General features: G+C 40.6%; 55 protein-coding genes (2 of these 55 only partly in view). 22 read left to right on the forward strand and 33 right to left on the reverse strand.

Annotated elements, in window-relative coordinates; translation table 11 throughout:
• Positions 1 to 909, forward strand: partial view of a murein hydrolase activator EnvC family protein gene (locus EQG61_RS02785; protein ID WP_129460363.1) — the 3' portion only. Its footprint begins 342 nt before the window's first position; the window shows 909 of its 1,251 coding nt (coding positions 343-1,251); its start codon lies beyond the left edge, outside the window; it ends in the stop codon at positions 907 to 909.
• A 171-nt stretch (positions 910 to 1,080) separates the two neighbouring features.
• Here the strand turns inward: EQG61_RS02785 and EQG61_RS02790 are convergent, their stop codons facing one another.
• The 4 genes from EQG61_RS02790 to EQG61_RS02805 all read right to left on the reverse strand — a co-directional run bounded on the left by EQG61_RS02790 (position 1,081) and on the right by EQG61_RS02805 (position 6,782).
• The gene (locus EQG61_RS02790) at positions 1,081 to 3,240 is read right to left on the reverse strand and encodes a DUF3857 domain-containing protein (protein ID WP_129460364.1); all 2,160 of its coding nucleotides are present in this window, start codon (positions 3,238 to 3,240) and stop codon (positions 1,081 to 1,083) included.
• A gap of 2 nt (positions 3,241 to 3,242) precedes the next feature.
• On the reverse strand, positions 3,243 to 5,150 hold the full coding sequence (locus EQG61_RS02795) for a transglutaminase domain-containing protein (protein WP_129460365.1): 1,908 nt from the start codon (positions 5,148 to 5,150) through the stop codon (positions 3,243 to 3,245).
• Between the two features lie 48 nt (positions 5,151 to 5,198).
• Positions 5,199 to 5,714 carry an acyl-CoA thioesterase gene (locus EQG61_RS02800; protein WP_129460366.1) on the reverse strand — a complete coding sequence of 172 codons (516 nt, stop codon included), beginning with the start codon at positions 5,712 to 5,714 and terminating at the stop codon, positions 5,199 to 5,201.
• A gap of 87 nt (positions 5,715 to 5,801) precedes the next feature.
• The gene (locus tag EQG61_RS02805; protein ID WP_129460367.1) at positions 5,802 to 6,782 is read right to left on the reverse strand and encodes an HU domain-containing protein; all 981 of its coding nucleotides are present in this window, start codon (positions 6,780 to 6,782) and stop codon (positions 5,802 to 5,804) included.
• A 103-nt stretch (positions 6,783 to 6,885) separates the two neighbouring features.
• On the opposite strand from EQG61_RS02805, the gene dprA reads away from it, so the two are divergent.
• Positions 6,886 to 7,995, forward strand: a complete 1,110-nt coding sequence (gene dprA, locus EQG61_RS02810) for a DNA-processing protein DprA (RefSeq protein ID WP_129460368.1) — start codon at positions 6,886 to 6,888, stop codon at positions 7,993 to 7,995.
• Here dprA and EQG61_RS02815 read toward each other — a convergent pair whose 3' ends face one another.
• On the reverse strand, positions 7,996 to 10,476 hold the full coding sequence (locus EQG61_RS02815; protein ID WP_129460369.1) for an Hsp70 family protein: 2,481 nt from the start codon (positions 10,474 to 10,476) through the stop codon (positions 7,996 to 7,998).
• A gap of 6 nt (positions 10,477 to 10,482) precedes the next feature.
• A complete protein-coding gene (locus EQG61_RS02820; protein ID WP_129460370.1) occupies positions 10,483 to 10,770 on the reverse strand; it encodes a hypothetical protein in 288 nt (95 codons plus the stop codon).
• A 111-nt stretch (positions 10,771 to 10,881) separates the two neighbouring features.
• On the opposite strand from EQG61_RS02820, the gene EQG61_RS02825 reads away from it, so the two are divergent.
• Complete coding sequence (locus EQG61_RS02825) at positions 10,882 to 12,351, forward strand: hypothetical protein (protein WP_129460371.1); 1,470 nt, start codon at positions 10,882 to 10,884, stop codon at positions 12,349 to 12,351.
• Positions 12,352 to 12,390: 39 nt separating this feature from the next.
• Here the strand turns inward: EQG61_RS02825 and trpS are convergent, their stop codons facing one another.
• Positions 12,391 to 13,362 carry a tryptophan--tRNA ligase gene (gene trpS, locus EQG61_RS02830; protein ID WP_129460372.1) on the reverse strand — a complete coding sequence of 324 codons (972 nt, stop codon included), beginning with the start codon at positions 13,360 to 13,362 and terminating at the stop codon, positions 12,391 to 12,393.
• Positions 13,363 to 13,415: 53 nt separating this feature from the next.
• Between trpS and EQG61_RS02835 the strand changes: the two genes are divergently transcribed.
• The gene (locus EQG61_RS02835; RefSeq protein WP_129460373.1) at positions 13,416 to 14,150 is read left to right on the forward strand and encodes a lysophospholipid acyltransferase family protein; all 735 of its coding nucleotides are present in this window, start codon (positions 13,416 to 13,418) and stop codon (positions 14,148 to 14,150) included.
• A gap of 191 nt (positions 14,151 to 14,341) precedes the next feature.
• Here EQG61_RS02835 and EQG61_RS02840 read toward each other — a convergent pair whose 3' ends face one another.
• From EQG61_RS02840 to recA, 4 genes are all read right to left on the reverse strand, one after another.
• A complete protein-coding gene (locus EQG61_RS02840; protein WP_129460374.1) occupies positions 14,342 to 15,874 on the reverse strand; it encodes a porin family protein in 1,533 nt (510 codons plus the stop codon).
• Positions 15,871 to 16,413 (reverse strand): RNA polymerase sigma factor, encoded by a 543-nt coding sequence (locus EQG61_RS02845; protein WP_129460375.1) that lies wholly within the window; start codon positions 16,411 to 16,413, stop codon positions 15,871 to 15,873. Before EQG61_RS02845 ends, EQG61_RS02840 begins: the two co-directional genes overlap by 4 nt.
• 14 nt (positions 16,414 to 16,427) lie before the next feature.
• The gene (locus EQG61_RS02850) at positions 16,428 to 16,838 is read right to left on the reverse strand and encodes a hypothetical protein (RefSeq protein ID WP_129460376.1); all 411 of its coding nucleotides are present in this window, start codon (positions 16,836 to 16,838) and stop codon (positions 16,428 to 16,430) included.
• A gap of 106 nt (positions 16,839 to 16,944) precedes the next feature.
• Positions 16,945 to 17,949: a recombinase RecA gene (gene recA / locus EQG61_RS02855; protein ID WP_129460377.1), complete on the reverse strand. Its 1,005-nt coding sequence runs from the start codon at positions 17,947 to 17,949 to the stop codon at positions 16,945 to 16,947.
• A 123-nt stretch (positions 17,950 to 18,072) separates the two neighbouring features.
• Here recA and EQG61_RS02860 point away from each other — a divergent pair, with 123 nt between their 5' ends.
• Genes EQG61_RS02860 through EQG61_RS02870 form a run of 3 tightly spaced genes read left to right on the forward strand, consistent with a single transcriptional unit; the run spans position 18,073 to position 20,455 of the window.
• The gene (locus tag EQG61_RS02860) at positions 18,073 to 18,810 is read left to right on the forward strand and encodes a lysophospholipid acyltransferase family protein (RefSeq protein ID WP_129460378.1); all 738 of its coding nucleotides are present in this window, start codon (positions 18,073 to 18,075) and stop codon (positions 18,808 to 18,810) included.
• 9 nt (positions 18,811 to 18,819) lie between these two features.
• A complete protein-coding gene (locus tag EQG61_RS02865) occupies positions 18,820 to 19,809 on the forward strand; it encodes an acyl-ACP desaturase (protein WP_129460379.1) in 990 nt (329 codons plus the stop codon).
• 1 nt (position 19,810) lies between these two features.
• Positions 19,811 to 20,455 (forward strand): HD domain-containing protein, encoded by a 645-nt coding sequence (locus tag EQG61_RS02870; protein WP_129460380.1) that lies wholly within the window; start codon positions 19,811 to 19,813, stop codon positions 20,453 to 20,455.
• Positions 20,456 to 20,485: 30 nt separating this feature from the next.
• Here EQG61_RS02870 and EQG61_RS02875 read toward each other — a convergent pair whose 3' ends face one another.
• The 6 genes from EQG61_RS02875 to EQG61_RS02900 form a co-directional block, all read right to left on the reverse strand.
• On the reverse strand, positions 20,486 to 20,854 hold the full coding sequence (locus EQG61_RS02875; protein WP_164974875.1) for a lipocalin-like domain-containing protein: 369 nt from the start codon (positions 20,852 to 20,854) through the stop codon (positions 20,486 to 20,488).
• 62 nt (positions 20,855 to 20,916) lie between these two features.
• Entirely contained in the window at positions 20,917 to 21,699 is a 783-nt protein-coding gene (locus EQG61_RS02880) for an enoyl-CoA hydratase/isomerase family protein (protein WP_129460382.1), read from the reverse strand.
• A 10-nt stretch (positions 21,700 to 21,709) separates the two neighbouring features.
• Entirely contained in the window at positions 21,710 to 23,125 is a 1,416-nt protein-coding gene (locus EQG61_RS02885) for a sensor histidine kinase (protein WP_129460383.1), read from the reverse strand.
• Between the two features lie 80 nt (positions 23,126 to 23,205).
• On the reverse strand, positions 23,206 to 23,751 hold the full coding sequence (locus EQG61_RS02890; protein WP_129460384.1) for a CopD family protein: 546 nt from the start codon (positions 23,749 to 23,751) through the stop codon (positions 23,206 to 23,208).
• 45 nt (positions 23,752 to 23,796) lie between these two features.
• The gene (hemH, locus tag EQG61_RS02895) at positions 23,797 to 24,810 is read right to left on the reverse strand and encodes a ferrochelatase (protein ID WP_129460385.1); all 1,014 of its coding nucleotides are present in this window, start codon (positions 24,808 to 24,810) and stop codon (positions 23,797 to 23,799) included.
• A 59-nt stretch (positions 24,811 to 24,869) separates the two neighbouring features.
• Entirely contained in the window at positions 24,870 to 25,742 is an 873-nt protein-coding gene (locus tag EQG61_RS02900) for a helix-turn-helix domain-containing protein (RefSeq protein ID WP_129460386.1), read from the reverse strand.
• Between the two features lie 231 nt (positions 25,743 to 25,973).
• Here EQG61_RS02900 and hemA point away from each other — a divergent pair, with 231 nt between their 5' ends.
• The 12 genes from hemA (at position 25,974) to EQG61_RS02960 (ending at position 35,010) form a co-directional block, all read left to right on the forward strand.
• On the forward strand, positions 25,974 to 27,230 hold the full coding sequence (gene hemA, locus EQG61_RS02905) for a glutamyl-tRNA reductase (protein ID WP_129460387.1): 1,257 nt from the start codon (positions 25,974 to 25,976) through the stop codon (positions 27,228 to 27,230).
• Between the two features lies 1 nt (position 27,231).
• Positions 27,232 to 28,155 carry a hydroxymethylbilane synthase gene (gene hemC, locus EQG61_RS02910; RefSeq protein WP_129460388.1) on the forward strand — a complete coding sequence of 308 codons (924 nt, stop codon included), beginning with the start codon at positions 27,232 to 27,234 and terminating at the stop codon, positions 28,153 to 28,155.
• Positions 28,156 to 28,181: 26 nt separating this feature from the next.
• Positions 28,182 to 28,838, forward strand: coding sequence for a uroporphyrinogen-III synthase (locus tag EQG61_RS02915; RefSeq protein ID WP_129460389.1), 657 nt, complete (start codon positions 28,182 to 28,184; stop codon positions 28,836 to 28,838).
• Positions 28,839 to 28,864: 26 nt separating this feature from the next.
• Positions 28,865 to 29,887, forward strand: a complete 1,023-nt coding sequence (gene hemE / locus EQG61_RS02920; protein ID WP_129460390.1) for a uroporphyrinogen decarboxylase — start codon at positions 28,865 to 28,867, stop codon at positions 29,885 to 29,887.
• A 135-nt stretch (positions 29,888 to 30,022) separates the two neighbouring features.
• Entirely contained in the window at positions 30,023 to 30,472 is a 450-nt protein-coding gene (locus EQG61_RS02925; RefSeq protein ID WP_129460391.1) for a hypothetical protein, read from the forward strand.
• Positions 30,472 to 31,374 carry an oxygen-dependent coproporphyrinogen oxidase gene (hemF, locus tag EQG61_RS02930; RefSeq protein WP_129460392.1) on the forward strand — a complete coding sequence of 301 codons (903 nt, stop codon included), beginning with the start codon at positions 30,472 to 30,474 and terminating at the stop codon, positions 31,372 to 31,374. The genes EQG61_RS02925 and hemF overlap by 1 nt, the downstream gene beginning before the upstream one ends.
• The gene (locus tag EQG61_RS02935) at positions 31,371 to 31,790 is read left to right on the forward strand and encodes a hypothetical protein (protein ID WP_129460393.1); all 420 of its coding nucleotides are present in this window, start codon (positions 31,371 to 31,373) and stop codon (positions 31,788 to 31,790) included. Before hemF ends, EQG61_RS02935 begins: the two co-directional genes overlap by 4 nt.
• Before the next feature lie 11 nt (positions 31,791 to 31,801).
• The gene (gene hemB / locus EQG61_RS02940) at positions 31,802 to 32,800 is read left to right on the forward strand and encodes a porphobilinogen synthase (RefSeq protein WP_129460394.1); all 999 of its coding nucleotides are present in this window, start codon (positions 31,802 to 31,804) and stop codon (positions 32,798 to 32,800) included.
• A 66-nt stretch (positions 32,801 to 32,866) separates the two neighbouring features.
• A complete protein-coding gene (locus EQG61_RS02945; RefSeq protein ID WP_129460395.1) occupies positions 32,867 to 33,292 on the forward strand; it encodes a c-type cytochrome in 426 nt (141 codons plus the stop codon).
• Between the two features lie 78 nt (positions 33,293 to 33,370).
• Positions 33,371 to 33,850, forward strand: a complete 480-nt coding sequence (locus EQG61_RS02950) for a methylated-DNA--[protein]-cysteine S-methyltransferase (protein WP_129460396.1) — start codon at positions 33,371 to 33,373, stop codon at positions 33,848 to 33,850.
• A gap of 10 nt (positions 33,851 to 33,860) precedes the next feature.
• Positions 33,861 to 34,235, forward strand: a complete 375-nt coding sequence (locus EQG61_RS02955) for a hypothetical protein (protein WP_129460397.1) — start codon at positions 33,861 to 33,863, stop codon at positions 34,233 to 34,235.
• Between the two features lie 61 nt (positions 34,236 to 34,296).
• Complete coding sequence (locus EQG61_RS02960) at positions 34,297 to 35,010, forward strand: 3'-5' exonuclease (RefSeq protein WP_129460398.1); 714 nt, start codon at positions 34,297 to 34,299, stop codon at positions 35,008 to 35,010.
• A 50-nt stretch (positions 35,011 to 35,060) separates the two neighbouring features.
• Here EQG61_RS02960 and EQG61_RS02965 read toward each other — a convergent pair whose 3' ends face one another.
• Complete coding sequence (locus EQG61_RS02965; protein WP_129460399.1) at positions 35,061 to 38,000, reverse strand: S8 family serine peptidase; 2,940 nt, start codon at positions 37,998 to 38,000, stop codon at positions 35,061 to 35,063.
• 193 nt (positions 38,001 to 38,193) lie between these two features.
• On the opposite strand from EQG61_RS02965, the gene EQG61_RS02970 reads away from it, so the two are divergent.
• A complete protein-coding gene (locus tag EQG61_RS02970; protein ID WP_129460400.1) occupies positions 38,194 to 39,642 on the forward strand; it encodes a nucleoside recognition domain-containing protein in 1,449 nt (482 codons plus the stop codon).
• On the opposite strand, the gene EQG61_RS02975 is transcribed toward EQG61_RS02970, so the two are convergent.
• Positions 39,632 to 41,521: a PEP/pyruvate-binding domain-containing protein gene (locus EQG61_RS02975; RefSeq protein ID WP_129460401.1), complete on the reverse strand. Its 1,890-nt coding sequence runs from the start codon at positions 41,519 to 41,521 to the stop codon at positions 39,632 to 39,634. The genes EQG61_RS02970 and EQG61_RS02975 overlap by 11 nt on opposite strands.
• Before the next feature lie 150 nt (positions 41,522 to 41,671).
• Here EQG61_RS02975 and EQG61_RS02980 point away from each other — a divergent pair, with 150 nt between their 5' ends.
• A complete protein-coding gene (locus tag EQG61_RS02980; RefSeq protein WP_129460402.1) occupies positions 41,672 to 43,279 on the forward strand; it encodes a fumarate hydratase in 1,608 nt (535 codons plus the stop codon).
• A 396-nt stretch (positions 43,280 to 43,675) separates the two neighbouring features.
• Here EQG61_RS02980 and EQG61_RS02985 read toward each other — a convergent pair whose 3' ends face one another.
• From EQG61_RS02985 to EQG61_RS03050, 14 genes are all read right to left on the reverse strand, one after another.
• Complete coding sequence (locus EQG61_RS02985; RefSeq protein WP_129460403.1) at positions 43,676 to 44,137, reverse strand: hypothetical protein; 462 nt, start codon at positions 44,135 to 44,137, stop codon at positions 43,676 to 43,678.
• A gap of 2 nt (positions 44,138 to 44,139) precedes the next feature.
• Complete coding sequence (locus tag EQG61_RS02990; protein WP_129460404.1) at positions 44,140 to 45,303, reverse strand: class I SAM-dependent rRNA methyltransferase; 1,164 nt, start codon at positions 45,301 to 45,303, stop codon at positions 44,140 to 44,142.
• Positions 45,304 to 45,397: 94 nt separating this feature from the next.
• Positions 45,398 to 46,054: a CoA transferase subunit B gene (locus EQG61_RS02995; protein WP_129460405.1), complete on the reverse strand. Its 657-nt coding sequence runs from the start codon at positions 46,052 to 46,054 to the stop codon at positions 45,398 to 45,400.
• A 34-nt stretch (positions 46,055 to 46,088) separates the two neighbouring features.
• Positions 46,089 to 46,442 (reverse strand): four helix bundle protein, encoded by a 354-nt coding sequence (locus tag EQG61_RS03000; RefSeq protein WP_129460406.1) that lies wholly within the window; start codon positions 46,440 to 46,442, stop codon positions 46,089 to 46,091.
• Between the two features lie 32 nt (positions 46,443 to 46,474).
• A complete protein-coding gene (locus tag EQG61_RS03005) occupies positions 46,475 to 47,173 on the reverse strand; it encodes a CoA transferase subunit A (RefSeq protein WP_129460407.1) in 699 nt (232 codons plus the stop codon).
• 115 nt (positions 47,174 to 47,288) lie between these two features.
• Positions 47,289 to 49,613, reverse strand: coding sequence for a penicillin-binding protein 1A (locus EQG61_RS03010; RefSeq protein ID WP_129460408.1), 2,325 nt, complete (start codon positions 49,611 to 49,613; stop codon positions 47,289 to 47,291).
• A 2-nt stretch (positions 49,614 to 49,615) separates the two neighbouring features.
• Positions 49,616 to 50,101, reverse strand: a complete 486-nt coding sequence (locus tag EQG61_RS03015) for a gliding motility lipoprotein GldH (protein WP_129460409.1) — start codon at positions 50,099 to 50,101, stop codon at positions 49,616 to 49,618.
• Positions 50,085 to 51,551 (reverse strand): PSP1 domain-containing protein, encoded by a 1,467-nt coding sequence (locus EQG61_RS03020; RefSeq protein WP_129460410.1) that lies wholly within the window; start codon positions 51,549 to 51,551, stop codon positions 50,085 to 50,087. The genes EQG61_RS03015 and EQG61_RS03020 overlap by 17 nt, the downstream gene beginning before the upstream one ends.
• A gap of 177 nt (positions 51,552 to 51,728) precedes the next feature.
• Positions 51,729 to 51,959, reverse strand: coding sequence for a ferredoxin (locus EQG61_RS03025; RefSeq protein WP_129460411.1), 231 nt, complete (start codon positions 51,957 to 51,959; stop codon positions 51,729 to 51,731).
• Positions 51,959 to 53,200, reverse strand: coding sequence for a peptidase U32 family protein (locus EQG61_RS03030; RefSeq protein WP_129460412.1), 1,242 nt, complete (start codon positions 53,198 to 53,200; stop codon positions 51,959 to 51,961). The genes EQG61_RS03025 and EQG61_RS03030 overlap by 1 nt, the downstream gene beginning before the upstream one ends.
• Before the next feature lie 3 nt (positions 53,201 to 53,203).
• Positions 53,204 to 54,568 (reverse strand): oxygen-dependent tRNA uridine(34) hydroxylase TrhO, encoded by a 1,365-nt coding sequence (gene trhO / locus EQG61_RS03035; RefSeq protein ID WP_129460413.1) that lies wholly within the window; start codon positions 54,566 to 54,568, stop codon positions 53,204 to 53,206.
• Between the two features lie 315 nt (positions 54,569 to 54,883).
• On the reverse strand, positions 54,884 to 55,294 hold the full coding sequence (locus EQG61_RS03040) for a BrxA/BrxB family bacilliredoxin (RefSeq protein WP_129460414.1): 411 nt from the start codon (positions 55,292 to 55,294) through the stop codon (positions 54,884 to 54,886).
• A gap of 95 nt (positions 55,295 to 55,389) precedes the next feature.
• The gene (locus tag EQG61_RS03045) at positions 55,390 to 56,532 is read right to left on the reverse strand and encodes a lycopene cyclase family protein (protein ID WP_129460415.1); all 1,143 of its coding nucleotides are present in this window, start codon (positions 56,530 to 56,532) and stop codon (positions 55,390 to 55,392) included.
• Positions 56,532 to 57,263, reverse strand: a complete 732-nt coding sequence (locus EQG61_RS03050) for a transporter (RefSeq protein ID WP_129460416.1) — start codon at positions 57,261 to 57,263, stop codon at positions 56,532 to 56,534. Before EQG61_RS03050 ends, EQG61_RS03045 begins: the two co-directional genes overlap by 1 nt.
• Before the next feature lie 74 nt (positions 57,264 to 57,337).
• On the opposite strand from EQG61_RS03050, the gene EQG61_RS03055 reads away from it, so the two are divergent.
• A protein-coding gene (locus EQG61_RS03055) for a metal-dependent transcriptional regulator (protein WP_129460417.1) crosses the window boundary here: on the forward strand, positions 57,338 to 57,671 show its 5' portion. 320 nt of this gene lie beyond the right edge of the window; only the first 334 of its 654 coding nucleotides appear in the window; the start codon lies at positions 57,338 to 57,340; its stop codon lies off the right edge, out of view.

The raw sequence follows: 57,671 nt of genomic DNA on the forward strand, positions 1-57,671 counted from the left end.
TATAAGAGTCGGTCGCAGCACAGTCGCGCCATGTTTTTATTGTCTTCAGAAAATTTTACACAAGCCTACAAACGTTTGCAGTACATGAAGCAATATTCCAGCTATCGTAAAATGCAAGGGCAAGAAATCAAAGATAAAACGACCAAGTTAGCCAACCATTATACCGAACTGAACAAGCAAAAAGAAGAGAAAGTAAAATTATTGGCAGAACAGCAAAAGCAACGCGAAGATCTTGAGAAAGAACGTCAGGAGCAGGAGAAATTGGCGAACAGTCTTAAAAAAGACAAGAAACAAATTGCGGCTGAGATTAAGAAAAAGCAACAAGAATCCCGTAAAATCGATGCTCAAATTCAGAAATTGATTCGGGAAGCCATTGCGGATGCTAACCGTAAAGCGGCGGCGGCGAAAGCGAAAGCCAATCCGAAGACGACGACCGTGGCTGAAACGAAAAAGATTGAAACGTCGGCTAAAATTGTTTTAACCCCAGAAGGGAAAGTTATTTCGGATAATTTTAAAGCGAATAAAGGGCGTTTGCCTTGGCCGGTAGAACGCGGTGTAATTTCGTTAGGTTTTGGTGACCAACCCCATCCAGTGTATAAATCTTTGATTGTTCACAACAGTGGTGTGGATATTACTACGGATGCCAATGCGAATGTTCGTGTGGTTTTCAAAGGAGAAGTTTCGCAAATTCAGAAGATTGGAAACAAATTTGCCGTACTGGTGAAGCACGGGGATTATTTCACGATTTATCACAACTTGGTTTCGGTTTCGGTTTCTGAAGGAGAAAATATAAGCGCCAAGCAAACCATTGGAAAGGTAAAAACCGATTCGGATGGAAAGGCGGTACTTCGCTTTATGATTTCCCAAAATGCAACCTATGTGAATCCGTCACAGTGGTTGAATCGTTAATACAGATTCTATAACTCGATATAACAACAAAAACGTCGCTACAGCCCCGGTAGTAGTGGAAATCCTGCGGAGCGAAGCGGAGCAGATTGCAACGGATAACGGGACTAGGCGTGAGTGAAAGCACCAAGTGTGTGCTGCCTCATAAAAAAAGCGCCCCGAAGAGCGCTTTACTTAATTCTTTTTCAACAAGACCTTTTCTTGTGTAAACTGATAGGCCGCATCCAGGAACTGAATCATTTTGTTCCAGTTGGCATTGGGCTCGAAGTAGTTTTTGTAGTATTTCAAGGTTTTGATCACCAGTTGATTGCCTTTGACTTCGGCGGTGGATACAAATCCGCCGGTTTCATTTTCCACCTTTTTGTTTAATTTTTCCAAGCCTGAAACGCTGTATCCTTCGGGAATGTTGAAGGTGATTTCGTTTTCAAAGGAGCGTGGGAAACTCATGTAAATGTTGTTTTTACGTTCGATTTCCTTCTTGTCGATTTCAATTTGTGAGGTTAAGAAACGCCCGATTTCCAAAAGGTACTTGTCGCCCGCTTTTTTCACATAATTGTTGGCAATGGTAAAGCCATCATGGATTTCAAGCGCATTGTCTTTACCGTAACGCCCCGTGTTTTTAATTTCGAATGTATAGTCGTCTACTTTGACTTCATACTCACTTTCCACATTGGATTTGTAGGTTTCGTTTTGTTTGTCTTTTAACTTTTTAATCAAGGCATCCAACTCGTTCGTATACTGTTTACGGTCCTTTTCTTTACGCACATAATCCATCAATTTCATGGTGCCGTAGCGGTTGTAATCTTCGTATACAAAATCGTAGAATTGCAACTTATCGTCTTGCTCGGATTCTTTTAAATGGCCGAAGTAAGCGGCATCGCGTTGTACTTTATAGCCGGTGAAATCGACAAGGTCAACTTTTGTTTTGATACGTGAAACGTTGTCTTTGTAGGTGCTGCTGGGTAATGTAACATTGGAAACATCGGTCACGCGTTTGCCTTTGGACACTTCCAAAACATAGGCTTTGGAGTTTTCAATGGAGTAATTTACTTGATCGGTTCCTGAATAGGCGTTGAAATATTCGATGTAAATCGGTTTGGGCGTGTTGACGCGAATTAATTTACGCACATTTTGTTGGATCAATAAATCGTCGATAGAGCCGTTAAATCGTGGCGTAGCGATGATTACATCATAACTGATTTCCTGTTTTTTCAAGAACTGCATAAAGTAATTCACAAACGGCACTTCGTCGCGGAAAAAGATGGGGTTGGTGCCATAATAGGCGAACGGGTACATGATTTTCGCTTCATTCACCACAAAAGCTTCGAAATAACGGGTGAAGAATTCGTGACGACAGAAATAATAAATTTCACGCACTTTCTCTTCTTCAGTAGCAAAACTCTTTTCTTTCAAATAGCGATTGACCACACCTAAGTCGCCATCGGGATAGAATTTTTTATTGTAGTATTCAAAAATATCTTCTTTAGAGATGGTTTTCTTTACCACTTTTTCACTTTCAGGTAAGAAACCATCGGCGAGTTTTTCAAATTTACCTGAACGGGCAAAAATGACTTGAAATTTATAGCAAGGCATTTCAGCCAAGGGATAAAACCAGCGTGGGAATTCATTCTTTTCGATGTTTTCGGCTTTCAATTCAAACAAACGATCACTGCTTTTACCCGTGTCAATTTGGTTCAAAGGTGGCGTACCGTTGTAGGTGTTGAAGTTCAGGAAAAAGTCGTTTTCAGTATGCAAGTTGATTTTTAAATTCATCGTAGGATAAACATCCCCAAGCGGCGTTTCTACGGCTTCAAACGTATAATCGTATACGGATTTAAACGGTTCAACCGAATAGAAATAATAGTCGATGATGTCCCCAATTTCAAGATTTGGGATGGCTAGTTTTTTCTCACCATCCACTTCTTTGGCTTCTTTGTCGGTATCAATGATCACTTCTTTTCCGTCGGGTTTTACGATTTTAACGCCAATAAAATTGGTGCCTCGACGCCAAAATGAGCCCAATGCTTTATTGGAATAGAATTTGTCACGGTACGAAAACTCGGAGAATTCTTTTACCGAAGCTTGGTCCAAAAGCAGAATGCGTTTTCGGATCGAACTGGTGTAGGTAACGTTAATTCCGAATTTATGGTAGTCGTAATTTTCGTGTTTGTAAATAATGACGGCCGATTCGTTTTTCCATTTTTCAGGGACCGTGTTTGCTTTTTTATAGGGATCGCTGGCGCTCCAAATTTCGTCGCGAACTTCAGAAGCCGATTGTCCTAAGACAAAGAATACATTACACAGTAATGCTGCCCATAATAGTTTGATTTTCATGTTTATTTGGTTAAGATAATTTGTGTATTGTACGATTCAGCCACGCGTTTGTTTACGGCACGCCATTGTTCGAAGTCGGATGCTTTTAACACCGCATTTTTGAATAAAAAGGATTTTTTGTAGACGATGACATTGTTTTCAACGGCATAGGTCAAATTCACTTCATAATTGTTTTCTTTCACCGCAATGGATTCGGGCAGCTTGGTCACTTTGTATCCTGCAGGCAGTTTTAGTGTAATCACGGATTCATACAAGGTTTTATAATCAAATTCGTAATCGGTTTTACGGTCTTTTAATTGAAACTCTTTGTATTCGTTCATAAAATCCAAGTCGACATAGATTTCATTATCAAATGACGAAACCTTGTTAGCGATGTCAATCGAGTAATCAATGGTTAACTTTTGTTCTCGGTTATTGATATCACTCATTTTTACTTGGTCGACCTTGATGCTTTTGTTTTGATGGGCCAAGTATCCGTCTAACATTTCTTTCTTTTTATTGCTTTCAAAATGGTTGTAAATGTTTTGAAAATACTCCCGACTTTCTCCTAAAAAGCTACGCTGACAGGTTCCTTTTAATTGTTCTTGTTCCAAGGAAAGATTGGCGGTAAATACTTCTTTATTGGCCGCAGCAGCACCTAGCGGAACTTTATCAAGTATGCATTTTTCGCCATCTTCTATCATTACTTCTTTGTTTTGGATACGTTCGGCATATTCACCAAAAGCACAGAATTTTTCTGTTCCATCTAAAAAGTAACGTTTCCCTTTGTAAAACAAGGTACAGATCATGTGGTTATCCACCGCTAAAGAAGGCGTTTTGTAATCATAAGCAATGTGTTTGGTCCCAATCCATGTGAGACGGGCGTCGAAGCCGGCGAGTACCAACATTTGTTTGATTAAATTGGCCATTCCTTTACAGTCGCCGTATCGTTTTTCAAATACATTTTGGGCCTCATCGGGTTTGAATCCAGCAATGCCATCCTCAAAAGCGATGTAGCGGATGTTGTCTTGAACCCAATAGTAGATGTTTTTGATTTTTTCTTCGTCTGTTTTCGCTTTCGCTGTAAGTTCGGTTACTTTTTCACGTAATTTTTCCGGTTCATTTTGCATTAATTTTACCAATGAGGCATACCATTTGTACAGGTCTTCATGGGTTTTAAATAACGTTCCTGCTTTGGATCCTTTAGCATAACTCTTAGTCAAAATCATGATGTGGGGATACAAATAGGTGCGTCCCGGACTGTCTTTTTCTTTGAAATAGGCGGGTGCGTTTTCTAGGGTAAAGGTGTAAATGGTTGACCCGTCCGTATCCGTGATATTTTTTTTGATGTCAAATCCAGCAAAGTTGAATTCTTTGAGTTCGATATCCAGCCATTTAGGCACTGTAAACACAATTTTCTTTTTCAACACCGGAAATTCATCTTGAAAATAAAAAGTCGTGCAGTATTTTATGTCGTTGTATTTCTTGTTGAGTTCATAAAAATAGGTGTACCCTTGCACCGGAAAGTCGATGGAAGTATATTTTACACGGGCATCGTTGTAAAACAAATCGTCGTCTTTGTAGGGTTCGTCTTTTACATAAAACGAGGCATCTTTCTCGTTTCGGAATTTGACTTTAAAATTTTCGATGGAAGATTCACTGTCATAGAATTCATATTTGTGTATATCCGCACGGTGGTTGATATTCATCAAATGTTCGTTGGTTTTTATGGAAACCGTAATTTTATCTGCGCTGGAATTGTAATCAAAGTTTACAGCATCTGTACTTTCTAAAATGGCAACGTCGTCTTTGCTATATTGTTCACGCAACGATTTTGCCTTTGAAATATCTTCAGCGGTGGGGTCAATGTTTTTCTGAGCAAGTGTAGAAAAGGAGACACAGGCGCATAATGACAGGATAAGATTTTTCACGGAGTTTCTTTTCCCGAAAAATAGTAATTTCTTGGCAATCCTAAAAAATTAATTTTCAGTGAATAATGCCTTCAATTCAGTGGCATCATTGGCTTTCATTTTTCCAGCCAAAACCAAACTCAATTGTTTACGACGCAAAGCGGCAGCAAAGCGCGCTTGTTCTTCTTCGGTTTGGGGTTCTAACGCCGGAACAGGAACAGGATTACCCATGTCGTCAACCGCTACAAAAGTATAGATGGCTTCATTGGCTTTGGTTCGAATGCCCGATTCCCGATCTTCAATCCAAACGTCCAAATAAATTTCCATTGAAGACGTAAAAGCACGGGAAACTTTGGCTTCAATAGTTACGACACTTCCCAGCGGAATGGAACGGTTAAACGCCACGTGATTCACGGAAGCCGTCACCACAATACGACGCGAATGACGACGGGCAGCGATACTTGCCGCACGATCCATACGCGCGAGTAATTCACCTCCAAATAAATTGTTCAAAGGATTGGTTTCACTCGGTAAAACAAGGTCCGTTAAAATGGTTAGGGAATCCGCGGGATATTTAGGTGTCATGGTGTTTTTTTTGCAAAGGTAGTAATTCAAGAAAGTTTTCTGAACCGATAAAACATAAAAAAATCCCAAAGTAATTTGGGATGTATATTAATGTTCTTCAATCAAAACCCAAGCTTCAGGGTTGTGTGATTTTTGAACTTCCTGCATTTTTTGTTGGGCATCGCTGTAGCGGGAAAAACTTCCGTAGAACACAGGGAATAATCCGTGTTTGTTCGGACCCATTTTTCGAGCGGGATAACCTAGTTTTTTTAACTCATACAACACACGATCGGCGTTTTCTTCCAAACGAAAGGCACCTGCTACAACGTGGTAAGGGAATTTCTCTGATTTGATGGTTAACGTTACCGGAGGTAATGTTGGTGTTGTTGGCGTATCCAAAACAAAAGTGGCTTCTTGAATTTTTTGTTCAATTTTCTTTTGCACATTGGTTTGCACCGCAAGGGTTTCCGCTTCGATTTTTTGGGTATAATATTGATTACCAAAATAACCACCAGCACCCAATAGTCCGGCACTCATTACAAAAATAGCGGCGTATTTTAAAAACGAACGCGAGCGAGGAGTCTCGGGTAACAGATGAACAGGAACTTCTGAAGCAACGGGTTCTAAGACCGGAATTACTTCCTCTTCAGCAATTTGATTTAAAATTTCCCGCTGAACAAAAGGTGAAACTACTGCTGAGAGTCCGAACGACTCCGTCATGTAATTCACCTGATCATAGGGAACGAATACTAAGTTTTTATCGCTATTTAGTGTTATTTCACCAATTTGTTTTAATGAAATTCCGCCAAAATCTTGAAGTTTTTGCTTCCAATTGTGAACGGCATGTTCAATGGCTGTTACCGCAACTTCATAAGGAATTTTTTCAGCTACCGCAATGTGATTGGCCAATAGACCATCGTTATTCTTGAGGTAAGCATTGAAAGTGATGACTTTCTTGGGTGGGGAAAAAACCTGCGCTGAACCGTTCCATTGTGCGGACTGGGTATCGGTCAAAAATGCACCAAATCCAGGCACCGTTACACATTGGTAGCGATAGAGCAATTGGGATATGTAAGATTCAATCTTCATGAGAGCAAATTTAAAGATTTCGGAGCGATGGCAAAATTTTATCAACAAACTTTGTTAACATTTTTCAATTCATTTTTATATTTTTGACTTTCAATATTTTATTATGCGCCATACCGATTTAATTGCCACCCTAGCACTACTGCAGGTAGAGGGAGTTGGGGATATTTTAGCCAAAAAACTTATTCATCAATTTGGTTCTGCCACTGAAGTCTTCCAACTCAAGCCGCGACACTTGGCTGCGGTTGATGGATTAGGACCCCAAACCATCAAAAATTTTAAAGACACTTCGCTCTTTGCAAAAGCAGAAGCCGAATATCAATTTATTACCGATCATCACGTTCAGGTTTATTTTTTTCAAGATCCAACGTATCCGGAACGGTTAAAACATTGTTACGACAGTCCCATTTTATTATACGGATCGGGGAAAATGGATTGGAACCAACGCCACTTGATCAGTTTTGTGGGCACGCGTGAAATCACGCCTTATGGCAGCGATGTTACCCGAAGATTGTTGGAAGATTTGGAGCCGTTGAATCCCATTATTGTGAGTGGTTTTGCCTACGGCGTGGATATTTTAGCCCATAAAATTGCCATGGAATTGGGATTGCAAACCATAGGCGTTTTAGCACACGGACTCAATCAAATTTACCCCAAAATGCATAAAAAGTATGTAGGGAAAATGTTGGAAAATGGGGGTTTTCTGACTGAATTTCGTAGCGATTCCAATCCTGATAAAGAAAATTTTGTGCGCAGAAACCGAATTGTAGCTGGAATGACGGAAGGAACTGTGGTGATTGAAAGTGCCGAAAAAGGCGGTTCGTTAATTACAGCCAACATGGCCAATGAATACAACCGGGAAGTTTTTGCTGTACCGGGTCGCATCACGGATAAATTCAGTCAGGGATGCAATGCCTTAATCAAAACCCAGCGCGCGCACTTACTGACATCGGCGGCAGATATATTGTATCATTTGAATTGGTCAACATCAGAAGAATTACCAGTGCGAAAAGGTGTTCAAAAACAATTGTTTGTCCAACTCGAAGCGGAAGAGCAATTGCTCTATGATTTTTTAGCCCAAAATGGAAAGGCACTCTTGGACCTGATTGCCCTAGAGTGCCAAATGCCTGTTTTTAAAGTGTCAACCTTGCTGTTGAATATGGAGTTGAAAGGCGTTATTCGTCCGTTGCCGGGTAAATTATTCGAAGCGATTTAATTATTTCAAACCGAGGTCGCCATCAAAATTGTTCAAATCTTCACGGGTTCGTGGTTTTACAATCAATAAATCCCAAAATTGATAATTGATGGCTTTCAATTCGGTCATACTGTTTCGCTCCAAGGCGGATTCTCCCAATTCAACGAGTTTTTTAAAACGTTGCGCATCTTTGTATTCGCTTTCCATTTTGAAACGGTAATAATAGAAAGCATTGACAAAGCGCTCGTCTTGTTTCATGTAAATGCTATCGTACAAATCATCCAATTCTTTGGTTTTTTTACGAATCAAATATTTGTTATTGGATTGCAAAATTTCTTTTTCATTGCGCACGATTTTTTCAAATTCTTCGCGCTGTTTTGGCGAGGCAACTTCCAAATAACTTTCCACACCTTCCCGTGTGTTTTGGTATTCTTGGATTTCTTGCAACACATGTTTGTGACGCACCAAATCATCGTATTCTTGAATCGTGAGTCGCTTCATTTCATCCAATTGGAATTTACGATCCGTTGAGCGGTCATCAACGGCTTCAAGTGCTTCATTATACAATACCGTTAAGTGGTCGAGGATGCGTTTTAACTTCGCTAAATATTCATAATTTTCATCTTCTTCTTGATATTCGATTTCTTCTTGAATTTCATCCACTACCGTTTTTATTTCGGAAGCTAATTTATCCAAAACCACTTGGCGTTGATGGGGATTGAATACTTCGTTGATTTCCAAATCTAAAGCACCAATGTAGATACTCACATTCAAATCGCGGGATTCAGAAATTTTGAAATTCAATTCGATATCCATTCCTTTGATTAAGTCCATAGGCAAGGATTTACCGGTAATTTCAATATATCCAATGGTTAAATTACTTCCAATCATACCGCCGGCATTTCCTTCCACAATGTTGATGATTAATTTGTCATCGGAGTTTTTTAAAATGTTTTTTGAAGTGGTTTTGTACAATGTTTTTTTCAGCGGGAGAATGTCATTTTTTTTAAAAATGCGCTCCATGAATGTTTTGCCCGCTTCTTCATCGACTTCCAAACAAATATCATTCGGTAAAGGTTGTCCCATAATGTTGTACAAACCATTGGTGATATGAATGCTGTTGTTTTGGTAGACTACATTTTGATTTTCGTCAAAAATCAGAAGGGTAAAAATATTGGTTGCTTTTTCCAATAAAGGAACAAACTCGGTTACTTTCTGATTAATTTTCAGAACGCCCGTATCAAATCCACCATCCGAGCGGGTGATGCGGTAATATCCCTGAAAAGGAGTTTTAAAAACGGCAGCGATAAGTTCTTCAGCGTCTTTCGAGTTGGGTTCATAAACGACTTCAACCGAAAGATCAGTAGCCACGGGATTGCTTTCTTGATTTTCTTCGGCCAATTCAGATGGTTTCGAACCTGCATAATACGCGGCGCCTACCACAACGGCAGTAGTTGGGTCAATTCCTGTATCTACTTTAATGCCACTGCGTTGTGCCAATTGCTCCCGGATATAGGGGATATACGTAGTACCACCGACTAAAATAATTCGGTCAATTTGCGAAAATTTCAATCCGTTATCGACCAACAATCGTTCGGTCAAATGATAAGATTCATCAAATTTTGCATATAAAATAGATTCAAATTCCACACGACTCACTTCGATATCGGCAAATACATCCCAAGCTTCGATGTCCAATTCAAATTGGGCAGAAGTTTTAATGGATAATTCTTTTTTGGCTTCTTCGGCTTTGAATAAGAGTTCGAAATACAACTTTTTACAATCCGCTTCTTCGCCAGCAATCATTCGTTTCCACAAGTTGGTTTGACCCGAAACCGCTTCGATTTTAGGGCAAATTACTTTTTCAACAAATAAATTATCCAAGTCTAAACCACCCAAAAAGTTATTCCCTTTATGGTCTAAAACTTTTAATTCTCGAGGATCAATGCGTACCAAAGCCACGTCAAAAGTACCGCCACCAAAGTCGTACACCAACCATTTTTGTTCTTGCGAAATGTCAATATTAAGGGTGTTGGAATACGCCAAACAAGCCGCGATGGGTTCTTGAAGCAACACCACTTCTTCAAAACCGGCTTGGTAACCGGCCTTTTTGGTTGCATTGGTTTGAATAGTGTCAAACGAAGCGGGAATCGTGATTACTGTGGATTTGGGTTGTTCCGGTTGGGTGAAATTAATCAATTCTTTGAGCACCATGGCGGAAAGTTCGACCGGCGCAATTTCAGCATCTATAGCTTCTACAAAATACTGCGCATCCGAACCCATTTTTCGTTTGAACGAAGAAAATACGTTTTCCGATTGGGTCAACATCAGTTCCCGTGCTTTGTCTCCAATTTGAATCCGACCCTTACGAAAGGAAACTACAGAAGGCAAGGTGTCTTTAAACCCGACCGGATTTTTATATAAGGTAATTTTACCATTTTCATATTTCGCAATGGCTGAGTTGGTGGTGCCCAAGTCAATACCGAAATTAATATTGGCCATATTCAATTATTCTACAATTACTACTCCTTTTTGAACTAATACAAAACCATCACCACTATTGTGGTAGATGACCGGTTTTAAAACTTTGGTGATTTTTTTGGCATTGGCATGCATTAAATTTGCTTCAACAGAATTGTCACGTTCGTCATAATTGAGTCCGATAGGGTTAATCACTTTATAGCCCATTTCGGTGATTTCGTGTTGAATACGATTGAAATTTCGCTCAAAGAGTTCGATTTGATTTTCTTGTGCTTTTTTTTCGATTTCGAATAATTGATTGATTATGGCTTCCATTTTTTACAATTTTTTGGAGTAGCAAGGTACAATTTTATTGTTTTTTAGCGTAAAGGAATGTGCTGAAATCCTTTTAAATTCTATTTTTGTTTCACGCTAATACCAGCCGTGATGAATATTATTCGCTTATTTGAAAATTTACAACTCGATCATAACCGTACGCATGAGTTTACGGAGGACGAAATCATTCGTATTGAGAAACAAGTCAACGTTGAAAAACGATTGAATCCCGATATTGATGTTAACGTAGCTTCTCAATTGACTGAGGCGTTGCGAAATTATCCGCACACCTTTTATTTTGTGATTCAAGAACGGGTATTATATAATTTTTTTGCGGGGACTACTTACGGATATGACCGTTTTCAAACCCCTGTAGAAGCGGATAATTGGCATGAAATTCAAATATTTTTTGAAAAATATTTATTGACAGACTTGTCCTTCTTCTTAGAACAAAAAATAGCCGATAACCAGTTTGATGCAGTTAAAGAAATCATGGAGTATTCCCATTTTTTCCCGGAAGAATTTTTGCTTACTCTTCAACGAAAAGCCATTCAGAAAATTGAGTTTGCTGTCAACCAATTGATGAATCCTGCCAGTACTAGCAGTCATATCGACTATTGTAAAACCAGCAGTTTTTTCAACTTTTTATCCCAATTGACCAGTCCAGAAATGGATGAAAAAGTGAAAATACTTTTAAATCGTGTGGTCGATATTTACAATTCCAATAACCAGCATCCACAGGCGGGCTCGATTATGGTGGCTATGGCTTCGTATCGTCCGTTTGATGAAGATTTGGAAGAAACTTTGCTAGGGAATCGCAATGTGGTTTTGGGCAAGTCGCATTCCAAAAAAAGTTACTTTTCCTCGTTTAGTTGGAAAACGTTTGGAATCATTTTGATCATTTTATTAAAAATAGCATTTGCGGCTAATCGATGTTCTGGTTCTTCCAGTTCAACTTATGAGCCCACCAATCAATTAGAAACTACTGTTGAAGAAGCGCCGCCCACCACGGATCGTTATTACACCGATATGCATTTTAAAATTGATAGTTTTAAAGTGTTTTTGACCCATTTTGACCCAGCCAAAATCACACAAGTCAAGCCCATTGAGAAAATAGTCACCAGTAGTAATCCTTTTACTACATTTTATAATGATCAAGTAAGTTCGGCAGGAGATGAACGTTTTCAAAGGATTCAGAACAAAACCAATTATGATGTCATCGTATTGGAAAATGTGATTGTGTACGATAGTATTAAAATGCCTGCAAAAGCTTTTTACATTAAGGCCAATGAATCGTTTCAGTTGAATACTAGCGATTATAACAAACGGATTTTAAACTTTTATGTGGGCCGCAATTTAGCTTCTTTTCAAGATCCATCGCGCCATTATTTTATTGGCAATCATTCCAATGTGGAATACCGATTTACCGAATTAGCACCTAATGCCAAAGAGTTGATTGACAAGGATTGCCGTTTTGAAGGCCCCATTGAATTACGGGAAGAAAAAGGCAAAGTAGAGGTTTTTACCAAAGAAGTTCGCTCCGCTGTCGAAGAAATCAAAGAGGCAGCAGCAAAGAATTAATAAAAAAGTCCTGAAGTCAATTCCTTCAGGACTTTTGTTTTATTCAAATCCAAGTTTTTGACGTACCCGTTGCAAAACGCCATCGGCAATGGCTCCTGCTTTACGAGCGCCTTTTGCCAAAAAGGCATCCACTTCGTCCAAATGGGACATGTAGTAATTGTATTTTTCGCGTTCGGTTTTAAATTTTTCACCGATCAATTCGAATAACGCTTGTTTTGCGTGACCATACCCGTAATTCCCGCCTTCATAGTTTTGACGCATTTGGGCTACTTGATCCGCATCGCCTAACAATTTATACAAAGCAAAAACTTTACACGTATCCGGATTTTTAGGTTCTTCCAACGGAGTACTGTCGGTTTCAATACTCATGATTTGCTTGCGCAAGGCTTTATCATCCAAGAAAATATTGATGATATTTCCGCGAGACTTACTCATTTTCTGCCCATCCGTTCCCGGAATATATTGGGTTTCTTCACTAGTGGTGGCTTCGGGCAACACAAAAGTTTCTCCCATTTGATGGTTAAATCGAGAAGCTACATCGCGCGTGATTTCAATATGCTGCAATTGATCTTTCCCAACAGGAACAAATTCGGCATCATACAATAAAATGTCTGCAGCCATCAACATCGGATAGGTAAATAAACCTGCATTGACATCTTCCAAGCGATCGGCTTTGTCTTTAAAGGAATGTGCTAAAGTCAGCCGTTGAAACGGGAAAAAGCAACTCAGATACCACGACAATTCCGCTGTTTGTGGTACATCACTCTGACGGTAAAAAACCACTTTATCGGTGTCCAAACCACAAGCAAGCCATACTGCAGCCGTACTATACGTGTTTCCTCGTAAAGTTTCACCGTCTTTGATTTGTGTCACCGAATGTAAATCGGCGATAAATAAAAACGTTTCATTGCCCGGTGCTTTCGACATTTCGATCGCCGGCAATATGGCACCCAATAAATTACCCAAGTGGGGAGTGCCCGTACTTTGTACGCCTGTTAGTATTTTTGCCATAGTTTTTAAATTGAGGAGCAAATTTAAACTAAAATTGCTTTATTTTTGGGTCTATGCGCGCGTTAAAAATTATTTTTTGGGTGGTATGGCGTATTTGGTTTTATATTTTGGTGGCCGTACCCATTTTAGTGATGTTTCCCTTTTTGTTTCTTTCCATTTTGAAAGAACGTTGGTATCCGTATTTCTTCATATTAGCCCGAATTTGGGCGAAAGTCATTCTTTACGGCATGGGTTTTCGCTACCAAGTCAGAACTTTACAAGAGCTCGAACCGAATAAAAGTTATATGTTCATCGCGAATCACACTTCGATGACAGACATCATGCTGATGCTCGCTACCGTGCGGAATCCCTTTGTTTTTGTAGGGAAAAAGGAATTAGCCAAGATTCCACTATTCGGATTTTTCTACAAACGCACCAGTATTTTAGTCGATCGTGGCAATCAAAAGAGTCGGATGGCCGTTTACGAACGCGCCCAACGCCGTTTGAATATGGGATTGAGTATTTGTATTTTTCCCGAAGGTGGTGTACCCGATGAAAGCGTACTGTTGGACGAATTCAAAGACGGTGCTTTCCGCCTGGCGATTGAGCACCAGATTCCGATAGTTCCCATGACATTTTTTGACAATAAAGAACGTTTTTCCTATACGTTTTTGAGTGGCAGTCCCGGGAAAATGCGGGTAAAAATCCACCCTTTTATCGAAACCCAAGGATTGCCTTTGGAAGCCAAAAAGGATATAAAAGAGCAAGCACGACAGCTTATTTTAACGGATTTGCAAGAGAATGATTAGGGCGTTCCCCCTCCATTCTTCCGGGGTCAGGCTTTCCGTTGCAATCCGGTACCTCCGTAAACTCCGGCACCGGGATTTCCACTGCAATCCTTAACGCAAATAAAAAGAGTGTCTGGCCAAGACACTCTTTTTTTGTTACGCACCGCAGTGCAGTAACACCACTTAACTAATTGTAAACTAACCTAACTATCTTAAAACGAGTAAGAAACACCGGTATAAAGCCCCATCATATAAGGCTTGAAATTACCCGCGTCACTACTATACGTATTGAATTGATATTTAAATGTGGGTTCGATTCTGGCTTCCCATTTTTTGAAGAAACCGTAATGAATTCCGAAACCTAAATTTCCACTAAAGTGAACTGAATTTAAATTGGTTGCTTTCCCTACCAATAAATTAAATTGCTCCGATTGTAAATAAATTTCATTCTGATTCAAGAAATAGGAACTGAATCCGCCCACGAACTGAATCCCCATTTTTTTCCCGCCTAAACGGTAAGTCAACTCCATAGGAACTTCCAAATAACCCATGCGTTGGTTTAACGAACCTTCGTAACGGTTCATGAATTTATTGTAGGTTTTAACGTTGTTCAAACTTTCAATGATGATGTTTGAACCCATAGCATTTAACGATAAATTTTGAATGCGACTACTTACATTGGGTTCCATATAGTAAGCAATTTCGTCAGTATCGTATCCTAATCGAACGACGTTAACGCCTGTTCGAATACTCATTTTTGAATTGAGAGCATAACCTACGCCAATGCCATAACTGGTGTTGTTCGCGGAATACTGTTTAGAATTGGTTGCTAATGCGGGATCCAAAGGCGAACCCTGTGATAACGAACTGAAGTAAATAGGGGCAAGATGCGATGCCACCTGCCACCTATTTAAATTCTGTCCGGAAAAGGATTTCTTTTCTTTTTCATCAAGCAATTTTTCCAATTCATTGGTCGGCTTTTGGGCAACTTTACTGCTGTCCTTAGCACTATTAAGAGGGTTATTGGAAACAATAGAATTTGAAGTAGTACCGTTGTTTTGTTGTTGTCCATCCAAAGGATTGGATTGAACAGCAACCGGATGGGTAACATTTACTTCAGACAGGGTTGAATTATTTTTAGTAGGTACTTTATCAATTGCCATTTCATTTACTGGAGCTGCTGGAGTTGCAATTGCTAATTGTGATGTGCCTGCACTATTTTGATGAGCAATTCGGTTTTTAAGGGAATTGCTAGTTTTTAAATCTGAATTACGTTTTATAGGATTCAGACGGGCGGTTTTATTAGCAACCGAATTTACAGGCGCTGTTGCAGAAGTAGCAACCCCTGTTGTGATATCGGATTCTTGAATTCCTTTAGAGGATCCATCCCTATCACTGGAGTCAGGTGTATTTGTATTGTCAACACCGTTGGATTGTTTTTTTTCATTTGAAGAACCGTTGTTTAGAGTCCCGTTAGATTTCGAACCTTCCACTACAGCATCTGAGGGTGAAGTTCCAGGAACTCCAGGTGCAGTGGGCGAAGTAAACAGTGTGAAATTTAAAAACAACCCGATTAAGAAAGCAGCGGCAATTCCGCTGTAAAACCACCATATTGGAATAACACGGCGTTTTTTCTTTTCTTGAAGTTTCGACGCAATACTGGTCCATACCGCCTCATCAGGTAGTACTTCAAAGTGCTCCAGCTGGTCTTGAAATAGCTTGTTGATGTCTTGGTTTTTTTTCATTGTATTTGGGGCATTTTTGAGCTGCCAGTATAATCTTCTATTTTTTGTTTTAATATCAATTTGGCACGCGACAAATTGGATTTTGAGGTTCCGATATTGATGTTCAAAGCATCGGCAATTTCCTGATGACTGAAATTTTCAAATACATACAAGTTAAATACTAACCGGTACCGTTCGGGTAACTCTTGTACAATTTGAAGTAAAAATTCCGGGGGAACACCTTCTTCAATTTCAACTTCAACGGTTTCGGGTATATTTTCATCTACAACCGCCAGATAACTTTTCTTTCGAAATTGCTGTAGTATATGGTTGATAAAAACCCTTTTTATCCAACTGTCAAATGAACCTTTATTTTCAAATTGATTGATTTTATCAAAAACCAACAAAAACGCATCTTGTAAATAATCTTGAGCGGTATCACGATCAGGAACATACTTCAAACACAAGGCAAACATTTTCCCAACATAATGTCGGTACAGTTGCTCTTGAGCGAGTATGTCTTTCTTCTGACATCCCTGGATGATTTGCTCTAGATTCAAGACTTTTCATTTTATTAATGATCGACAATAGCGTCAAATTCGTAAAATTGTTCAACTCCTTGTGCATCATTTCCTGTCCAAAATTTGAAATGATATATTCCTAATTTAGTGGGTTTAAAACGCAAAGTTTGCGTATAAGTATTGTCATCCGTTGGACAAGATTGATTCCCTTCTCGATAGCTTTCAATAGCTACAACACGTTGAAAATCTGCAGTGTCATAATAAAATCCACGAAACACATTGCATTTAGATGGTAAATTAAAATTCACAGGGATTTCTGTAATACTATCTTTTGCAAATTTCTCTGGATTTGTTACTTCAGTAACTGGTGAAACTTGTATATATACAGGTTCATCGTTATAAATATCACAACTTGTTGTGAGTAATCCAAGTACAATTAACACAGAAAAACTAATTCTTTTCATCTTCTTTTCGTAATATTATATTTATTGGATACAATTTAGCAAAAATGGTTGCGTCAATATGAAAAAAAAATCCCGATTTTTTTCAAAACCGGGAAATTTAAACGTTTTAGTCAACTTGTTCCTTGATGACTTCCTTGATTTTTTGTTCCAATTCGTCTGCCAATTCAGGGTTGTCTTTGATCAATAGTTTAACCGCATCACGACCTTGTCCTAATTTGGTGTCGCCATAACTAAACCAAGAACCCGATTTTTTGATAATTTCAAATTCAACCGCTAAGTCAAGGATTTCACCTGTTTTGGAAACACCTTCGCCATACATGATGTCAAATTCTGCCGTTTTGAAAGGTGGTGCAACTTTATTTTTCACCACTTTCACTTTGGTACGGTTCCCCAATACATTTTCACCATCTTTGATTTGTGAAGAACGACGAATATCCAAACGCACGGAAGCATAAAACTTCAAGGCATTACCACCCGTTGTGGTTTCAGGATTTCCAAACATTACCCCGATTTTTTCACGCAACTGGTTGATGAAAAACACCGTACAATGGGTTTTGCTGATGGTTGCCGTCAATTTACGTAAGGCTTGCGACATCAAACGGGCATGTAATCCCATTTTGGAATCACCCATTTCTCCTTCAATTTCACTCTTTGGTGTCAAAGCTGCTACCGAGTCGATAACTACAATGTCAATAGCTCCTGAGCGAATTAAGTTTTCGGCGATTTCTAACGCTTGTTCCCCGTTGTCCGGTTGCGAAATAATTAAATTTTCAATGTCTACACCCAATTTGGCCGCATAGTGACGGTCAAATGCATGTTCAGCATCAATAAACGCAGCAATACCACCCGCTTTTTGTGCTTCGGCAATGGCATGCAAAGTCAAGGTGGTTTTACCCGATGACTCCGGTCCATAAATTTCAATAATACGACCTTTTGGATACCCATTTACGCCCAAGGCAAGGTCCAATCCCAACGACCCGGATGGAATGATTTCTACCTCTTCCACCGCTTTGTCTCCCATCTTCATTACGGTACCTTTACCGTAGGTCTTGTCCAGCTTGTCTAACGTCAGCTGTAACGCTTTCAATTTTGCTTCTTTTTCTGAACTCATTTTACATTAAAATTAAAGGCTGTTAAAGCCGTAAATGTACTTATTTTTTTAGGACTAAATTAGTTTTCCCAAAAGTAGTTTTAAACAATGAGAAGCCGTACTTTTACAGCCAATTTTTTTCACATGGAAAAACTGATTTCGTATCCCATCTCTGTGGTCTATTACCTTTGTTTCGGACTAACCTTGGTGATTTTCCATCCCATACAATGGGTTTGTTTTAATGTCTTTGGCTATCAAGCACATAAAAAAAGTGTCGATTATCTCAATCTTTTTTTAGTAGGTTGTACGAGAATTCTGGGAACGCGTTGGTCCTTTTCTAACCGTGAACGCATTCCGCAAAATGTTCCATTGATTTTTGTTGCTAATCACCAAAGTCTGTACGATATCATCGGAATTATTTGGTTTTTGCGAAAACATCATGCCAAATTCGTCAGTAAAAAAGAATTGGGAAAAGGAATTCCTTCTGTCTCTTACAATTTACGTCATGGAGGTTCCGTTTTAATAGATCGAAAAGACCCTAAACAAGCGTTACCTACCATCAAGGGACTCAGCGAATACATTGAAAAGCACAACCGAACAGCCGTAATTTTTCCAGAAGGAACCCGCAGTAAAACGGGTGCCACTAAAAAATTCTCAGAAAACGGTTTGAAAATTTTGTGCAAGTTTGCGCCCAATGCCTTGGTAGTGCCGATTACCATCAATAATTCGTGGAAAATGACCCAATTTGGTATGTTTCCCATGGGATTAGGAAAACACATTAAATATACAATACACGAACCCTTGGCGGTAAAAGATTACGACTTTGCCACACTGTTTGAAAAAACAGAACAAGCGGTCAACAGTGCCATTCACAATTCATAATTACATATAATGTCTATTAAAAACATCCGATTGGAAGTGATGCAATTCCTCGAAAAAAGCATCGATAGCTTTGTTGACGAATACCTCGTTCCCGTCGAAAAAATTTGGCAACCTACGGATTTGTTGCCCGATTCTCAAAAAGAGAATTTTATTGAAGAAGTTCGCGAATTGCGCGAAATCGCCAACGATTTACCCTATGATTTCTGGGTTGTAATGGTAGGCGACACCATTACGGAGGAAGCTTTGCCTACCTATGAATCTTGGTTGATGGAAGTAGAAGGTGTCGATAACGAAGGTCGCAATGGCTGGTCAAAATGGGTACGCCATTGGACTGGGGAAGAAAACCGCCACGGCGATGCTTTAAACAAGTATTTGTACTTGTCTGGGCGCGTCAATATGCGAGAAGTGGAAGTAACCACCCAACATTTAATCAATGACGGTTTTGATATCGGGACAGGAAAAGACCCGTATAAGAACTTTGTTTACACCAGTTTTCAAGAATTAGCAACCTATATCTCTCATAACCGTGTGTCGCAATTGGCCAAAGATTTTGGAGATAAAAAGTTGTCGCGTTTGTGTAAAATGGTTGCTGGTGATGAAATGCGTCACCATTTGGCATACAGCGAATTTGTGAACCGTATTTTCAAAGTCGATCCGAGCGAAATGATGTTGGCGTTTCAATACATGATGAAACAAAAAATCACGATGCCTGCTCATTTCTTGCGTGAATCGGGAGAGAAAATCAGCACAGCTTTTGAAGAATTTTCTAATTCAGCGCAGAAAATCGGTGTCTACACGGCCAACGATTACGTGGATATTTTACGCAAATTAATCGCTACTTGGGAAATTGATAAAATTTCGAGTTTAACGGATGAGGCCGAGCGCGCACGCGATTATTTGATGAAATTACCCGACCGTATGGCTCGTATTTCTGAACGTTTGGTTTTGCCTGAAGAAACTAAAAAATTCAAATGGGTACAACCCGCATTAGCCATTTAATATGGGGATCGTTGATGCTACCATTATTTATGTAAAAAAACAATTGGAAGGTGCAGAAGCCGGTCACGACTGGTTTCACATTGAACGGGTTTACCGCAACGCACTTCATATTGCTGATCAAGAACATTGCAATCGGGAAGTGGTGCAGTTGGCTGCTTTATTGCACGATATTGCCGATAGTAAGTTCCATGGTGGTGATGAAAGTATCGGACCCAAAACCGCGCGAACTTTTTTAGAAAGTCAGCACGCCGATGAGGCTACAATTGATCATGTGGTTAAAATCATTGAAAATATTTCTTTCAAAGGTGGGAAAACGGAACGAACGTTTTCTTCGTTAGAATTGGATATCGTGCAAGATGCCGATCGATTGGATGCCATTGGTGCTATTGGTATTGCCCGAACATTTAATTATGGGGGTTTCAAAAACCGACCGATGTACGATCCAGCCATTGCACCCAATATGCACATGACCAAAGAAGAATACAAAGCAAGCAATGCACCTACAATTAATCATTTTTATGAGAAATTGTTATTGCTTAAAGACCGAATGAATACTCCTGCAGGTAGAAAATTAGCAGAAGAACGCCATCGTTTTATGGAAGTTTTTTTAGCCCAATTCTATGCCGAATGGGAAGGCGCAAAATAAAAAAGAGAACCGTTTAGGTTCTCTTTTTGTTTATATTCTAGTTAGAATAACAATATTTGTAATCCCAGAATCAATAAATTTAACTTTTAATGTGGTATTGGATAATTCTAAAATTTGTCCATTTACAACAGTATTGTCGGAATACGTAATATTTAAAGAATTTTCGGTTTTACTCCATACACCAGTGTCTATCGATTCGTTACAACTTGTGTTGTAGTAGTGATCTTTCAAGGCTCCACTGGAGAGGAATTCTGTGAAATCTTTGACACAACCTGGAGAATGTTCATAGGGAGTTAACACTTCTTGGTTATTCACTAAGGTGCCTTCTTGTGTAAATTGCCATTTTCCTACAATTGATACCGCTGGAGTGTCAGAGTCACTTTTACTACAACTTAACATAGAGAAAGTTACTAAGGCGAATAGAATGATTTTTTTCATGTTTATTTAAGGATTATTATTGTTTATTTCCCAGGGAATTCCGCTTTGCGTTTTTCCAAGAACGCCGTTGTACCTTCTTTGAAATCTTCAGTGCCAAAACACTTTCCAAAGGATTTAATTTCGGTTTTGAATCCTTCTTTGGCATCTACAAATCCGGCATTAACCGCTTTGATAGCATAACTGATAGCCACAGGTGAGTTTTTCAAGATTTTGCTCGCAATGCCTTTGGTGAATTCTAGCAATTCGGCTTGGGGAACAACATGATTAACTAAACCGTAACTTTTTGCGGTTTCGGCATCAATCATTCCCGCCGTCATGATCATTTCCATGGCACGTCCTTTTCCAACCAATTGGGGTAAACGCTGTGTGCCTCCATATCCAGGAATCACTCCCAATGTCACTTCAGGTAAGCCCATTTTTGCATTGTCCGAAGCAACTCGGAAATGACACGACATGGCCAATTCCAATCCGCCGCCTAAGGCAAAACCATTCACTGCAGCAATGACAGGTGTTTTCATATTTTCGACAAAGTCAAATAATAACTCCTGACCTAAAGCCGCTAATTGCGCGCCTTCTTCAATTGAAAAATGCGCAAATTCAGAAATGTCGGCACCGGCTACAAAAGCTTTTTCTCCTGAACCGGTTAATACAATAGCTTTTACCGTTGCATCAGCATCCAATTGAGCTAAGGCATCATGCAACTCTTGAATAGTAGCTTTGTTCAAAGCATTCAATTTACTTGGACGGTTGATGGTTACTTGCGCCAAATTTCCGTCGATGTCCACAAGGATATTTTCGAATGTCATACGTAGTGTTTTAGTGGTTTGTGAAAGGTAAGGTCACTTTGAATGTTGTCCCTTTTCCATATTCGGATTCAAAAGTAATCGTTCCTTTATAATTTTCAATAATATTTTTGATAATCCCGAGTCCGAGACCCATACCACTTGTTTTCGTAGTAAATTTGGGTTCGAAAATATGTTCCTGGTTGTCGGGTTCAATTCCGATACCGTTGTCCTTTACCAAAATGGTCACGCCTTCTTCATCGCGTTGAACGCTAACTTCAATGGATTTTTCTTCTTGTTCTTCAGGCAAGGCTTGTATCGCATTTTTCACCAAATTGGTAATGATACGAATCAATTGCGTGCGGTCCATTACCGTGATAATTTCCGCCTCAGCACTCGTAAACGTAATGTATTCTTCGTTAAAAATATCCAACGAGAATTCGACCACTTCCACCACATTCAAGGTTTCATTTTGCTGTGCCGGCATCGAGGCAAAGTTCGAAAACGCCGAAGCCACCGCTGTCATCGTGTCGATTTGTTGAATGATGGTTTTGGTATAATCGTTGAGTTTCTGTCGTAAATTCGGGTCGTTTTCATCAAATTTTCGTTGGAAGCTTTGTACAGTAAGTCGCATCGGCGTCAACGGATTTTTAATCTCGTGGGCCACTTGTTTCGCCATTTCGCGCCAAGCTTGTTCCCGTTCGGATTGGGCCAACATCGAGGCACTTTCTTCCAACTTGTCCACCATCGCATTATAGGCCTTAATCAACGAATTGATTTCACGACTATTGTCCTCAATCATGATTTTCTCATTCTTTTGGTTCAAACTGGTTTCGTTGATTTTGTCCGAAATCGTTTTGAGCGATTGGGTAATATAAGAAGATAAAAAATAGGCCAAAGCAAAAGCAATCAACAGCATGAAAAAGTAAACCTGTCCCAAGCGTACCAAGAAATCCTGGATTTCATTTTCATAAATACTATCATCTTCCACATAGGGTAAATTCAAAATCCCAAGCGGTTTGAATCGGTCGTCTTTGATTTGGGTAAAGGAAGAACGAATCTTGAGTCCGTCCACATTTTTAATATCCACATACCTTTTTTCAATGGATGATTGGACTAATTTTAAAATGTATTGCGGAATAGGCGGAGAAATACTGTCCACGGCAAACGAAGCTTTGGACGATTTCAACAAATTCCCTTTCAAACTATAAATATTGATTTCAACACTATGAATGTCGGAGAGTTCGTGAATTTTATCCTTGAAAATTAAGGGCAAATTTTTCTCCGTTAGGGGATAAGTTGTGTTCGCTAAAATGTAGTTAATATGCTCCCGAACCGCATCTTCCTTGCGTTCCAAGCGTTCTTGATGGAAATTGCGCGCCTCACTTTTGAACTGAAACAACGAAATCGACGCCATCAAAATCGATGCAATTAATATCAATACAATCATCGATAGGAAAATCCGTATTCGAAGGGAAAGCATGGATATTTTGAAGTTGGAAAGCACTGAGTTGAGTTAGGAATTATGAATTAAGAATTATTTTTCTTTCTAATATTCTTGTAAAATTTAAAGCCGAGCATAATGAGTATTGAGAATCCAATTATCCCCACAACACCGTAAATCCAGTCAATGGCATTTTTTAGAATGACCAAAAAGACGACAGCAAATAAGATGATTGTGGCGCCTTCGTTCCATAAGCGCATGAAGTTGGAACTGTATCGGGTGTCGTCGTTTTGCAATTGCTTGTAGATTTGGTGGCATTTGAAATGATAAGCAAACAAGAGTACCACAAATCCCAATTTCACTTGCATCCACGGCATGTAAATCCAACCCGGATTTAAATGCAATAAGGTTAATGCAAATAATGTTGCCAACACCGCACTGGGCCACGTGATGATATACCATAATCGGTAGGTCATAATTTTGTATTGTGCTCCCAGAATTTCCTTTTCAGGCGAAGGTTTGGATTGCGCTTCAATTTGATACACAAACAACCGAACAATATAAAAGAGTCCGGCAAACCAGGTGATCACAAAGATCAAGTGCAAGGCTTTGATGTTGTTGTAGAGATCCATGGATACGTTTTAGGTTAAAGTTTCAGGTTGTAAAACGGACCTTTATTATTTACTCCAATCATTGACCCAATTGGCCACCACTTGACACCATTCGTCTTCATCGTTTAAACAAGGCACGGCAAAAAATGCTTCCCCGCCATTTTCGATAAACTCTTCGTTGGCACGCATCGCAATTTCTTCCAATGTTTCCAAACAATCCGAAACGAAAGCAGGGGTTACAACCGCTAATTTCTTGATACCTTTGGCCGGCATTTTGTTGATTTCTACATCGGTATACGGCGTTAACCATTTGTCACCTGCTAAACGCGATTGGAAGGTCTGACTGTATTTCCCTTCAGGGATTCCCAACAATTCCACGACTTGACGTGTCGTTTCATAACATTGGTGACGGTAGCAAAACTCATGCGCTGGAGAGGCCGTGACACAACATTTGTTGTCTATTGTACAATGCGATTTGGTAACATCCGTTTTGCGAATGTGACGTTTCGGAATGCCGTGGTAGGAAAACAATAAATGATCGTATTCAAAACCTTCCAAATGTTTTTTAATCGAATGGGCTAACACTTGGATGAAATCAGGTTTGTTGTAAAAGGCAGGCACTTTCGTAATCGACATTTCTGGAAAATGCTTTTGTTGCAATTCATCCGCCAATGCCCAAATAGTGGTAGTGGAAGCCATAGCATACTGAGGATACAACGCCAATAACATCACATCGGTTACGCCTTTATCTTTCAACTCTTGCAATCCTTTTTGTATGGTCATGGTGCCATAACGCATGGCTAAAGCCACGGGAACATCTACAAGTTTTTCGACCTTATTGTGCATTTTTTTTGAAATCACAATAAGGGGCGAACCTTCATCCGTCCAAATCTGACTGTAGGCCTCGGCTGATTTTTTAGGACGCGTTTGCAAAATTATTCCGCGTACCAACAAAGCGCGTAATAAATAAGGAACGTCAATAACGTATTTATCCATTAAAAACTCATCCAAATACGGCTTAACATCTTTTGGGGTCGGACTTTCAGGTGAACCGAGGTTGACTAATAATACTCCTTTCATTTTGGGCAATTTATTTTTTATCTATAATTTCTTTAAAATTCCTTTTTTGTCAATCCAACTTAGGTGTTGACTTGTAAATTCATTAAATATTTTTTGGGCGTGGTGCCAAATTTTTTCTTGAAGGCTGCTATAAAATGACTTCCTGTGCTGTAACCCACTTTGAGTCCTACTTCATTCACATTATACGAGCCGCTGTCCAACAGTTTTCGGGCATAATCCATTTTATAATCAAACAAAAACCCATACACGGTATCGCCGTAAATTTGTTTGAAACCCATTTTTAATTTTTTCAAATTCAAACCCACTTGATCGGCCAATTCTTGTAATCCCGGCGGTTCGGCCATGTTGGCAATTACGATTTCTTTAGCCTTACGGATTTTTAATACATTTTCCTCATCAATCAAAAACGGACATTGTTCCGCATTGGGATCTTCAGAGCGGTTAAAGTACAAACTCAACAACTCATAGCCTTTACCTTTATAATAGAGATTTTTGATAGAGGGATTGAGGTTATAATGAAACAACTGACTCAGGACAATCGCCATGGACGGACTGATGTTGTTTTCTTTATAATATTTCTTGTCGATATTCTCTTCACTCAAAAACGGAATGTTCTCCGTATCCGAAGAAAATAATTTGTGGAGTTTTTTAATGGAAATTAAAATCGAAATCAACCAGGTGTTTGGAGCCACTTCCAATTGAATCGGCAGCTCTTTTTGCGGATTATAAAACAATAATGATTTCTCTTCTTTTAATTCTAAAGCATAATTTCCATCGTTGAAAACGAATTTGGCTTTTCCTTTTAAGCCAAAATGAAACTGAATCAGCCCTTGCGGAACCGCACGTTTCACGGGAAAATTTTCTGTTCCGTCGTTTTGAAACCGAATCAGTAAGAAATCTTCCTCAATTTTTATTTCTTCAAAAGAACCCATAGCGATATTTTTTCGTATATGTCTTCCGACGGAAGTTGATTTTGTTATTTAGAATGAATCTACATAAGTTAATCGTCAAGCCCCGTCATTGGTACAAATTTAAAATAAATAACGGAAAAAGTTCGTTTTACAATATAAATAACGCACAGCGACATAAAAAGTCCTTTGAGCGTTATTTTTTAAAAATGTATTGAACGTAACTTTGTTCTACTTTTAGGAAAGAGCCCCTTCATGGAAAACGGAATCAAGATCAAACACAATTCCTTTTATGCAATTGGAATGAGTTACAAGAAAGCAGACGCTGAAACGCGCGGTCGTTTTAGTTTGGATGCCGTTGCGCAAGCAAAATTGTTGCAACAAGCTCAAGAAGAAAACATTGAGTCGTTAATTGTGACGTCTACCTGTAACCGTACCGAGATTTACGGTTTTGCCCAACATCCTTTTCAATTGATTAAATTGTTGTGCGAAAACAGTCGCGGTACCGTGGAAGATTTCCAAAAAGTAGCCTATGTATACAAAGGATCTGAAGCAATCAACCACATGTTCCGTGTGGGGACTGGTTTGGATAGTCAGATTTTAGGCGACTTCGAAATTATCAGTCAGTTGAAAACGGCATTTGCGCAAAGCAAAGAAGAACAATTGGTCAATACGTTTCTTGAGCGATTAATCAATTCGGTGATTCAAGCCAGCAAAAAAATCAAAAACGAAACCGAAATTTCTACCGGCGCTACTTCCGTTTCTTTTGCGGCAGTGCAATACATTTTCAAAAACGTAGAGGCTATTTCAAATAAGAATATCTTGCTTTTTGGAACGGGTAAAATCGGTCGTAATACCTGTGAAAATTTGGTCAAACACACCAAACACAGTCACATCACTTTAATTAACCGCACCAAAGACAAAGCCGAACGCTTAGCGCGTAAACTAAATGTCATCGTAAAAGATTACGCCGATTTACAATTGGAAATACAAAATGCTGATGTATTGGTCGTGGCAACAGGAGCGCAAAATCCGACCGTCGACAAAGCGATTTTGAATTTGAAAAAACCGTTGACCATTTTGGATTTGTCCATTCCCAAAAATGTACATGAAAATGTGATGGAAATTCCTGGCGTTACCTTAGTGCACATGGATCAATTATCGCAAATCACCGACGAGACATTGGAAAATCGCAAGCAACACATTCCGGCTGCTGAAGCGATTATTGAAGAAGTTAAAGAAGAATTTATTGCTTGGACCAAGCAGCGTAAATTTGCTCCAACTATTCATGCCTTGAAAGCGAAATTGAATTCCATCAAGGAAGGCGAATTGAACGTGCAACGCAAAAAAATGTCCAATTTCGACGAAGAACAAGCGGAAATCATTACCGCTCGCATCATACAAAAAATCACCAACCATTTTGCCAATCACCTTAAAGATGAAAACACCCCCGTCGATGAAAGTATCGAATGGATAGAAAAAGTGTTCCAATTGGCATCCTCTGAAAAATAAGATGAGTAAAACCATACGCATCGGAACCCGCGACAGCGAACTCGCCCTTTGGCAAGCCAAAACGGTAGAAAAACAGCTGAACGATCTGGGTTACCGCACCGAAATTATTGCCGTGAAATCCCAAGGTGACTTGGTACTGGACAAACCCTTGTACGAACTTGGGATCACCGGAATTTTTACCAAAACCTTAGACATCGCCATGATCAAAGGCGAAGTGGATATCGCTGTGCATTCCATGAAAGATGTTCCAACGGCTTTACCGCAAGGTATTGTTCAAGCGGCCGTTTTACCTCGTGCCAATGTATTAGACATCTTGGTGCATAAAGGTTCGACGGAATTCCTTGAAACTTCCGCGACCATTGCAACGGGAAGTTTACGCCGTCAAGCGCAATGGCTCAACCGTTATCCCCAACATACTGTGGTGGATCTACGCGGAAATGTCAACACCCGAATGCAAAAATTAAACGATAACGATTGGAGTGGTGCCGTATTTGCCGCCGCTGGTTTGGAGCGTATCAACTTGAAACCGCAAACGTATCTTAATTTGGATTGGATGATACCCGCACCAGCACAAGGAGCAATGGTTGTAGTTGCTATGGAAAATGATCATCATGCCCTTGAAGCTTTAGCCCAACTCAATGATATAGAAACCGAAGTGTGTACTGCCATCGAACGTCAATTTTTACGTACGCTTGAAGGAGGTTGTACCGCACCCATCGGCGCTATAGCAAAATATGATGAAGCCCAAGATGAAATTCAATTCCACGGCGTTTTGTTATCCATCGATGGAAAAGAAAAATTGGAAATTCAACGCAATTTTCCAATCAATGAATGGAAAAAATTAGGGTTTCATTGTGCCAAAGAAATCCTTGACAACGGCGGTGCTGCCTTAATGGAACGCATCAAAGCCCAATTGAAAAAGTAAGTTAAGTTCCAACGTTCTTAGAAAAAATGATTTCCCTACTGTCCACAAAATCCCTGACTGAAACCCAACGCCAACTACTGGCGGAAGCAGGTCTGTCGGTGGTGGAACAGGAGTTTATTCGTGTACAGTTGTTACCCGTTCCACCATTCGAATGGCAACACAATCTGTTATTCACGAGTCAGCAAGCGGTAAAAAGCGTGGTGGCCCAAAAGTCCATTGCCCATCCCGAAAACCATACTGTTTTTTGTGTGGGTGAAAAAACAAAAGCAGCCCTTGAAACAGCAGGTTTTATCGTGAAAGCCTCTTTTGAATCGGCTGAAACGATGGCTCATTTTCTCATCAATTCCGATGAGGATCACTTCGATTTCTTTTGCGGAAACCGTCGATTGGATACACTGCCCACACGTTTAATCCAAAAAGGGAAAAACTTGCGTGAAATTGTGGTGTATTCCACCGAAAATCAAGCCCAAAAAATAGAAACACCTATCGATGGCGTACTCTTTTTTAGTCCGTCGGGTGTGGAGAGTTTCTTGGAAAAAAATACACTCGAAACACAACCTTGTTTTTGCATTGGCTCCACAACAGCTGCCGCATTACACGGGATCACTCAAAATATTTACATAGCGCCAACTCCCACCGTGGAGGCCACGCTACAACTCAGTATAGACTATTTTAAACGCTGAATTACTATTCGGCTAAACGATAAATTATGATTAAAAACGACCTTTTTTTACGTGCTTTAAATAACGAAAAAGTAGAACGTCCGCCCGTGTGGATGATGCGTCAAGCCGGACGCTATTTGCCTGAATTCCGTGCACTTCGCGATAAATATGATTTTTTCACCCGTTGCGAAACACCTGAATTAGCAGCCGAAATTACGGTACAACCGATTCGTATTGTACAGCCCGATGCCGCTATTTTGTTTTCGGATATCTTGGTTGTGCCACGCGCTATGGGTATTCACGTCGAACTCAAAGACAATTTGGGGCCGATTATCCCGAATCCTATCCGCACGATGGAGCAAGTAGACCAAGTTTTTGTGCCTAATATTCAGGAAACTCTAGGCTACGTGATGGATGCCGTGAAATTGACCAAAGAAATGTTGAACGATGAGGTGCCTTTAATCGGTTTTGCCGGTTCGCCCTGGACAATTTTCTGCTATGCCGTAGAAGGAAAAGGTTCGAAAAGTTTCGATACCGCCAAAGGATTTTGTTTCTCCAATCCCGTGGCCGCACACACTTTATTACAAAAAATCACTGACACTACCATTTTATACTTAAAAGAAAAAGTAAAAGCAGGCGTGAATGCGGTACAAATTTTTGATTCTTGGGGCGGCATGTTGTCTCCAGCCGATTATCAAGAGTTTTCATGGAAATACATCAACCAAATCGTCGAGGCGTTGGCCGAAGAAACCAAAGTTATCGTATTCGGAAAAGGTTGCTGGTTTGCCCTAGGCGAGATGGCCAAATCCAAAGCTTCGGCGTTAGGAGTAGATTGGACGTGTTCGGCGCGAAATGCCCGTTATTTAACCGGTGGGAACATTACCCTACAAGGAAATTTCGATCCCAGTCGCTTGTTGTCGCCTATTCCGACCATCAAAAAAATGGTCCACGAAATGATTGATGAGTTTGGCAAAGACAATTACATCGTGAATCTTGGCCACGGCATTCTACCCAATATTCCGGTTGATCATGCCAAAGCCTTTATTGAAGCGGTGAAAGAATATAAATAGGGCGTGACCCTACGGGTCGGGCTATCCGCGGTGCACGGCACCTAGCTCCTATCCCTCACGCAAATCCGTTAAATCATCAAGTAATTGCTTCTTTTCAAAACGCTATTTAGTTGAAAAGAAAGAATATAATTGAAAATGAAGTTGAGGTCTTTTTTGCTCACTTTTAGTCTAGTTTTAGTAATGGTTTCTTGCAAAACCTACACCATTCCTGTGCAAAGTTTTAAAGAACAAATGCAAGGAATTACTGCAGATTCCATGAAAAAAGTGAACGTTCGAATGCCATTACCTTTACCAGGAAGCAGCACAAAAACGACCTATTTTTCAAATCAAATTCAAACAATTCGCGTAGTCAATAAAAAGGGAGAAGCAGTTAATCTTGCCAATTCACCAGCTATTGAAATGCGTGTAACCTTAAGAAATAACAAAAGATACCATTTCTATTTTGATACAGTAATTTTACAAAACGATACGTTGATGGGTGGCAGATCCCGGTTTGCTTCAAGCTTGATTCGTAAAATTCCAATGGACAGTATTGTGAAAATAGAAGTTCAAGATGGCGGTAAAAAAATAGAATATACCCAATAATGAAAGAACAATTTCTATCCTACATCCATAATCTTCAAGATCAGATTTGTTCGGGTCTCGAAGCCATTGACGGTGCTGCCAAATTTCGAGAAGATCTTTGGGACCGACCCGAAGGTGGCGGCGGTCGAACACGCGTAATCGAGAACGGTCAGGTTTTTGAAAAAGGCGGCGTGAATATTTCGGCGGTTCATGGCAAATTACCCGATTCCATGCAACAACTGTTCAAGGTAGGTGAAGCCGATTTCTTTGCCTGTGGCTTGAGTTTGGTTATTCACCCTAAAAATCCAATGGTGCCAACGGTACATGCCAACTGGCGCTATTTTGAAATGTATGATGCCCAAGGAGAAGTCATGCAGAGTTGGTTCGGCGGCGGACAAGATTTAACACCTTATTATTTGTTTGATGAAGATGCGATTCATTTTCATCAAACGTGTAAAACCGCCTGTGATGCGCACGATCCTTCATTTTATCCCAAATACAAAAAACAATGTGATGCCTATTTTTGGAATACACATCGCAAAGAAGCCCGTGGCGTCGGCGGCTTGTTTTTTGATTATTTAAAAGCTGACGAACAGCATACCATGAACGATTGGTATGATTTTGTTACCGAAGTCGGGAACAGTTTCTTGCAAGCGTATGTTCCTATCGTTGAACGTAGAAAAGACTTGTCCTATTCAGAGGCACAACGCACATGGCAGGAAATTCGCCGCGGCCGTTATGTCGAATTCAATTTGGTGCACGATAAAGGCACGTTGTTCGGACTCAAAACCAACGGGCGGATTGAATCCATATTAATGAGTTTACCTCCCCATGTTCAGTGGGTGTATGATCATCATCCTGATCCCAATTCGGATGAAGAAAAGTTAATTAGAGTTCTAGAAAACCCTGTTGAATGGTTATGAAGTTGAATAGAATTACTTTTTTACTAATTGCACCATTGTTTTTTTGCTGTGGAAAGACCTCTGAAAATAAATCCGTGAAGGTTCCTGAAAAGTCAAATTTGTCAGATTCGACATTAGTTCAAAACTCCACTGAAAGGTGGTATACGAAGCTTATTGAAAATTATATAGCTCATTCAAGAAAGCAACTCATCGTCGATGATAGAAAAATGGGTAAAATAGATTGGATTTTAGATGATATTCAATTAACCGACTCTACAAATTATTACATTTTCAACATAGGACATCGAGAAACAGATGAAGGAAATACAAATCCAAGGTTTACTAGCGATGCTTGGATTTATATTGACAGCTTAAGTCATAAAGTTTATGAATATGACCTTCCAAATGATCAATTGGTTCTTTGGAAAAACAACTAAAAAGAAAAATTATGTTTCCATTACAAAGAGGTAGAAGATTACGTGTTAACGAGAGCATTCGCTCCTTAGTTCGCGAAACGACATTAAGTCCGGCCGACTTTATGTTCCCCATGTTTATTGCCGAAGGAGAAAACTACCGTTCGGAAATTCCCTCCATGCCGGGTATTTTTCGCCGATCGTTAGATTTAACCGTAGAAGAAGTCAAAGAATTATTTGCTTTAGGAATTCGTGCCGTAAATATCTATGTAAAAGTTGATGAAAGCTTGAAAGATAATACCGGAAAAGAAGCATGGAACCCGGAAGGATTGATGCAACGCGCTATTCGTGCCATAAAAGCGGCTTGTCCAGAAATGATTGTCATGCCCGATGTGGCTTTGGATCCGTATTCGATTTATGGTCATGATGGAATTATCAAAAACGGAGATATTGCCAACGACGAAACCAACGAAGCTTTGGTGAAAATGGCCGTTTCACATGCCGAAGCGGGCGCCGATTTTGTGGCCCCCAGCGATATGATGGACGGTCGGGTATTGCGTCTTCGACAAGGGTTGGATGCTGCTGGTTTTCATCATGTGGGCATTATGAGTTATTCTGCCAAATACGCTTCAGCGTTTTACGGACCTTTCCGAGATGCCTTGGATAGCGCTCCTAAAGAAGCCGATGTAGTAGTTCCCAAAGACAAAAAAACCTACCAAATGGATTATGCCAATCGCATTGAAGCCGTCAAAGAAGCCCTTTGGGATGTAGAAGAAGGCGCGGATATGGTGATGGTCAAACCCGGAATTGCCTACTTGGATATCGTGCGTGAAGTCAAAAATGCAGTGAATGTTCCTGTGACAGTTTTTCACGTTTCTGGGGAATATGCCATGATAAAAGCGGCTGCCGAACGCGGCTGGTTGGATCACGACAAGATTATGATGGAGCAATTGATGTGTATCAAAAGGGCAGGAGCGAGTTTGATTTCGACCTATTTTGCCAAAGAAGCTGCTATTCTATTGAATCAGCGATAGTCCTGATAAATATCATAGCGAATCAATAAATTACAAGATACCTTTACGTATCAAATAAGAAAAATCATGAAGAAACTAGGAATAGGGTTGGGTGTGTTGGCCTTCGGATTTATATTCGTAGCATGTGGCGGTGATCAAAAGAAAACCGACAATTACGGCAATGAAGTCAATGAAGAGACAACAGTAAAAGAAACTTCAACAAATGCCGATTTTCCGTTAGCCGAACAAGGAAAAGAATTGTTTGAAGGTGTGGGAACTTGTGCGACCTGCCATAAACCCGATACCAAAGTGGTTGGGCCAAGTTTACTGGACATTGCCCAAGCTTATAAGGAAAATAAAGCGAGTATCGCTAGTTTTTTAAATGAAGAATCCAAGCCCATTGTAGACCCAACACAATACACCGTAATGAAAGCTAATTTTGCCATAACCAAAAACATGAAACCCGAGGAGCGTCAAGCCCTGGAGCAGTATATCATGAGTCAGGCAAAATAATCACCAACTAACTAACTGGAAAAGCTCAAGATGCAATTATCTTGGGCTTTTTTTGTTTTTTATCCGTACCTTGTTCACATGTTAACTTTAGCAACTGTTACCGTTCGGACACCTTTAGGTTTAGCTCAAATTTCTGGAAATGAATTGGGCATTCAATCGGTAAGGATAATAGACGAAGGTGAAGTGAGTACCGAAATCCCAGTAGTTTTAAAGGATGCCGTGCAACAACTTTTGGAGTATTTTGAAGGGAATCGCACCGAGTTTCAATTGAAATTGAATCCAAATGGCACAGAATTTCAGCAAAAAGTTTGGAATGCTTTACTTCAAATTCCCTTTGGCAAAACTATCTCTTACCAACAATTAACGTTGCAGTTGGGCGATCCCAAAGCGATTCGTGCAGTTGCTTCGGCCAACGGTAAAAACCCACTTTGGATTATTGTACCTTGTCATCGCGTCATTGGATCGGATGGGTCGTTAACGGGTTATGCCGGTGGTTTACATCGCAAACAATGGTTGTTGGATCATGAACAACCGAATAAACAACAAGTTTTATTTTAATAATTTTTATATGAAAAAAGCAACCGTAGTTATCGCATTTTTATTGGTTTCAATGATCAATTTTGCTCAAGAAACCAACACCTTAATTGGCAAATGGACTTTCAAAGAGCCTTATGAAGTGGAAAAATTTGAAGCGGATGAATTGAAAATGGTCAATGAGATGTTTAAAAATTTATCATTGGAGATTACTGCCAAAGAAATTACGATTTCCTTATTTGGTAAGTCAGAAAAATCAGAATATACTATTCCTAAGGACAAACCCAATGTGATTCAATTAACTTCTAAAACAGGCCAATCGGTTGAAGTTGAAATCCTTAAAAAGGAAGAAAAACAAATTGTAGTTAAAATTGGTAGAGCAGGGCCATTCGTTTTAGTGAAAGCGTAACAGTTTTATAATTGGCTTAATTTTAGTACATTAGTGCTTTATAAACGCCAAATATTTTAGTATGTTAGACAAAATTAAATTAGAACACATTCTGTTTCTCGATATCGAGACCGTTCCCCAAGAAGAATTCTTTAACCAGATGGATCCCGAAATGCAAACGCTTTGGGAACAAAAAACGCAATACCAGCGAAGGGATGAATTTTCACCTGAAGAGTTTTATGATCGGGCAGGCATTTGGGCCGAGTTTGGCAAAATTGTGTGTATCTCTGTCGGGTATTTTCAAATCAAAGGTGACATTCGCAATTTTCGAGTGACTTCTTTTTTTGGGGAAGAAAAACAATTGCTTAAAGATTTCAATAATCTTTTAAACAATCATTTTAGCGGCCCGCAATATGTATTGTGTGGGCATAATATCAAGGAATTTGATATTCCTTTTATTGCACGAAGAATGATTATTAATGGGGTTTCCCTTTCTGGTAAACTGAATTTATTTGGAAAAAAACCCTGGGAAATACCGCATTTGGACACCATGGAATTGTGGAAGTTTGGAGATTTTAAACATTTTACTTCCTTGAAATTATTGTCTAAAATTTTAGGCATTCCCACCTCCAAAGACGATATCGACGGAAGTCAGGTGGGTGAAGTTTTTTATAAAGAAAAAGACATCGATCGCATTGTCACCTATTGTGAAAAAGACGTCGTTGCTGTAGCCCAAGTGATGCTGCGATTTCGGAATGAAGAACTGTTGGTTCAAGACGAAATTTTACATGTATAAAAAAAGGATGTCAGTTACGACATCCTTTTTTGTTATATAAAAAGTTTTATCTATTTCTTGATTACCACGCGTTGTGCCGTTGAACCTAAACTATTCTCCACACGAACGATGTAAACACCTTCTGATAAATGTTGAACATTCAATTTAGCGGTATCGCCATGGGTTTCACGATTTAGTACTTCACGTCCTTGTAAATCATACAAACGAACCTGAGTCAATTCCACACTATTTGGAATCAACACATTGATTAATTCGTTGGTAGGATTAGGGAATACGCGTACATTTTCTAAAGTCACTTCAGGAGTAGCTAATGCAGCAGAAACACGACACAAATCAATACTAAATGCGTTTACGGTTCCTCCGTCGCCATTCCAAGGGTCGCTAATGTTTAAAATCCAATCCCCGTCGGCAGGTAAAGAGTTTAACGAACTTAAACTATCAACTGGTGAAACAGCACCCGTTAAAGATGGAGCAGAAGCAACACAAGATGGAGTTAGACCATCATCATCAAACGTACAGTTCATGTCATCGTTATCACCACAAGCTTCTTGAAGTAAGATGATGTTCGGACTACCAATAGAAGCCGGACCTTGAAGTGTAATGGTCATGTCTTGAATGTAAGTATGGGTAATATCCACATTCACATTAATATCTCCAATAGTATATCCACCTGTAATAGTTAACGGCACACTCGCACTGGAATTGGCCACAGAAGCAATAGATGCATTTGAAAAATCGGAGGCATCAAATGTTTGATCACACGTCACTGTACCTGTATCAAAACTGTATACACTTGCTGAAGATGCAACACCATTTCCACAACGATTGGTTGGGATAATTCTCCAAAAATAACGTGTGGCTTGTGCTAATCCTGTAACCGTGAATCGATTTAAAGAAGTAGTTTCATTCACGAAGAAAGAACTAAATGCATTATCGGTAGAAACTTGAACGGTATAGCTTTCTGCATTTGAATCTACATTCCATTTCAGTACAGCCGACGTTGACAAACCATTCTGACCATTGGTTGGAGAATTTAAAGATACAGGTTGAAAACTAGCATTAAAAATACGTAGGGACTTGTATCGGGTTTCAGTCTCTGTTCCATTATTCCCTGTAATTCCTATGAAATATTCTCCTGGGATAACATTAGCCAAACCAGTTACAGTCATAGTAACAGTCCCAGATGCACTTAACGAACTTGGACTGAAAGAAGCTGTAGCTCCTGAAGGTAATCCTGCAGCGGTAAAAGCAGTGGTTCCTGATCCTGATTGGTTATAATTAAACGTGTAAGAAGCCGTTTGATTAGCACAAACTAATTGGTCTGTACTGGTTGAGTTTAAAGCAAATGTCGAACTTAATCCTGTAATTATTAATGAGTATTTCTGACTACCAGAAACTAAGTTTCCTTTGTGGGTAATGGTAATGGTATATTGTCCTGCGGTTGGCGTATCAATTTTAACCAATTCAACATTATCCACATTGTTGTCACCTGTACGAACAGCTGGTGCCGTTGGATCTGAAGTCAATTTCCAAGGGTAATAGGTAGTACCATTACGAGTGATACGAATGTCCAAGTCGTTGATTAATGAACGAATGAATTCATTAGGCGTTGTACTTGTGTTCATGTTTCCTGGTAAATCAGTCCAAGTAATAGAAGCCATCAAAGGTGTAGTTCCACTAGCATTTACATTCATGGTGAATGTTTGCCCTTGATTTAAATTCTCTTCAGACACCCATGAAGTCAAGCCGTTACCAGAGATCGTTTCCACCGCTTTTTTAGCATTTAACAATCCCCATCCAAATGTAGCATCTGGACCCACATTTCCAGCATCATCAGCAGTATGACAAGCCAAACCTTTTAACGTAGCGGCACGCATGAATGAATTGTATAAATTTTTATAATGTTGTTGGAATAAAATCAAAGTTCCAGCCACATTAGGAGATGACATCGAAGTTCCTGTCATTTGAGTTATTGCGGTATTACCTGTGCTATTTGTTGAAGTTACTGAAGTTCCATTGCCCGTAATATCCGGTTTGATTCGGAAATCATCGGTAGGTCCTTGACTACTTGAACTATTGATGCTGATAGTCCCAGTTACTGCTCCTGTAGTAGCATTAATGGAAGTAACATCTTGACAATTGGCCACTACTAGGTTGTTTTTACACACTTTATTTGTAGTTAATTTATCATAGCCTGGGGCTAATGGATCGGTGTTGGCGTTAGAATCGCCTTCATTTCCGGCTGAAGCTACTTGTAAATAATAGGGGGAATTGTAGGCAATTTCATCCCATGCATACGCATCAGAAATATAAGCTCCAACTATCCAACTCGGTAATGTATTGGTTCCTGAAGAAATTGGCACACCATAAGAATGATTGGATACCAACATCCCCAATTGAATTTCACTTAACGCTTCTGATTCATCATCCGTCCAATCAAAGGTGCGAGCACTAGCTGCAGGTGCCATACCTTTAACAGAAGCTGGATTGGCTGAAGCCACCATGGTACCCGTTACGTGTGTGGAGTGAGAACTTAATGTTCCGTTGGGATTATCAATAACAGATACACGTCCGCCAAAAGCATTGTGCGTTGTTCGCACCATTCCTCCATCCCAAACGCGAACGGTCATGTTTTCTCCATTCAAGTTTAATCCCATACCACCTCCGGTATGCAAAAAGTTAGTTCGGGTAGTCTTAGCTGCTGCAACATTTTCCGTTGAAAAGTACATAGGATATCCATCCGGTGTAAGTTTCATTAATTCAGCAAAAGATCCATCCGCATTTTCAATTAGTAACGGCCAACCATTTACTTTGGCTGCCGCTTCTGCTTTCGCTTTTTCTGCACGCTGTAAACGTTGGTAAAAAGCTTGGCGCTCTTTTAATTTATCCAAATCGTAGTGCGAAACAATTTCAGCAACATCCTTTGGAGTTTGCGCCTGTAATGTAGAGAAACCCAGTACAAATAATAAGGGTAAATAAATTTTTTTCATTGTGTAGAAATGAAGTTTTTAGTTTGATTGGTAATAGCTTCCAAATATAATGAACTTGTCACATTTTTAATGAATTAACCTTTAGATTATCGATGAAATACTTGTTTTTAATGGAGTATTCTTAATTCCGACTCCCTCTTAATCTTGTTTTTCATTCTAAGATTAAATAGTACATTTACAAAAAATACGAAATATGGTACTCAGTAGGTTTTGGTTAACCATTTTTATTGCTTCAATTCTTTTTACCGTTGTAGCCTTATTTTCAGGAAATAACTACACCATCGATTATATTTTGAATGGAAAAAAAGATGATCCTATATTAGTTTCTGAATTGTATTTAAAACAGGTGCCATCTTTCGTACGTGATTCTATTGAAAAGGCACCCGACATGACCTTGGTTGTCAATCGCGACACGCTTAATCCCGATTCCACCTACGTTTATAAAAATCAAACCGTAAAAGTATATTCAGGAGTACAAAAGTCAGATGGGTTGTTGCCCACCTGCAAAAACACCCTGATGGATATCATTCTGCCGTTGATAGCCTATTTGGCTTTTTTCTGCGGACTCATGGAACTGCTCATTATTTCGGGTGCTTCGGAGAAAATTGCCAAATTGTTGAGCCCCGTGTTTGCCAAAGTTTTTCCTTCGGTTCCTAAAAATCACGAGTCTATTTCCTACATGACTCTGAATTTTGCAGCCAATTTCCTCGGACTCGATTCAGCCGCAACGCCCTTTGGATTGAAAGCGATGCAATCTTTACAAGAAATTAATCCCGAAAAAGATAAAGCCAGCGACGCTCAAATCATGTTTATGTGTTTGCATGCGGCCGGACTTACCTTAATCCCTACTTCAATTATCGGATATCGTGCTGCACAAAATGCAACCAACCCCGCAGATGTCATGCTGCCTTGTATTATCACGTCTTTTATTGGAACCTTAGCGGCTTTAATCCTTGTCGGAATTCGCCAACGGATTAACTTTTTAAGTGCTACATTACTCGTTGCTATTATGTCTGTGGTTGCGGTTATTGTCGGACTCTTATTCTACATTAACGGATTGGATTTAATCGGAAAAAGTTTCTTTACCGCTAATTTATCCGGACTCATGCTCGTTGCCATTATTGGGGCAACCTTGATTTTTTCATTTATCAACGAGAAAAAATTTACTGAAAAACAAACCACCATTTTTGACACCTTTGTGGAAGGCTCCAAAAACGGCATTCAAACGGGAGTGAAGATTTTCCCATATGTTTTAGCCATGTTGGTTGCTATTTCGTTTTTCCGTAATAGTGGTTTATTTGAAATTATTAGCCATTGGATTGCCATCGGATTTTCACAAATCGGCGTAGCCAAAGATGTCACCGATTCACTTCCCGTAGCCATGCTTCGTCCATTCAGTTCGGGCGGTTCACGCGGATTTATGATTGATGCAATGCAAAACTTCGGCCCCGATTCATTCACCGGACGCTTAGTGTGCATCTTCCAATGTAGTGCCGAAACTACCTTTTACGTGATTGCCGTGTATTTCGGTTCCGTCAACATTAAAAATACCCGCTATACCTTGGCAACCATGTTACTCGTGGATTTTATCTGTGTGCTAGCCGCCATCATGGTAGCGAGTTGGTTTTTTGTTAGGGGTTAAAAACCCGAACTTGCTTGATGTATAATCGGCGTTCTGGACCTACAATCTTGAACTCTATATCGATGGGTTTTAGGGTGAATTTTTTCCAATATTTATTGATGTTGGTTTCTATCAGTTTGGCCGCTTTATACAAGTTTCTAATTTCGTCCTTGCTCAGTAGAGGTTGGTAGTTATTCAGATTCGAGTGAGCGGTAAAATCAACTTCCATCTCTTTTTTGGGATTGAAAATATCAAAATGATAGACCGTAAATTGTTCGCAAATCTCTCCCTTGTCGGGTTGCACCACCGAATGATCGCCCAATTGTACATTCACGGTAATCCCCGGAAATTCATCCCGAAATAAGTTATCTGTTATCACAACGCCGTTTGCAATTTCATCAGGAAATGCGCGATGCACCAAAACACCCATCGCAATTTGTTGTTGTGAAATGCCAAAAACTTCCCGCTCCCAATACGACGCTTCATTCCAAGCACTCGCCCAAACGTCTTTAATCGCTTTTTCAAAGGTTTTAATACTATCATTGACAATTCCCGTTTTGGAGTCGTATAAACCCGCGCCATTAAACCCATCAATGTCTTCTGCATTCGTGGACGATCGGAAACGGTAATGGGTAAAAGTACTTGTTCCCAATTTTGCACGCAATTGCGCAAGAAGCACCGGATTTATAGGTTCATTTTTAATCGCTTTTCGAATGGCTTTCAATTCAGCATTGATGTGTTGTACCGAATCTTTATTCGAAGCCGCCAACAACCGATCGATTTTTTCTTTAATTTTTTTATGCTGAATATGCTGATGGTAGAAGTAAAACGGAATGGCATAGGCTTGTTCGGGCGTTGCAAAAACACCCGGATTTTTCTTTGAAATCGCAATTAAATAAGCCAAGTTCTGGGCTTTCGAACCCAAATAGGTCGCCCCATTTTTGGGAACTGTAGCCAAAGAAATGACATCTTTTACCCGCAAATCCATAGGTAGCGATTTGGTTTTGGGTCTAACTTTTTTCGGAATGGATTGTGTAGTAAGAGCAATCGAAAAAGTATCGACTGCGATGTCAAGTTTCACTTTTTTACCCATCAAATTTTGAATCCCCGAATTAGTATTAACATCGGTAAAGGCCATAACTGGTACTTTCCGATTTTTACCCAACAACACCAAATGACTCAACGGCGTTTGGAGTTCGCTGACAATAATTCCTTGTACATTAGGTAATTGTTTTGGCGTTCCATTCAATACGATTATTTCATCCCAACGGGGTTGACTATGTTCCAGTTCTTCTAGTGTATACGACTTTAAAATACCCACGGCTTTTCCTCGAACCACTTCTTGGTACTTGACCGAATTGAAAATATACTCTGAAGTCACACAAGGAATATGAAATTTTTGTTGGTCCCGCCACTCGATTTTTTCCCGATTGTTGAGGTAAAATTTCAACGAGTCGCCTATGAACGTAGCTTCTTTCACCAAGTTGTAAAAGGTTTCAATTTGCGCAATGGCCATGTGGTCGGAAGCGGCCAATTCCAAAATCCATTTGTCACTGCCTTTGATATGATTCAAATTTCCCAATAAGAAATCGCGTTCTGCAGGATTGGAACCGTAATTACGGTCGTTGAACCGTTCCAAATCCATGTCAAATCCCAGGTAGTTGTTCACAAAAATATAGTGCAGTTCAATTTTCTTACTGTTGAAAAAATACAGTTTTTTGTCGTGGAGGTCATACACCGTTTTCACCGACTCTACATTCGAAAATTTATCGGATAATGGCTTGCCTTTTAAACGATCAAAATCAGATTGATGTCCCAATCGGTTTGCATAATCCTGACTCCAAGCCCACGTGGTGAGTCCGAAAAAACAAAGAAATACAAGTAGTTTATGAGATTGCATCGGGTCGGATTTCTTACGTAAAGATAACGAAACAGGGATAGAAATCGTATGACACGCCCAACCTACACCAAATTAGCAATTAAACCGCAGTTGAAGTAGCTAGCTTCGTCGCTTTTTCGTATTTTTACGTTTCTAATACATCAACACAAAATGGACTTTTTATACCAAGATCCGTATCCGATTTTAAAAGACGATACCACTTATAAAAAACTGACTTCCGATTATGTGAATGTCGAAAAATTGGGCGACCGTGAAATTCTTTCCGTTGATCCCAAAGGTTTAGAATTATTGGCAGAAGAAGCGATGAAAGACGTTTCGTTCATGTTGCGCTCGTCGCATTTGCAAAAATTACGCAACATCATCGACGATCCCGAAGCTACCGATAACGACCGTTTCGTAGCCTATAATTTATTGCAAAATGCTGTAGTAGCTGTAAGCGGAGAATTGCCTTCGTGTCAAGATACAGGAACCGCGATTGTTATGGCCAAAAAAGGGGAAAACGTCTACACAGGTGCCGATGACGCCGAATGGCTTTCTCGCGGTATTTTCAATACCTACCAAAACCGCAACTTGCGCTACTCGCAAATTGTGCCAATAACGATGTTTGAGGAGAAAAACTCAGGCTCCAACTTACCCGCGCAAATCGATATTTATGCGAAAAAAGGGAATTCCTACGAGTTTTTATTTCTAGCAAAAGGCGGTGGTTCGGCCAACAAAACCTTTTTATACCAAAAAACAAAATCCTTGTTGAATGAAAAGTCAATGGACGAATTCATTCGCGAGAAAATCATGGATTTAGGAACTTCCGCTTGTCCACCTTACCACTTGGCCATTGTCATTGGGGGAACTTCTGCAGAAGCGAATTTAGCCGCTGTGAAAAAAGCCTCTGCTGGCTATTACGATAATTTACCAACTTCCGGAAATATGGCTGGTCAAGCCTTCCGCGATTTGGAGTGGGAAGCCCGCGTGCAACAAATCTGTCAAGAGAGTTCCATCGGTGCTCAATTTGGTGGAAAATACTTAACCCATGATGTGCGTGTGATTCGTTTACCGCGCCACGCCGCTTCGTGTCCTGTGGGCATGGGCGTTTCGTGTTCGGCCGACCGAAATATCAAAGGAAAAATTACCAAAGACGGGATTTACCTCGAGCAATTAGAAACCAATCCCGCACAATATTTACCGGCTACAGCACCGCATTTGGAAGAACCGGTGGTGGTGAATTTGAACCGACCCATGAAAGAAGTTTTGGCCGAGTTGTCGCAATACCCCATCAAAACCCGCTTGAAATTAAACGGAACCTTGATTGTAGCCCGCGACATCGCCCACGCTAAAATCAAAGAATTGTTGGATGCCGGTCAGCCGATGCCCGAATATTTCAAAAACCATCCTGTTTATTATGCGGGTCCGGCGAAAACGCCACAAGGCATGCCTTCAGGAAGTTTCGGTCCGACAACCGCAGGTCGCATGGATGTGTATGTGGAAGAATTCCAAAAACACGGCGGTAGCATGATCATGTTGGCCAAAGGAAACCGTGGCAAAGAAGTCATGAACGCTTGCAACACCTACGGCGGCTTCTATTTGGGCTCCATTGGTGGTCCGGCGGCGATTCTTGCCAAAGAAAATATCCTATCCGTTGAGGTAGTTGATTTCGAAGAATTGGGCATGGAAGCCGTACGCAAAATCGAGGTTAAAGACTTCCCCGCGTTCATTATTACCGATGATAAAGGAAACGATTTCTTTGCGGCATTGAGCCACTAGTTTAAGAGAAAAGAGAAAAGAAGCAAGAAGAAAGAAGCCTGTATATCGAAAGATGTACAGGTTTTTTTACACCCTAATTTATAATTTAAAATACCAAAATTTATAATACCATTTGGGCGGTCCGGCAGATCACGTCTTTGCCTTTAAGTAATAAGTAGCTGCCGTCGGGCTTTCCGTTGCAAGTCCGCGCTCGTTCCTCGCTGTGGGCTTTCCACTGCAATCCCTACCGCGAAACCGCGCATCATTCAAGCCGGGTTTTACATTCTTGTTAAGTAAACCAATCGTGATTTTTAGCCCCGATAGAGGCCTTGTTGGAGCTCTTGGAGCGCAGCGGAAAAGCGACGGCCGAAAGCGGGAAGACCCGCGATAAAAAACGGCACGACTGCTCCTAAAAAATTATACAACTTCGGATGAAGCTTCAAAAATCCGTTCCAAAACCTGCACACTTTTTTGGGTTTTGGAGCGAAACTGCAACGCCATCATACCCATAAAAATAAGGATAAACGGAATTAAAAGTAGGAACTGAGGGTCTTTTAGTTGGAAATAAAAAAAGAGGCCCACACCTGTGTTGAACAGAAATAAAAAAGGAATGAAGAATTTCATCGTCGGATTCAATTGAAACACGACGGCCACATTTTGATTAGTTACCGTAAAATGGATGTCAGGTCGAAACTGGTTTCGGGCATGAAAATTAATCAAGGATTTCAAGACAAATTTCTCTGAGGTCAGCACTTTCCCTTCAAAGGATTTCGTCGTGCCGTCTCGGTCAAACGTATCTGTTTCGGCTTTTAAGCGTTCCAACAGTTCTTCTTTTTGCCAAGCAGTTTGAAAGCGGTATTTTTTATAAAATAGTCCCATGCTTATTCGACATATAATACCAATCCTTTTAAATAATGCCCTTCGGGATGGTAAATATTGGTGGGGTGATCAGGTCCTTGGGTGAGTTTGTGCAACACGCGAATGGTGCGTCCCGACTCGATAGCGGCGGCGGCAACGGTATTGTAAAACAGCACATCGTCAATCACTTGCGAGCAAGAAAAAGTAAATAAAATACCTTTGGGTGCTAGCGCTTTGAGTCCGGCCACATTCAAGCGTTTGTAGGCCTGTGTCGCGGTGTGTTTGCTTTTGATACTTTTGGCAAAAGCGGGAGGATCCAAGACAATCACGTCGTAATGTTGGTGGTGACTGCGCATAAACTCAAAAACATCTGATGCAACTGCTGTATGATTGGCTCCCGGAAAATTCAATTCCATATTGCGGGAAGCGAGATCCACCGCTTTTTGGGAGATATCGACAGAAGTCACCAATTCAGCGCCGGCTTCCATGGCATAGATAGAGAAACCGCCCGTATAACAAAAGGTATTGAGTACTTTTTTGTCTTTGGAAAAAAAACCCAATAATTTACGGTTGTCGCGTTGGTCCAAGAAAAATCCGGTTTTCTGTCCTTCGACCCAATTCACATGAAAGGAAATGCCGTTTTCTTGGGCGATGGTTTCGGGGATATTCCCGAATAGGAAATAATCCGTTCCCGTTTGGGGTAAGGTGCCGCTACTTTTGCAATAGATGGTTTCGCAATGATCGGGGAATGCCTGTTGGATGGCCTGTGCAATGGCTTCCATCGCTTGGAAAATTCCGGTGGAATGCGCTTGTATGACCCAATGGTTGTGGTAAAAATCGATGATGAGTCCGGGAATCCCATCGCCTTCGCCGTGAATCACACGAAAGGCATTGGTTTGGGTGAAATCCAAAATCTGTTGGCGCATTGTCCAAGCGGCTAGGAGTTTTTCTTTCCAAAAATCCGGAGTAAAGGGTTCGGCACCAAACGTGAGTAAGCGCACCGAGATACTGCCTTTATCACTGAAATATCCCGTACCTAAATGTTCGTTATGTGCATCGACTACATCTACGAGTTCGCCGTCGTTCAATTCTTGGGTTACACCATATATCGCCCCGCTAAACACCCAGGGGTGGCGGCGTTGAATGGATTTTTCTTTTCCTTTTTTTAAAATAACTTTACTTCGCATGAATTTTTTTTAAAATGAAAAATTGAGTTTTCGAAAATGAATGCTGATTAAACATTTTCAAATTCTCAAATCTTCAAATCTTCAAATGGATAAATTAAATACTCATCTCCGGCACTTCGCCATCAATGATTAATTCCGCTTCGGTCGCTTGAATGATTTCGTCTACGCTTACGCCGGGAGCGCGTTCCAACAATTTGAATCCGTTAGGAGTGACTTCCAAAACAGCCAATTCGGTTACGACTTTTTTCACACAGCCGACACCGGTTAGAGGTAAGGTACATTTTTTCAAAATCTTACTTTCCCCAGCTTTGTTCACGTGCATCATAGCGACAATGATGTTTTCGGCAGAGGCCACCAAGTCCATCGCGCCACCCATTCCTTTCACCATTTTACCCGGGATTTTCCAGTTGGCAATATCTCCGTTTTCGGCCACTTCCATAGCACCTAAAATGGTTAAGTCCACTTTTTGTGCGCGAATCATTCCGAAACTGAAGGCCGAGTCAAAGAAACTCGCCCCCGGTAAGGTCGTGATGGTTTGTTTACCTGCGTTGATGATGTCAGCATCTTCTTCGCCTTCAAAGGGAAACGGACCCATACCGAGTACGCCATTCTCCGATTGAAATTCGACCGAAATATCGGTGCGAACATAGTTTGCGACTAAGGTTGGAATCCCAATTCCGAGATTCACGTAATAGCCGTCTTGTACTTCTTTTGCAATGCGTTTTGCAATTTGGTTTTTATCTAAAGCCATAGTTTAGCGATTTGAAAATTTGATGATTTGAAAATTAGGTTCTCTTGGATGAAGAAATAATTTTAGAAATGATCAAATGAATAGATTGTAATTTTTGAAATAATTCTTCACTTGGAGTAGGGTAGAATTCTGAATGTTTGCAGAGTGCTAACCAATAGTTTAATTCGTCTACTTCTTTGGCTGCAATTTTGAATTTATGAATAAAATCAGCTTTGCTTTCTGCATTTTGTGCTTCACGAATATTAGCCCCTATAGATGTGCCGCTTCTGAAAATTTGGGAAGCCATTTCAAAACGATTCGTTTTTTTAATTGCTTCTGAGTAATTGATAATTTCAAGAGCAAACTCGAAACTTAGTGTAACGATGATATTTTCTTTATCATTCCTCATTTTTCAAATTTTCAAATTAACACATTTTCAAATCATTTCTGTCTAACCGTTCGTTGTTCAATTCGTTTTTCAAATTTTTCACCTTGGAAAACACGTTGTACCATGATACCCGGAATATGAATTTCGTTGGGGTCAAGCGTTCCCGCGGGGACCAATTCTTCTACTTCAGCGATGGTGATTTTGGCACCTCCGGCCATGACGGCATTGAAGTTACGGGCGGTTCCTTTGAATATAAGGTTCCCCGCTTCGTCGCCTTTCCACGCTTTTACGATGGAAAAGTCGGCTTTGTAGGCCAATTCCATAACGTGCATTTTCCCGTTGAATTCGCGGGTTTCTTTACCTTCTGCCACTTCGGTTCCGTAGCCTGCGGGCGTAAAAAAGGCGGGAATTCCGGCTTGTGCGGCACGGCATTTTTCGGCAAGAGTACCTTGAGGAGTGAGTTCGACTTCGAGTTCGCCCGACAACATTTGACGTTCAAATTCGGCATTTTCACCTACATAGGACGAAATCATTTTTTTGATTTGGCGTTTTTGAAGCAACAGCCCAAGGCCAAAATCGTCCACGCCAGCATTGTTGGAAATACAAGTCAGGTTGGTTGTTCCTTTTTGTACCAATTCGGCAATACTATTCTCGGGAATACCACAAAGTCCGAAGCCGCCCAACATGATAGTCATGCCGTCTTCGATGCCTTGAAGGGCTTCGGTAACCGAGTTTACTTTTTTATTAATCATGAAGAATAATCGTTGGTTTGTGCCGTAAATTTAGGAAATTAAGCCCAAGAATGGGGGAAAGCGCCATAAAAAAATCCTGCCCAATTTTGAGCAGGATTCTTTATCGATTTCATATTTAAATCCCTTTAAATTCATCCAAGTTTTGATCATCAACGGGATCAACAGCGGTGGAATCGGTGGGTGTTGATGCATTGCGCGGACTCCAACAGTCCACTTTGATATTGAATCCTTCGGGTTTTTCAAATTCGTCTTTGGAGACTTGTAAGTCGGGATCTTCGTAGCATTTTTCCATAAAGTACCCCCAAATTGGTAAGGCTGCTGTTGCCCCTTGACCGTAGGTGATGCTTTTGAATCGGGCCGATCGGTCTTCACAACCTACCCAAACACCGGTGGCTAAGTTGGGCACCATTCCAATAAACCAACCATCGGATTGATTTTGAGAAGTCCCTGTTTTCCCTGCAATTGGGTTGGTAAACATGTAGGGATAGCCAGTCCAACGCGTGTCACCACTTCCGCCGGATTGGGTTCGTAAACGTACACCCGACCCTTCATCGGTTACGCCTTCTAATAATTTGATTACGGCAAAAGCAATATCTTTATTTAACACATCGTGTGATTCAGGAACGGGTTCGTAAATCACAGCTCCGTTTTTATCTTCGATACGTTGGATAAATTGCGGTTTGATGTAAACCCCTTGATTGGCAAAGGTAGAATAAGCCGCTACCATGTCTTGAACGGTAATATCCACAGCACCCAAAGCAATAGAAGGTTGCATCGGGATTTCGGTGTTTACACCTAATTTTTTGGTTAAAGCCACAACTGGTTCAGGACCCGTTTTGTCGATTAACTTCGCTGAAACCGTATTGATGGAATAGGCCAATGCTTTTTTCAAGGTCACCATGCCACGGTATTGGTGATCGGAGTTGCGTGGTTCCCAATCTTCGGTCACGTGATGACGCCCTTTACGAATCATAAACGGACCGTCAATGATGGTATCACAAGGCGACATACCCAATTGTTCGATGGCTGTTGCATAGACAAAGGGTTTGAAAGTCGAGCCCACTTGACGGGCACCTTGACCTACGTGGTCGTATTGGAAATATTTGTAATTGATACCACCCACCCAGGCTTTGATTTGGCCGGTTTGGGGTTCCATAGACATCAAGCCCGCTTGTAAAAAGTGCTTGTAATAGCGAATGGAATCCATGGGAGTCATGATTGTATCACGTTCTCCTTCCCATGTAAAGATGGTCATTTTGGTTTTTTTACTGAAGGAAGCAATGATTTCTTCATCCGATTTTTCATCGGCTTTTAAAATGCGCCAACGCTCGGAATTGCGCATGGCTTGGTTGATGATTTTATCGGTTTCCTCAGGTGTGATATTCACAAAAGGGGCATTCTTATTATCCTTTTGTTGCAAGAAAAATTCTTGTTGAAGGTTTTTCATATGTTCACGCACAGCTTCTTCAGCATGTTCCTGCATTTTGGAATCCAACGTGGTATAAATTTTTAATCCATCGCCATAAATATCGTATTCTTCATCGTCTCGTTTGTGGTCTTTCACCCAGTTTTTCATGAAATCGCGCAAGTATTCACGGAAATAGGTTGCCAATCCATCGTAGTGATTTTCAGGGTGGAAATCCAATTTGATGGGTTGTTTTTCCAACATTAATTTGGCCGACTCTTCCAGTTTTTTGTTACGAACCATTTGGTGCAACACAATATTGCGTCGTTTGGTCGAACGTTCTGGAAAACGTTTCGGATTAAAGCGCGAAGGGTTGGTTAACATCCCCACTAAAACCGCACTTTCGTTAACGGTTAAATCTTTGGGCTCTTTGTTGAAATATACTTTGGCTGCGGAACGAATTCCTACCGCGCCATTCACAAAGTCGACTTGGTTCAAGTACAAAGCAATGATTTCGTTTTTGGTATATTGGCGTTCCAAGCGGATAGCGATAATCCATTCTTTGGCTTTTTGTACCATACGGAAGGGAAGGAATTTCGACCCTTCGCCGTGGAATAAGTTTTTGGCCAACTGTTGGGTAATCGTACTCGCTCCCCCGTTTGCACCCAATTTCAAAGCCGCACCAACAGTACGTTTAGGGTCAATACCCGAGTGTTCGTAAAACCGTTCGTCTTCAGTTGAGACTAAGGCGTCAACTAGTGCTTTGGGTAAGTCTTTGTATTTAACTGCCGTTCGGTTTTCATTATAAAATTTACCCAATACCACGCCATCACTCGAGATGATTTCGGTAGCCAAATTGGAATTGGGATTTTCTAAGTCTTCAAAGGAAGGCATGGCGCCAAACAATCCCCAGGAAGCAAACAAGAAAAACAAAAAGACACTTCCTAACGTGTAGAAAAACAAACGCCAAAACTTCTTTTTGTAATAGGTAAGGTCTTTAACGACTGCGGTGTTTTTATTTGTGTTTTGTGCCATAATTATTCGGTCGTTTCTACTCTAAATCCAACTTCCGTGATGCCTTTCAAACGCTCCACACCGGGAACTTTTCCGGTTTCGCGCAAGGCCTGTTGTATGTGAACTTTATAGGTTCCTTTTTGGGAAAAACTATAATTTTCTTTGTAATACAATTTACTTTCTTTTACATCGGTAAAACCATCACCCATAAGTGTTCCATCAGGGTTTGCCATTTTGTATTCTAAGGTGTCCACTTTGACTTTGTGGTTGGGCTGTTCCATGGAAACAATTAAAAACAAATTGTCAAAAGGGAAATCATTGTTGTCCCGAACATTCAAAAACAAATTGTATTTCTTTGACGGATCCATTTTCGGCAAATCAAAACTCACAATGCTGTCTTTGTGCCATGCATTGCCTACCGATTTGTATTCGTCAAAAACGCTTTTTTTATCACAGGAAATCAGCAGAAGTGCCATTCCCAAAAGCGCTAAACTAGTTCGAACCTTCATTGTTGTTATTGCCCTCATTATTGTTTCTACGGTCTTTATTTCCGGGACGTCTTTTATTGCGTTTGTTGCGATTTCCAGTGCGTTCCCCTTGTGGGTTCTGCCCTTGATTTTGCCCTTGACTCTGTGCTTGAGCTTGTGGATTTGGGTTTTCTTTGGGTGCGTTGTTTTGACGTTCCTTTTGTGGCTGATTTCCACCCGACTGTTGCGAACGATTTTGTGGGTTACGCTGCGGTTGGTTGCCTCTTGACGGATTGTTTTTCTGTGGAGATGGCGCGCTTTGTCCTTCTACCACAGCCCCTTCGCGACCTTTATTTTTGTTGCGGTTTTTACTCTTGCTACGGTTTTTCTTTTTGGGTTGGTCAAAACGGGTGATGCTTTCTTGACCGACTACATTGTTGTATGTTTTTTCAGCTTCTTGTTCGACTTCAATTGCGAAATCTTCCAATGAAGCGGCCAATCCACCGTCTTTGTTGATGTCGATAATTTCTTTGACCTGCTCAATGCTTAACACATGCCAAGCCGCATAATTATCGGTATAGGCATACCACATCAACCCTTTGAAAATGTCTTGCTTTTGGCAAACGGCATCTCCTTTTTCGGTTTTTAATCGGGTTTCATAGTCAGGGAAGTCTTTCAAGGCATCCATGTAGGTGTCCAATTCAAAGTTGAGACAACACTTCAATTTTCCACATTGACCTGCCAATTTTTGAGGGTTCAACGACAATTGTTGGTAGCGTGCCGCCGAAGTATTCACACTTCGGAAATCGGTTAACCAGGTCGAACAACACAATTCGCGACCACAAGATCCAATACCGCCCAAACGTGACGCTTCTTGGCGGAATCCAACCTGTTTCATCTCGATACGAATCTTAAATTCAGACGCGTAATCTTTGATCAACTGACGGAAATCCACACGATCACTAGCCGTATAATAAAACGTGGCTTTGGATGCATCGCCTTGGAATTCGATATCGGAAATTTTCATTTCCAAATTCAGACGAATCGCCAATTCACGGGCGCGAACCTTCATCGGTTCTTCGCGATCGCGGGCTGCACTCCAAATATCAATATCTTTTTGAGAGGCTTTACGGTATACTTTCAGTACTTCAGCTGAATTGTAATCCACCCCCTTTTTCTTCATTTGAATTTTTACCAATTCACCCGTCAACGTCACAATACCGACATCATGCCCAGGAGAAGCCTCCGTGGCCACAATATCGCCGATGCTTAACGTTAAATTTTCAGTATTGCGGTAAAATTCTTTACGTCCGTTTTTGAAACGAACTTCCACACAGTCAAACGGAGTTTCCCCAGAAGGTAAACTCATATTGGCTAACCAATCAAAAACCGTGAGTTTGTTGCAGCTATTGGCGCCGCAAGTGCCATTATTTCCACATCCTTTGGCTCCGTCACTCTTTGACGAACCGCAAGAACAGTTTGTACATGCCATAAATTGAACGATATATAGTGATCGTCGCTATTTTTCAAACGACTACGTTTACGCTAAACGATTAGTTTGTAAAGATAGTATTTTTTCAATTATGGAAAATGCAAAAAGTCGGCGTGAATTTTTAAACAAAAACGCCTGAATTCCAACGAAATCAGGCGCTATCGCTTCTCTTAGTTTTTAGGTTTCTTTCATCGAAATGATGTGCACCGGACAGGCTTTTTCCGCCAATTCGCCCGGTTCGGCTAGCGTGTGGTCGGGAGATTTTAAGGTGTGAAATCCTTTGGTATTGACCGATTTTAACAAAACCGATTTTCCGTCTTTCTTCGACATTTGAAATAACGTTGGAGCCATTTCTACACAGTAATTACAGCCAATGCACTTGTCGCGTTGTAAGGTGATAATGACCATTAGTTGGCTACAATTTTATACATTTTGTCTGATAATCGAATGCGGAAAGGGACTTTTAAAGTACAACTGTCGCCTTTGGTCGCTTTTTCCGCTGCCGTATCGTTAACGAAGAATTCGTCCAAATCCAACTCTTGAGCGCCGGTGGTCGGACCCGTAATCAGCAGTTTGTCGCCTTTTTTTATGTCGTAAGCTTCAATTTTGAATTCGGCAATTCCCGATTTCGGAAAATAATGCAATCCTTTGCCCACATATACTTTTTTCTGGGTGGCATTCGAACCCGGATTGTCGCTCCATTCGCCCAATTTTTGCCCCAAATAATACCCACTCCAAAAACCGCGGTTATACACCGTTGAAAGGGTTTCCATCCACACAGAAATTCGTTCTTTCGTATACGTTTCCTCCGCAATGGCATCAATCGCTTCACGGTACACTCGGGTAACAGTGGCCACATAATCCGCCGCACGTCCACGGCCTTCCAATTTTAATACCTTCACGCCCGAATCGACAATTTGATCCAAAAAGTCCAACGTACACAAGTCTTTTGGCGACATCATGTATTCGTTGTCAATTTCAATTTCGAAACCGCTTTCCTGATCGATAACGGTATATTTTTTTCGGCAATTTTGCTTACAAGCTCCGCGATTGGCCGAGGAATTATGGGAATGTAAACTCAAATAACATTTCCCAGAAACCGCCATACATAAGGCGCCGTGACCAAAAATTTCAATTTCGACCAAATTTCCCGACGGACCTTTGATTTGTTCTTTTTCAATCGCTTCAGTAATTTTCTTCACCTGCCGCAAACTCAGTTCGCGCGATAATACAATCGTATCCGCAAAAAGGCTATAAAATTTCACTGTTTCGATATTCGTCACATTCAATTGTGTAGAAATATGCACTTCAATGCCCATACTGCGTGCCATCGCAATTACCGCTTGATCTGATGCAATCACAGCGGTTATTCCCGCAGCTTTCGCTTGGGTCAAAAGGGTTTTCACGACAGATAAATCGTGATCGTAAATAATCGTGTTCAGCGTGAGGTAGGTACGCACGTTTTTGGCTTGGCAACGTCGCGCAATTTCGGGCAGGTCGTCCATCACAAAATTCACCGTGGCTCGCGCCCGCATGTTCAATTGCTCGACACCAAAATACACCGAATCGCAACCGTTGTCCAACGCCGCTTGCAGGGATTCAAAGTTCCCTGCCGGAGCCATTAGCTCCATTCTTCCGGATGTTGTCATGTTTTAGTTTAAAATCAAATACACTTTGTCTGATAAGCGTACCCGTGACGGAACTGCAAAAGTGACTTTGTCGCCCGCTTGCGCTTTGTCGCCCAACACACCATTGACGTGAAGGGTTTCCAGCGTGAGCTCCATTTCGCCAGTGGTCGGACCCACAATGAGGATGCGATCACCGATTTGCAGTGCGCCATTTTGCATTTCTACCAAACCGATACCGGCTTTTACATAGTAATGCGCAACTTTGCCAAGAAGTGTTTTTTTCACCCGACGTTTCGGGCTGATTTTTTGGCGAATGTCCGTCGTCGCTTTAGCTAGCGGTACTTCCGGTAATTCACCTGCATGTTTGAATTTTAGTTTTTCAGATTTCCCCTTGCGGAAGACTTTGTTGCCCACTTGGATTCCTTTGCGCAATTTTACTTGCTCTGCCAAAGGAAGGTGAATGGTGTCCAGGCATTCTTGCGAACAACAATTTTCCATCGCGGCCTTGCATTCGTCACATTGAATAAATAACAAATGACAGCCGTCGTTCACGCAATTGGTATGATCGTCACACGGTTTCCCGCATTGGTGACATTGTGCGATAATATCATCGGTGATGCGCTCGCCCAAACGATGGTCAAACACAAAGTTCTTTCCGATGAATTTACTTTCCAGTCCTTCTTCTTTGATTTGTTTGGCGTAGTTAATAATACCGCCTTCCAACTGGAATACATTTTTAAAACCTTGATGCTTGTAGTACGCACTCGCTTTTTCACAACGAATACCGCCCGTGCAATACATCACCAGGTTCTTACTTTCTTTAAAATCTTTTAATTGCTCGTTGATAATCGGCAACGATTCGCGAAAGGTTTCCACATCAGGTGTAATCGCACCTTTAAAATGGCCCACTTCACTCTCATAATGATTACGGAAATCCACCACTATCGTATTCGGATCGTCCAAAATTGCATTGAATTCACGGGCATTCAAGTGCACGCCTTTGTTGGTCACGTCAAAAGTAGCGTCGTTGAGTCCGTCAGCTACAATTTTGTGTCTCACTTTTATCGTCAACTTCAAAAACGAGAAATCATCGTGCTCCACGGCCACATTCAACCGAATCCCACGCATGAAATCATAGGCTTCTAATGTCTCGCGAAAGGCCTCAAAATGTTCGGCAGGAACACTCATCTGGGCATTAATTCCTTCGTGAGCCACATAAATACGACCCAACGCATCAAGGGCATTCCAGGCTAAAAATAAATCGTCGCGAAATTGTTGAGGGTTTTCGATTTTGGCGTACGCATAGAAAGATAATGTCAACCGTTGTTGACCCGCTTCTTCGATTAATTGAGCTCTTTCCTCTGCGCTTAATGTGTTGTACAGTTGCATGCTATAAACGTATTAAGTGAGATAAACGAATTCACAATGGCGGAATTCGAGGGCAAAGGTATCGTTTTTTTTGAATTTTCCAACTTTGGGCGCAACCCTAAAGGGTCGGGCTATCCGCTACAATCTTTTGGGAAACCCAAAAGGATTTTCGCTACTATCCCTTGCGCAAAGTGCTGTAAAGAAGTCCTTTTTGAAAATGGAAATCCGTTTTCCATAGTATCATAAGGACAAATGGACAAGAAAGGATTCCTTATTTTCCATGAAAAAACCCCCAACGGTGTACCATTGAGGGTTGTTTTTTAATTTTTTAGTTGCTTAGCAAAATTCGCTGTAAGCATCTTTTAAGTTTTCAGCAATCATCTCAGCCGGACGCCCTTCAATGTGGTGACGTTCCAACATGTGAACCAATTCCCCGTCTTTGAACAATGCCATACTTGGCGAAGAAGGAGGGAATGGGAACATGTGTTGACGTGCCGTATCCACCGCTTCGCGATCAACACCCGCAAAAACCGTAATCAAATGATCGGGTTTTTTGTCGCCATCCAAACTCATTTTTGCTCCTGGACGGGCATTACGTGCCGCACAGCCGCAAACAGAGTTCACCACCACCAACGTGGTTCCGTTTTGTTTAATTGCATTTTCTACCGCATCGGCAGTATATAAGTTTTGAAAACCAGCGTCTGTCAATTCAGCACGCATGGGGTTTACCATTTCTTCTGGATACATAATGATTTGCTATTACGTTAATGTGCCACAAAGGTACAACCTTTTGAAACTAAAATTTTCCAACAAACGATAAAGATTTGTTATAAATGCATGGGTTAGTATCCAAAAAATCGATGCCATAAGGCTTTTATAAACAAGGTCTTGGGACAGCGTAAAATAATGTTTAAATCTTCAGAAATAGTGGTTTCTTCATCCAAAAATTTAAAGATAGTAGCCACTTTTCCACGGCGAAACATGCTCGCGAAGATCGAACTACCGACTTCATTTTTTCGGTAAAGGATGTCTATGAGAAGTAAATCATAAAACCAAAAACGATTGATGTTATGAAATTTTCGCAGGTCATTATTTTGGAGTAAAAAATCAACTAAGGCTTTGGATTTTTTAAGGGCATTTTTAAAGGTATAGCCCGTACTCGCTTTGGTCCAACCGCCCGCCGAACCGATGTGTAAAATGCGTTCCGAATTGTGTTTCCAAAAGGGATAACACGTCATCGGAATATTGCCTTGTTCGGTTTCGGTAATTGTATAGGCCGTTACACCGAGACGTTCCAAATAGGCTTTGATTTCCCATTCGTATTCTTCGCGTTGCAAAAGGTTGGCTGAAAATAAAGTGAACTCGAGTAAGGCCTCATTTTCACTAACGGGCAACACATACATGAATCGGGTATTGCCTTTTTGAGGCACCGAAAAATCCATAAAAGTGGCACAATCGGGTGTAAAAACGGGAGTTTCAGTTTTAACCATCCAACCGACAAAATGTTGGTGCACCAACGGAAATTTCTTTTGTGCAATCAATGGTTCCGGATTGAAAATGGAATTGAAAATAAAGTTACAAGTAAAACTTTGGTTTTCTGTTTTCACCAAACAATGATTACCTAACTCTTGAAAATCAACCACTTTTTCTTGGATAAAAGTTAGGTTGGGATTTTGATGGAGTTCCTCAAACACCGCGGCATAAAAATCCAATCCACGAATCATGCGATAGGTATAGGGCGCCATGGCAAAACGGCGTTCAAATCCTGCATCGGCAAATACCGCTGTTTCCCAAGCTTTGTGCTGTATGTTTTCAAAATACTGTCCTTCGTCCCAAAAACACCAAGTGCGATCGTTGGTTTTTTTGGCATCGGCATCGAGTAAGAGTATTTTTTTATCTTGGTAAAAAGGATGTTGCACCATCTCCCGTACAGTCAATAATGCTGCGAGTCCGGTTCCGGTGAAGATGTAATGGTAGTGCAACATTAGATTCGAAAGGATATACCAAAAGCAGTGTAAAATTTTGCCGTTTCACCAGCAATGCGCTTTCCTGCAGACAAATCTAACATAAAATCAGGTGAAATCAAATAGGTAAAACCACCATCGATACTGTGGTTGGCGGTTTCATTTTGAGGTGCAAAACCAAAAATTTCGCCATAACAACCCCATTTTTCGGATAAACTATAGCCTAAAGTCGCGGTATACAAACCCGTTCGTTTTCCATCCACAGGATGCCAATGCGCACCGAAATTGTAGCCCAAACTCAACCGATCGGTCAAACTGTGTTGTAGCGTAAACCGAAAATTTGGGGCATAAAAATGACCTTTAAAATCCGGTGAGGCACAATCCGGTAGCGCCACATGCGCGATGAGTGAGATTCTTGGTCGCGAATTTTTTTCAGTACAAAAATTCACCTTTGCACCAATTTGAATCGGTTGAATTCCTAAAAGCGTTTCACTCCCGTAATTTTCCACATTCCATTCGGCGATAAGGCGCAATTCCAATCGCTCGGTTAAACCGTATTTCCAAAGTGAAGAAGGAATGGAATAGTTGCGGTGGTCGACATCTTGTTTGATGCTAAACCCATTTTCTGATTGAATTCGGCCTTTGGGAACGGTATACGGTGTTTCCGTTTGGTCGGGGCGATCGCATTGAATGGGCGACTGCGACCAACACGAAATAGAAAGTAATAGCAAGCAAAGTGTTTTTGTTTTCATAAAAATAAATTTAGGCAAATCTAAAAATAGTTTTATTCAAACCAAATTATTATTTTTGATGCAAATTAAAAATCATGACCATTTCTGAAGAAAACTATATTAAAGTGATTTACCATTTGGCTCAAGTTTCGCCCAAAGGGGTGTCTACCAACGCGATTGCGGGAACCTTGGATACAAAAGCATCGTCAGTAACGGATATGTTAAAGAAGCTAGCTGATAAAAATTGGGTTTCCTACCAAAAATACCAAGGGGTTTCCTTAACCGAATCGGGTTTGCAAAAGGCCAAAATGATTGTGCGTAAACACCGTTTATGGGAAGTTTTTTTGGTGGAAAAATTGGGCTTTGCATGGGATGAAGTACACGAAATTGCCGAAGAATTGGAACATATTCAATCGGAGGCGTTGATTA

It is taken from the genome of Flavobacterium stagni, from assembly GCF_004122105.1.
Lineage (GTDB): Bacteria > Bacteroidota > Bacteroidia > Flavobacteriales > Flavobacteriaceae > Flavobacterium > Flavobacterium stagni.

What these genes read in the sequence shown, in the direction of transcription:
- hemC (WP_129460388.1), top strand. Translation starts at nt 27,232, where the DNA reads ATGAGTAAAACCATACGCATCGGAACCCGCGACAGCGAACTCGCCCTT.
- EQG61_RS02950 (WP_129460396.1), top strand. Translation starts at nt 33,371, where the DNA reads ATGTTAACTTTAGCAACTGTTACCGTTCGGACACCTTTAGGTTTAGCT.
- EQG61_RS02885 (WP_129460383.1), bottom strand. Translation starts at nt 23,125, where the DNA reads ATGATTGTATTGATATTAATTGCATCGATTTTGATGGCGTCGATTTCG.
- EQG61_RS02820 (WP_129460370.1), bottom strand. Translation starts at nt 10,770, where the DNA reads ATGGAAGCCATAATCAATCAATTATTCGAAATCGAAAAAAAAGCACAA.
- EQG61_RS02980 (WP_129460402.1), top strand. Translation starts at nt 41,672, where the DNA reads ATGGACTTTTTATACCAAGATCCGTATCCGATTTTAAAAGACGATACC.
- EQG61_RS02965 (WP_129460399.1), bottom strand. Translation starts at nt 38,000, where the DNA reads ATGAAAAAAATTTATTTACCCTTATTATTTGTACTGGGTTTCTCTACA.
- trhO (WP_129460413.1), bottom strand. Translation starts at nt 54,568, where the DNA reads ATGCAACTGTACAACACATTAAGCGCAGAGGAAAGAGCTCAATTAATC.
- EQG61_RS02790 (WP_129460364.1), bottom strand. Translation starts at nt 3,240, where the DNA reads ATGAAAATCAAACTATTATGGGCAGCATTACTGTGTAATGTATTCTTT.
- EQG61_RS02840 (WP_129460374.1), bottom strand. Translation starts at nt 15,874, where the DNA reads ATGAAAAAAAACCAAGACATCAACAAGCTATTTCAAGACCAGCTGGAG.
- EQG61_RS03010 (WP_129460408.1), bottom strand. Translation starts at nt 49,613, where the DNA reads ATGGCACAAAACACAAATAAAAACACCGCAGTCGTTAAAGACCTTACC.
- EQG61_RS02850 (WP_129460376.1), bottom strand. Translation starts at nt 16,838, where the DNA reads ATGAAAAGAATTAGTTTTTCTGTGTTAATTGTACTTGGATTACTCACA.
- EQG61_RS02900 (WP_129460386.1), bottom strand. Translation starts at nt 25,742, where the DNA reads ATGGGTTCTTTTGAAGAAATAAAAATTGAGGAAGATTTCTTACTGATT.
- EQG61_RS02800 (WP_129460366.1), bottom strand. Translation starts at nt 5,714, where the DNA reads ATGACACCTAAATATCCCGCGGATTCCCTAACCATTTTAACGGACCTT.
- EQG61_RS02835 (WP_129460373.1), top strand. Translation starts at nt 13,416, where the DNA reads ATGCGCGCGTTAAAAATTATTTTTTGGGTGGTATGGCGTATTTGGTTT.
- EQG61_RS03005 (WP_129460407.1), bottom strand. Translation starts at nt 47,173, where the DNA reads ATGATTAATAAAAAAGTAAACTCGGTTACCGAAGCCCTTCAAGGCATC.
- EQG61_RS02805 (WP_129460367.1), bottom strand. Translation starts at nt 6,782, where the DNA reads ATGAAGATTGAATCTTACATATCCCAATTGCTCTATCGCTACCAATGT.
- EQG61_RS02990 (WP_129460404.1), bottom strand. Translation starts at nt 45,303, where the DNA reads ATGCGAAGTAAAGTTATTTTAAAAAAAGGAAAAGAAAAATCCATTCAA.
- EQG61_RS02985 (WP_129460403.1), bottom strand. Translation starts at nt 44,137, where the DNA reads ATGGGACTATTTTATAAAAAATACCGCTTTCAAACTGCTTGGCAAAAA.
- EQG61_RS02975 (WP_129460401.1), bottom strand. Translation starts at nt 41,521, where the DNA reads ATGCAATCTCATAAACTACTTGTATTTCTTTGTTTTTTCGGACTCACC.
- EQG61_RS02875 (WP_164974875.1), bottom strand. Translation starts at nt 20,854, where the DNA reads ATGTTAAGTTGTAGTAAAAGTGACTCTGACACTCCAGCGGTATCAATT.
- hemE (WP_129460390.1), top strand. Translation starts at nt 28,865, where the DNA reads ATGATTAAAAACGACCTTTTTTTACGTGCTTTAAATAACGAAAAAGTA.
- EQG61_RS02945 (WP_129460395.1), top strand. Translation starts at nt 32,867, where the DNA reads ATGAAGAAACTAGGAATAGGGTTGGGTGTGTTGGCCTTCGGATTTATA.
- EQG61_RS03030 (WP_129460412.1), bottom strand. Translation starts at nt 53,200, where the DNA reads ATGACAACATCCGGAAGAATGGAGCTAATGGCTCCGGCAGGGAACTTT.
- EQG61_RS02960 (WP_129460398.1), top strand. Translation starts at nt 34,297, where the DNA reads ATGTTAGACAAAATTAAATTAGAACACATTCTGTTTCTCGATATCGAG.
- EQG61_RS02860 (WP_129460378.1), top strand. Translation starts at nt 18,073, where the DNA reads ATGGAAAAACTGATTTCGTATCCCATCTCTGTGGTCTATTACCTTTGT.
- EQG61_RS02935 (WP_129460393.1), top strand. Translation starts at nt 31,371, where the DNA reads ATGAAGTTGAATAGAATTACTTTTTTACTAATTGCACCATTGTTTTTT.
- hemF (WP_129460392.1), top strand. Translation starts at nt 30,472, where the DNA reads ATGAAAGAACAATTTCTATCCTACATCCATAATCTTCAAGATCAGATT.
- trpS (WP_129460372.1), bottom strand. Translation starts at nt 13,362, where the DNA reads ATGGCAAAAATACTAACAGGCGTACAAAGTACGGGCACTCCCCACTTG.
- EQG61_RS02925 (WP_129460391.1), top strand. Translation starts at nt 30,023, where the DNA reads ATGAAGTTGAGGTCTTTTTTGCTCACTTTTAGTCTAGTTTTAGTAATG.
- EQG61_RS03045 (WP_129460415.1), bottom strand. Translation starts at nt 56,532, where the DNA reads ATGTTGCACTACCATTACATCTTCACCGGAACCGGACTCGCAGCATTA.
- recA (WP_129460377.1), bottom strand. Translation starts at nt 17,949, where the DNA reads ATGAGTTCAGAAAAAGAAGCAAAATTGAAAGCGTTACAGCTGACGTTA.
- EQG61_RS03050 (WP_129460416.1), bottom strand. Translation starts at nt 57,263, where the DNA reads ATGAAAACAAAAACACTTTGCTTGCTATTACTTTCTATTTCGTGTTGG.
- EQG61_RS02825 (WP_129460371.1), top strand. Translation starts at nt 10,882, where the DNA reads ATGAATATTATTCGCTTATTTGAAAATTTACAACTCGATCATAACCGT.
- EQG61_RS03000 (WP_129460406.1), bottom strand. Translation starts at nt 46,442, where the DNA reads ATGAGGAATGATAAAGAAAATATCATCGTTACACTAAGTTTCGAGTTT.
- EQG61_RS02970 (WP_129460400.1), top strand. Translation starts at nt 38,194, where the DNA reads ATGGTACTCAGTAGGTTTTGGTTAACCATTTTTATTGCTTCAATTCTT.
- hemB (WP_129460394.1), top strand. Translation starts at nt 31,802, where the DNA reads ATGTTTCCATTACAAAGAGGTAGAAGATTACGTGTTAACGAGAGCATT.
- EQG61_RS03015 (WP_129460409.1), bottom strand. Translation starts at nt 50,101, where the DNA reads ATGAAGGTTCGAACTAGTTTAGCGCTTTTGGGAATGGCACTTCTGCTG.
- EQG61_RS02880 (WP_129460382.1), bottom strand. Translation starts at nt 21,699, where the DNA reads ATGACATTCGAAAATATCCTTGTGGACATCGACGGAAATTTGGCGCAA.
- hemH (WP_129460385.1), bottom strand. Translation starts at nt 24,810, where the DNA reads ATGAAAGGAGTATTATTAGTCAACCTCGGTTCACCTGAAAGTCCGACC.
- EQG61_RS03020 (WP_129460410.1), bottom strand. Translation starts at nt 51,551, where the DNA reads ATGGCATGTACAAACTGTTCTTGCGGTTCGTCAAAGAGTGACGGAGCC.
- EQG61_RS02865 (WP_129460379.1), top strand. Translation starts at nt 18,820, where the DNA reads ATGTCTATTAAAAACATCCGATTGGAAGTGATGCAATTCCTCGAAAAA.
- EQG61_RS03040 (WP_129460414.1), bottom strand. Translation starts at nt 55,294, where the DNA reads ATGTATCCAGAAGAAATGGTAAACCCCATGCGTGCTGAATTGACAGAC.
- EQG61_RS02890 (WP_129460384.1), bottom strand. Translation starts at nt 23,751, where the DNA reads ATGGATCTCTACAACAACATCAAAGCCTTGCACTTGATCTTTGTGATC.
- EQG61_RS02955 (WP_129460397.1), top strand. Translation starts at nt 33,861, where the DNA reads ATGAAAAAAGCAACCGTAGTTATCGCATTTTTATTGGTTTCAATGATC.
- EQG61_RS03025 (WP_129460411.1), bottom strand. Translation starts at nt 51,959, where the DNA reads ATGGTCATTATCACCTTACAACGCGACAAGTGCATTGGCTGTAATTAC.
- EQG61_RS02995 (WP_129460405.1), bottom strand. Translation starts at nt 46,054, where the DNA reads ATGGCTTTAGATAAAAACCAAATTGCAAAACGCATTGCAAAAGAAGTA.
- EQG61_RS02915 (WP_129460389.1), top strand. Translation starts at nt 28,182, where the DNA reads ATGATTTCCCTACTGTCCACAAAATCCCTGACTGAAACCCAACGCCAA.
- EQG61_RS02815 (WP_129460369.1), bottom strand. Translation starts at nt 10,476, where the DNA reads ATGGCCAATATTAATTTCGGTATTGACTTGGGCACCACCAACTCAGCC.
- dprA (WP_129460368.1), top strand. Translation starts at nt 6,886, where the DNA reads ATGCGCCATACCGATTTAATTGCCACCCTAGCACTACTGCAGGTAGAG.
- hemA (WP_129460387.1), top strand. Translation starts at nt 25,974, where the DNA reads ATGGAAAACGGAATCAAGATCAAACACAATTCCTTTTATGCAATTGGA.
- EQG61_RS02870 (WP_129460380.1), top strand. Translation starts at nt 19,811, where the DNA reads ATGGGGATCGTTGATGCTACCATTATTTATGTAAAAAAACAATTGGAA.